Annotated in this window: 60 protein-coding genes, 1 tRNA gene and 1 riboswitch (1 of these 62 running past the window's edge); of the genes, 16 read left to right on the forward strand and 45 right to left on the reverse strand. The window is 53.8% G+C overall.

What is annotated here, in order from left to right:
* The first annotated feature begins 268 nt into the window (after positions 1-268).
* Positions 269-766 (forward strand): RNA-binding protein, encoded by a 498-nt coding sequence (locus WKJ03_RS11435; protein ID WP_337842338.1) that lies wholly within the window; start codon positions 269-271, stop codon positions 764-766.
* Here the strand turns inward: WKJ03_RS11435 and murI are convergent.
* The gene (murI, locus tag WKJ03_RS11440; protein ID WP_337842339.1) at positions 739-1,566 is read right to left on the reverse strand and encodes a glutamate racemase; all 828 of its coding nucleotides are present in this window, start codon (positions 1,564-1,566) and stop codon (positions 739-741) included. The two genes, WKJ03_RS11435 and murI, sit on opposite strands and share 28 nt — an antisense overlap.
* 148 nt (positions 1,567-1,714) lie before the next feature.
* Here murI and trmA point away from each other — a divergent pair, with 148 nt between their 5' ends.
* Positions 1,715-2,809 (forward strand): tRNA (uridine(54)-C5)-methyltransferase TrmA, encoded by a 1,095-nt coding sequence (gene trmA, locus WKJ03_RS11445; protein WP_337842340.1) that lies wholly within the window; start codon positions 1,715-1,717, stop codon positions 2,807-2,809.
* Here the strand turns inward: trmA and fabR are convergent.
* The gene (gene fabR, locus WKJ03_RS11450; protein WP_337842341.1) at positions 2,799-3,407 is read right to left on the reverse strand and encodes an HTH-type transcriptional repressor FabR; all 609 of its coding nucleotides are present in this window, start codon (positions 3,405-3,407) and stop codon (positions 2,799-2,801) included. The two genes, trmA and fabR, sit on opposite strands and share 11 nt — an antisense overlap.
* A 95-nt stretch (positions 3,408-3,502) precedes the next feature.
* Here fabR and WKJ03_RS11455 point away from each other — a divergent pair, with 95 nt between their 5' ends.
* Together WKJ03_RS11455 and sthA are read left to right on the forward strand one after the other, a co-directional pair.
* A complete protein-coding gene (locus tag WKJ03_RS11455; RefSeq protein ID WP_337842342.1) occupies positions 3,503-4,621 on the forward strand; it encodes a fatty acid desaturase in 1,119 nt (372 codons plus the stop codon).
* Positions 4,622-4,712: 91 nt separating this feature from the next.
* Entirely contained in the window at positions 4,713-6,128 is a 1,416-nt protein-coding gene (gene sthA, locus WKJ03_RS11460) for a Si-specific NAD(P)(+) transhydrogenase (protein ID WP_337842343.1), read from the forward strand.
* 40 nt (positions 6,129-6,168) lie between these two features.
* On the opposite strand, the gene hemE is transcribed toward sthA, so the two are convergent.
* Together hemE and nudC are read right to left on the reverse strand one after the other, a co-directional pair.
* The gene (gene hemE, locus WKJ03_RS11465) at positions 6,169-7,251 is read right to left on the reverse strand and encodes a uroporphyrinogen decarboxylase (protein WP_337842344.1); all 1,083 of its coding nucleotides are present in this window, start codon (positions 7,249-7,251) and stop codon (positions 6,169-6,171) included.
* A 228-nt stretch (positions 7,252-7,479) separates the two neighbouring features.
* The gene (nudC, locus tag WKJ03_RS11470; RefSeq protein ID WP_337842345.1) at positions 7,480-8,304 is read right to left on the reverse strand and encodes an NAD(+) diphosphatase; all 825 of its coding nucleotides are present in this window, start codon (positions 8,302-8,304) and stop codon (positions 7,480-7,482) included.
* Positions 8,305-8,429: 125 nt separating this feature from the next.
* Between nudC and rsd the strand changes: the two genes are divergently transcribed.
* The 4 genes from rsd to WKJ03_RS11490 all read left to right on the forward strand — a co-directional run bounded on the left by rsd (position 8,430) and on the right by WKJ03_RS11490 (position 11,067).
* Positions 8,430-8,915 (forward strand): sigma D regulator, encoded by a 486-nt coding sequence (rsd, locus tag WKJ03_RS11475; RefSeq protein WP_337842346.1) that lies wholly within the window; start codon positions 8,430-8,432, stop codon positions 8,913-8,915.
* 427 nt (positions 8,916-9,342) lie between these two features.
* Complete coding sequence (locus WKJ03_RS11480) at positions 9,343-9,987, forward strand: class I SAM-dependent methyltransferase (protein ID WP_337842347.1); 645 nt, start codon at positions 9,343-9,345, stop codon at positions 9,985-9,987.
* Positions 9,988-10,054: 67 nt separating this feature from the next.
* Positions 10,055-10,603 (forward strand): Der GTPase-activating protein YihI, encoded by a 549-nt coding sequence (gene yihI / locus WKJ03_RS11485; RefSeq protein WP_337842348.1) that lies wholly within the window; start codon positions 10,055-10,057, stop codon positions 10,601-10,603.
* 5 nt (positions 10,604-10,608) lie between these two features.
* Positions 10,609-11,067: a DUF2489 domain-containing protein gene (locus WKJ03_RS11490; protein WP_337842349.1), complete on the forward strand. Its 459-nt coding sequence runs from the start codon at positions 10,609-10,611 to the stop codon at positions 11,065-11,067.
* Between the two features lie 22 nt (positions 11,068-11,089).
* Here the strand turns inward: WKJ03_RS11490 and WKJ03_RS11495 are convergent, their stop codons facing one another.
* From WKJ03_RS11495 to WKJ03_RS11505, 3 genes are all read right to left on the reverse strand, one after another.
* Positions 11,090-12,370, reverse strand: coding sequence for an amidohydrolase family protein (locus WKJ03_RS11495; protein WP_337842350.1), 1,281 nt, complete (start codon positions 12,368-12,370; stop codon positions 11,090-11,092).
* 77 nt (positions 12,371-12,447) lie between these two features.
* A complete protein-coding gene (locus WKJ03_RS11500) occupies positions 12,448-12,984 on the reverse strand; it encodes a DUF1285 domain-containing protein (RefSeq protein WP_337842351.1) in 537 nt (178 codons plus the stop codon).
* A 61-nt stretch (positions 12,985-13,045) separates the two neighbouring features.
* A tRNA-His gene (locus WKJ03_RS11505) sits at positions 13,046-13,121 on the reverse strand.
* Positions 13,122-13,289: 168 nt separating this feature from the next.
* On the opposite strand from WKJ03_RS11505, the gene WKJ03_RS11510 reads away from it, so the two are divergent.
* The gene (locus WKJ03_RS11510; protein WP_337842352.1) at positions 13,290-14,114 is read left to right on the forward strand and encodes a mechanosensitive ion channel domain-containing protein; all 825 of its coding nucleotides are present in this window, start codon (positions 13,290-13,292) and stop codon (positions 14,112-14,114) included.
* Complete coding sequence (locus WKJ03_RS11515; RefSeq protein ID WP_337842353.1) at positions 14,111-14,869, forward strand: DUF481 domain-containing protein; 759 nt, start codon at positions 14,111-14,113, stop codon at positions 14,867-14,869. The genes WKJ03_RS11510 and WKJ03_RS11515 overlap by 4 nt, the downstream gene beginning before the upstream one ends.
* A gap of 31 nt (positions 14,870-14,900) precedes the next feature.
* Here the strand turns inward: WKJ03_RS11515 and WKJ03_RS11520 are convergent, their stop codons facing one another.
* The 6 genes from WKJ03_RS11520 to WKJ03_RS11545 form a co-directional block, all read right to left on the reverse strand.
* Positions 14,901-15,500: a response regulator transcription factor gene (locus tag WKJ03_RS11520; protein ID WP_337842354.1), complete on the reverse strand. Its 600-nt coding sequence runs from the start codon at positions 15,498-15,500 to the stop codon at positions 14,901-14,903.
* Positions 15,500-16,555 (reverse strand): histidine kinase, encoded by a 1,056-nt coding sequence (locus WKJ03_RS11525; protein ID WP_337842355.1) that lies wholly within the window; start codon positions 16,553-16,555, stop codon positions 15,500-15,502. The genes WKJ03_RS11520 and WKJ03_RS11525 overlap by 1 nt, the downstream gene beginning before the upstream one ends.
* A gap of 57 nt (positions 16,556-16,612) precedes the next feature.
* Entirely contained in the window at positions 16,613-17,302 is a 690-nt protein-coding gene (locus WKJ03_RS11530) for a tetratricopeptide repeat protein (protein WP_337842356.1), read from the reverse strand.
* Positions 17,303-17,427: 125 nt separating this feature from the next.
* Positions 17,428-20,304 (reverse strand): AAA family ATPase, encoded by a 2,877-nt coding sequence (locus WKJ03_RS11535; protein ID WP_337842357.1) that lies wholly within the window; start codon positions 20,302-20,304, stop codon positions 17,428-17,430.
* A complete protein-coding gene (gene sbcD / locus WKJ03_RS11540; protein WP_337842358.1) occupies positions 20,301-21,521 on the reverse strand; it encodes an exonuclease subunit SbcD in 1,221 nt (406 codons plus the stop codon). Before sbcD ends, WKJ03_RS11535 begins: the two co-directional genes overlap by 4 nt.
* A gap of 89 nt (positions 21,522-21,610) precedes the next feature.
* The gene (locus WKJ03_RS11545) at positions 21,611-22,606 is read right to left on the reverse strand and encodes a M20/M25/M40 family metallo-hydrolase (RefSeq protein ID WP_337842359.1); all 996 of its coding nucleotides are present in this window, start codon (positions 22,604-22,606) and stop codon (positions 21,611-21,613) included.
* 163 nt (positions 22,607-22,769) lie between these two features.
* Between WKJ03_RS11545 and WKJ03_RS11550 the strand changes: the two genes are divergently transcribed.
* Positions 22,770-23,630, forward strand: a complete 861-nt coding sequence (locus WKJ03_RS11550; RefSeq protein WP_337842360.1) for an EamA family transporter — start codon at positions 22,770-22,772, stop codon at positions 23,628-23,630.
* Here WKJ03_RS11550 and bla read toward each other — a convergent pair.
* Complete coding sequence (bla, locus tag WKJ03_RS11555; protein WP_337842361.1) at positions 23,627-24,373, reverse strand: subclass B1 metallo-beta-lactamase; 747 nt, start codon at positions 24,371-24,373, stop codon at positions 23,627-23,629. The genes WKJ03_RS11550 and bla overlap by 4 nt on opposite strands.
* A gap of 114 nt (positions 24,374-24,487) precedes the next feature.
* Between bla and WKJ03_RS11560 the strand changes: the two genes are divergently transcribed.
* From WKJ03_RS11560 to WKJ03_RS11570, 3 genes are read left to right on the forward strand one after another with little or no spacing between them, the layout of a single operon-like run.
* The gene (locus WKJ03_RS11560) at positions 24,488-25,306 is read left to right on the forward strand and encodes a hypothetical protein (protein ID WP_337842362.1); all 819 of its coding nucleotides are present in this window, start codon (positions 24,488-24,490) and stop codon (positions 25,304-25,306) included.
* 20 nt (positions 25,307-25,326) lie between these two features.
* Complete coding sequence (locus WKJ03_RS11565; protein ID WP_337842363.1) at positions 25,327-26,955, forward strand: S41 family peptidase; 1,629 nt, start codon at positions 25,327-25,329, stop codon at positions 26,953-26,955.
* Positions 26,952-27,344 (forward strand): hypothetical protein, encoded by a 393-nt coding sequence (locus WKJ03_RS11570; protein ID WP_337842364.1) that lies wholly within the window; start codon positions 26,952-26,954, stop codon positions 27,342-27,344. The genes WKJ03_RS11565 and WKJ03_RS11570 overlap by 4 nt, the downstream gene beginning before the upstream one ends.
* 71 nt (positions 27,345-27,415) lie before the next feature.
* Here the strand turns inward: WKJ03_RS11570 and WKJ03_RS11575 are convergent, their stop codons facing one another.
* The 3 genes from WKJ03_RS11575 to WKJ03_RS11585 all read right to left on the reverse strand — a co-directional run bounded on the left by WKJ03_RS11575 (position 27,416) and on the right by WKJ03_RS11585 (position 29,250).
* On the reverse strand, positions 27,416-27,922 hold the full coding sequence (locus tag WKJ03_RS11575; RefSeq protein WP_337842365.1) for a hypothetical protein: 507 nt from the start codon (positions 27,920-27,922) through the stop codon (positions 27,416-27,418).
* 33 nt (positions 27,923-27,955) lie between these two features.
* Positions 27,956-28,465, reverse strand: coding sequence for a hypothetical protein (locus WKJ03_RS11580; protein WP_337842366.1), 510 nt, complete (start codon positions 28,463-28,465; stop codon positions 27,956-27,958).
* A 332-nt stretch (positions 28,466-28,797) separates the two neighbouring features.
* The gene (locus tag WKJ03_RS11585; RefSeq protein ID WP_337842367.1) at positions 28,798-29,250 is read right to left on the reverse strand and encodes a DUF2147 domain-containing protein; all 453 of its coding nucleotides are present in this window, start codon (positions 29,248-29,250) and stop codon (positions 28,798-28,800) included.
* 291 nt (positions 29,251-29,541) lie between these two features.
* Between WKJ03_RS11585 and WKJ03_RS11590 the strand changes: the two genes are divergently transcribed.
* Positions 29,542-29,733 (forward strand): acetyltransferase, encoded by a 192-nt coding sequence (locus WKJ03_RS11590; protein ID WP_337842368.1) that lies wholly within the window; start codon positions 29,542-29,544, stop codon positions 29,731-29,733.
* Positions 29,733-30,122 (forward strand): type II toxin-antitoxin system death-on-curing family toxin, encoded by a 390-nt coding sequence (locus WKJ03_RS11595; protein WP_337842369.1) that lies wholly within the window; start codon positions 29,733-29,735, stop codon positions 30,120-30,122. Before WKJ03_RS11590 ends, WKJ03_RS11595 begins: the two co-directional genes overlap by 1 nt.
* Before the next feature lie 103 nt (positions 30,123-30,225).
* Here WKJ03_RS11595 and WKJ03_RS11600 read toward each other — a convergent pair whose 3' ends face one another.
* The 28 genes from WKJ03_RS11600 to flgK all read right to left on the reverse strand — a co-directional run.
* Positions 30,226-30,645 carry a hypothetical protein gene (locus tag WKJ03_RS11600; RefSeq protein WP_337842370.1) on the reverse strand — a complete coding sequence of 140 codons (420 nt, stop codon included), beginning with the start codon at positions 30,643-30,645 and terminating at the stop codon, positions 30,226-30,228.
* A 5-nt stretch (positions 30,646-30,650) separates the two neighbouring features.
* Positions 30,651-31,976: a FliI/YscN family ATPase gene (locus WKJ03_RS11605; RefSeq protein WP_337842371.1), complete on the reverse strand. Its 1,326-nt coding sequence runs from the start codon at positions 31,974-31,976 to the stop codon at positions 30,651-30,653.
* Entirely contained in the window at positions 31,969-32,601 is a 633-nt protein-coding gene (locus WKJ03_RS11610) for a FliH/SctL family protein (protein WP_337842372.1), read from the reverse strand. The genes WKJ03_RS11605 and WKJ03_RS11610 overlap by 8 nt, the downstream gene beginning before the upstream one ends.
* Positions 32,602-33,621: a FliG C-terminal domain-containing protein gene (locus WKJ03_RS11615; RefSeq protein WP_337842373.1), complete on the reverse strand. Its 1,020-nt coding sequence runs from the start codon at positions 33,619-33,621 to the stop codon at positions 32,602-32,604.
* The gene (gene fliF, locus WKJ03_RS11620) at positions 33,602-35,347 is read right to left on the reverse strand and encodes a flagellar basal-body MS-ring/collar protein FliF (protein ID WP_337842374.1); all 1,746 of its coding nucleotides are present in this window, start codon (positions 35,345-35,347) and stop codon (positions 33,602-33,604) included. Before fliF ends, WKJ03_RS11615 begins: the two co-directional genes overlap by 20 nt.
* A gap of 9 nt (positions 35,348-35,356) precedes the next feature.
* Positions 35,357-35,674, reverse strand: a complete 318-nt coding sequence (locus tag WKJ03_RS11625; RefSeq protein ID WP_337842375.1) for a flagellar hook-basal body complex protein FliE — start codon at positions 35,672-35,674, stop codon at positions 35,357-35,359.
* Between the two features lie 17 nt (positions 35,675-35,691).
* Positions 35,692-37,002 (reverse strand): sigma-54 dependent transcriptional regulator, encoded by a 1,311-nt coding sequence (locus WKJ03_RS11630; protein WP_337842376.1) that lies wholly within the window; start codon positions 37,000-37,002, stop codon positions 35,692-35,694.
* 13 nt (positions 37,003-37,015) lie between these two features.
* Positions 37,016-37,846 carry an OmpA family protein gene (locus WKJ03_RS11635; RefSeq protein ID WP_337842377.1) on the reverse strand — a complete coding sequence of 277 codons (831 nt, stop codon included), beginning with the start codon at positions 37,844-37,846 and terminating at the stop codon, positions 37,016-37,018.
* A gap of 181 nt (positions 37,847-38,027) precedes the next feature.
* A riboswitch (cyclic di-GMP riboswitch) is annotated at positions 38,028-38,112 on the reverse strand.
* 321 nt (positions 38,113-38,433) lie between these two features.
* Entirely contained in the window at positions 38,434-40,515 is a 2,082-nt protein-coding gene (locus WKJ03_RS11640; RefSeq protein ID WP_337842378.1) for a flagellar biosynthesis protein FlhA, read from the reverse strand.
* 2 nt (positions 40,516-40,517) lie between these two features.
* Positions 40,518-41,654, reverse strand: a complete 1,137-nt coding sequence (gene flhB / locus WKJ03_RS11645; protein ID WP_337842379.1) for a flagellar biosynthesis protein FlhB — start codon at positions 41,652-41,654, stop codon at positions 40,518-40,520.
* Positions 41,655-41,657: 3 nt separating this feature from the next.
* Positions 41,658-42,434 (reverse strand): flagellar biosynthetic protein FliR, encoded by a 777-nt coding sequence (gene fliR / locus WKJ03_RS11650; protein ID WP_337842380.1) that lies wholly within the window; start codon positions 42,432-42,434, stop codon positions 41,658-41,660.
* Complete coding sequence (locus tag WKJ03_RS11655; protein ID WP_337842381.1) at positions 42,431-42,700, reverse strand: flagellar biosynthetic protein FliQ; 270 nt, start codon at positions 42,698-42,700, stop codon at positions 42,431-42,433. Before WKJ03_RS11655 ends, fliR begins: the two co-directional genes overlap by 4 nt.
* The gene (fliP, locus tag WKJ03_RS11660; protein ID WP_337842382.1) at positions 42,697-43,434 is read right to left on the reverse strand and encodes a flagellar type III secretion system pore protein FliP; all 738 of its coding nucleotides are present in this window, start codon (positions 43,432-43,434) and stop codon (positions 42,697-42,699) included. Before fliP ends, WKJ03_RS11655 begins: the two co-directional genes overlap by 4 nt.
* Entirely contained in the window at positions 43,427-43,783 is a 357-nt protein-coding gene (locus WKJ03_RS11665; protein ID WP_337842383.1) for a FliM/FliN family flagellar motor switch protein, read from the reverse strand. Before WKJ03_RS11665 ends, fliP begins: the two co-directional genes overlap by 8 nt.
* Positions 43,780-44,658, reverse strand: a complete 879-nt coding sequence (locus WKJ03_RS11670) for a hypothetical protein (RefSeq protein WP_337842384.1) — start codon at positions 44,656-44,658, stop codon at positions 43,780-43,782. The genes WKJ03_RS11665 and WKJ03_RS11670 overlap by 4 nt, the downstream gene beginning before the upstream one ends.
* A gap of 8 nt (positions 44,659-44,666) precedes the next feature.
* A complete protein-coding gene (locus tag WKJ03_RS11675) occupies positions 44,667-45,083 on the reverse strand; it encodes a hypothetical protein (RefSeq protein ID WP_337842385.1) in 417 nt (138 codons plus the stop codon).
* 1 nt (position 45,084) lies between these two features.
* Complete coding sequence (locus tag WKJ03_RS11680) at positions 45,085-46,074, reverse strand: flagellar motor protein MotB (RefSeq protein ID WP_337842386.1); 990 nt, start codon at positions 46,072-46,074, stop codon at positions 45,085-45,087.
* Positions 46,074-46,931 (reverse strand): flagellar motor stator protein MotA, encoded by an 858-nt coding sequence (gene motA / locus WKJ03_RS11685; RefSeq protein ID WP_337842387.1) that lies wholly within the window; start codon positions 46,929-46,931, stop codon positions 46,074-46,076. Before motA ends, WKJ03_RS11680 begins: the two co-directional genes overlap by 1 nt.
* A 15-nt stretch (positions 46,932-46,946) precedes the next feature.
* Positions 46,947-47,669, reverse strand: a complete 723-nt coding sequence (locus tag WKJ03_RS11690; RefSeq protein WP_337842388.1) for a FliA/WhiG family RNA polymerase sigma factor — start codon at positions 47,667-47,669, stop codon at positions 46,947-46,949.
* A gap of 9 nt (positions 47,670-47,678) precedes the next feature.
* Positions 47,679-48,110 carry a flagellar basal body-associated FliL family protein gene (locus WKJ03_RS11695; RefSeq protein WP_337842389.1) on the reverse strand — a complete coding sequence of 144 codons (432 nt, stop codon included), beginning with the start codon at positions 48,108-48,110 and terminating at the stop codon, positions 47,679-47,681.
* A 14-nt stretch (positions 48,111-48,124) separates the two neighbouring features.
* Complete coding sequence (locus WKJ03_RS11700; protein ID WP_337842390.1) at positions 48,125-49,504, reverse strand: flagellar hook-length control protein FliK; 1,380 nt, start codon at positions 49,502-49,504, stop codon at positions 48,125-48,127.
* Positions 49,501-49,827, reverse strand: coding sequence for a hypothetical protein (locus tag WKJ03_RS11705; RefSeq protein ID WP_337842391.1), 327 nt, complete (start codon positions 49,825-49,827; stop codon positions 49,501-49,503). Before WKJ03_RS11705 ends, WKJ03_RS11700 begins: the two co-directional genes overlap by 4 nt.
* A 174-nt stretch (positions 49,828-50,001) precedes the next feature.
* Positions 50,002-50,394, reverse strand: a complete 393-nt coding sequence (gene fliS, locus WKJ03_RS11710) for a flagellar export chaperone FliS (RefSeq protein ID WP_337842392.1) — start codon at positions 50,392-50,394, stop codon at positions 50,002-50,004.
* Positions 50,395-50,404: 10 nt separating this feature from the next.
* Positions 50,405-51,694: a flagellar filament capping protein FliD gene (gene fliD / locus WKJ03_RS11715; protein WP_337842393.1), complete on the reverse strand. Its 1,290-nt coding sequence runs from the start codon at positions 51,692-51,694 to the stop codon at positions 50,405-50,407.
* A 90-nt stretch (positions 51,695-51,784) separates the two neighbouring features.
* Positions 51,785-52,624, reverse strand: coding sequence for a flagellin (locus WKJ03_RS11720; protein WP_337842394.1), 840 nt, complete (start codon positions 52,622-52,624; stop codon positions 51,785-51,787).
* Between the two features lie 220 nt (positions 52,625-52,844).
* Positions 52,845-53,843, reverse strand: coding sequence for a hypothetical protein (locus WKJ03_RS11725; RefSeq protein ID WP_337842395.1), 999 nt, complete (start codon positions 53,841-53,843; stop codon positions 52,845-52,847).
* A gap of 9 nt (positions 53,844-53,852) precedes the next feature.
* Positions 53,853-54,749: a flagellar hook-associated protein FlgL gene (gene flgL / locus WKJ03_RS11730; RefSeq protein ID WP_337842396.1), complete on the reverse strand. Its 897-nt coding sequence runs from the start codon at positions 54,747-54,749 to the stop codon at positions 53,853-53,855.
* A gap of 10 nt (positions 54,750-54,759) precedes the next feature.
* A protein-coding gene (flgK, locus tag WKJ03_RS11735) for a flagellar hook-associated protein FlgK (protein ID WP_337842397.1) crosses the window boundary here: on the reverse strand, positions 54,760-55,685 show its 3' portion. It continues 409 nt past the right edge of the window; only the last 926 of its 1,335 coding nucleotides appear in the window; its start codon lies beyond the right edge, outside the window; its stop codon occupies positions 54,760-54,762.

Below are 55,685 nucleotides of genomic sequence, written 5' to 3' on the forward strand. Positions count from 1 at the left end.
CACCACCAGAGTCGCTTTCGCTTCACCCCGTCGGCATGGCGCGCATTATAGGGAGTTTTTGAACTCGCGCAACAGGGAAATATAACTTTTTGACGATTTCAGGATCGTTTGGCGGTTAAACCAACGATATGTACAGAATTGATACGGAAACCCCCTTAATTCACAGCGATTTAGCAGTTGGCTGCTTAAGATCTAATCGCTAATATAAGAAAGCTATTTAATGCGTCTTTCTGATCTGACTGTTTTTATAATGACTTAGGGAATTGTTATGTGGACTAACTTACAACGCTCATTACCTTTTACACTGGCCTTAGCCATTCTGACTTATCTGATATTTTCTTTTCTGCCTGACCTGGGGTTAAACGCCGCCACCCTGGTTTCACTCGGTGTTGTGCTGGCCGGTGTGCTAATCCCTATTCTGGTGCAGACCAAAGGGGCTGAACTGGAAACAAGCCCAAGCCGGCCGGCGGCTAAAATAAACTACCAAGGGGAAACTTCTACCTTATATGTAGGTAACCTGCCTTACCGTGCTAATGAAGATGCTGTGCGAGAGTTGTTTCAGAAATTTGGTGTAGTCGTGAATGTACGCCTGATGAAAGATCGTCAAACAGGCCGCCGCCGTGGTTTCGGCTTTGTTGAAGTAGCAGCAAAAGACGCTGCGAAGATGATCCAGAAACTGAATGATTTTGAGTTTCAGGAACGCACATTAAAAGTACGTGAAGCGAAAGAGCGTCAGGATCAGGACAACGACGAGACCGAAGAATAAACTTGTTCTGCTCCCGCCGGGTTTGGCCAGCATTGGTGTTGGCCAAACCCTAACTCTGCCAAACGCCCCTGCTGGATCAAATCCAATGCTGCAGTACTGACAAAGACATCTGCAACGCCATCTTCTTGCTGACTGAGACCAAACTGCAACTGAAGTTGCTTCACCCGCCGCGCAATAGCCTCGGCAGTATCAAATAAGCGGACACTCTGTCCCAGACAAGCGCGGATTTCGTCTGCCAAAAAAGGGAAATGTGTACAACCCAGCACTAATGCGGCTGCCTTGCTTTGAACCAACGGAGTATCCAACAAAACCCGACGCACCTCGGTCGTCACATCACAGCGATACCAAACCTTTTGCTCAGCTAACAGCACCAACTCACTTGAAGCAATCAGTTGAACATCATTTTTTGGCGCAAACTCTGCGACCAGCTGTTCAATATAAGGGCCATTTACTGTGGCCTGTGTTGCCAACACCGCAAAGGGTTGAATGCCACAGTAGTGAGCTGCTGGTTTAATAGCTGGTACCACCCCAACAAAAGGCAGCTCAAACTGCTGACGCAGATAATCCACCGCCTGAGTGGTTGCGGTATTGCAGGCAATCAACACCAAATCCACCTTGTATTGCTCAAGCAGGTGGCGGGTGAGTTGTAACAGGCGCTGCCGGATAAAGAGTTCGCTTTTGGTACCATACGGCAGGTATTGGTTGTCCATGCAATAGATATACTGTGCAGGCACACTTTCCCGCACTGCATTCAGAATGGACAAACCACCGACCCCACTGTCAATTACACCAATTCGCATCTGATACTACCTTTAGTAAGCAAGTGCCTATTCTGCCAGAGCAGTTGTCGCCGAAACAATCGAGTGATGCGGCCTATCTGTCGGGCCAGATGGACATTCGCGGAAAAGCCCTTAGAATAAGCCGCTTTTTTGGCCAGGAGAACAACAGATGGCATTGGGACAAGTGTACCCGGAACTTTATGAACAGCAGCTTGCAGAAAAAGCTGCCCAGACAACGGCATTGCTGTCTGGCTATGCCTTGCCAGCCATAGAGTTGTTTCGGTCAGAACCCAGCCATTACCGGCAACGGGCTGAATTCCGGATTTGGCACGAAGGCGACGACCTGTTCCACATTATGTTTGACCCAGAAACCAAACAAAAGCAGCGTATCGACTACTTCCCTGTCGCCAGTAAACGCATCGCCGACTTCATGCCTGTGTTGCTTGAGAAGCTCAAGCAAAAACCAGAACTGCGTCACAAGCTGTATCAGGTGGATTATCTGAGCACCTTCAGTGGTGAGTTACTGGTCTCATTAATCTACAAAAAGCCGTTAGCGGACAATTGGGCTGAACAGGCTGCAGCCTTGAAGCAGGAGCTGGCTGACTTTGCGCCACTGGATTTTATTGGCCGCGCCCGCAAACAAAAGGTGCTGGTTGATCGTGATTATGTGATGGAACAGTTAACAGTACAAGGCCGCAAGCTGAGCTATCAGCAGGTAGAAAACAGTTTCACCCAACCGAATGCTGGCGTAAACCAGCAGATGTTGGGTTGGGCTTGCGATATCGCCAAACAACTGGATGGTGATTTGCTGGAATTGTATTGCGGCAACGGCAACTTTTCGTTGGCGCTGGCTCCTTACTTTCGTCAGGTGGTCGCCACAGAAATTTCCCGCAGTTCAATTAAATCGGCCCAACTGAATATTGAGCTGAATAAGGTAGCCAACCTGCAAGTGTTACAGATGTCTGCTGAGGACGTGAGTACTGCAATGACACAAGGGAAAGCGCTAAAACAGCTGGATTTATCGCATCTGCAGTTGGATACCATTCTGGTGGACCCGCCACGGGCTGGTCTGGACGCAGCCACTGAGCAGTTTGTTTCCCAGTTTCAAGACATTCTTTACATTTCCTGCAACCCGGAGACACTGGCACACAACCTGAAAACCCTGAGCCAGACTCACCATATTCAGGCCTTTGCCTTATTTGATCAGTTTCCTTACAGCCACCACATTGAATCCGGTGTCTGGCTGCGGAAAATCAATCCTTAGCTTTGCGGCCATAGCTGGCTGCGCCATGAGCCAGCCAGCGCAGTTGCATAATAGTACGTTGGGTAATGTGGCGACGCTGTTCCGGGGTGGCGTCCAGCGCATCAGCGCCGGCATGAAACACTATAATAACCATTGCGTCGGCCTGCACCTGCGCCATTTCCCCAGGGATCTCGGTTTCCTTGCGTAAATAATCCGCCAGTTCGGCCGAAAAATGATGGATCTCGCGAGCCACCGCGCTACGAAAGGCGGCAGAGGTGCCTGAACGTTCCCGCAGTAACAGACGGAAGCCATTGCTGTGACTCACCACAAACTCCATAAAGGTTTCAATGGAGGTGCGGATCACACTGCCGTTGTTTTCTATTTTATTGCGGGCCTGGCGCAGTAACTGACGTAGCATCAAGCCGGCTTCGTCCACCAGGGTTAACCCTAACTCATCCATATCCGCAAAATGACGATAGAATGAGGTTGGCGCAATCCCAGCCTCTCTGGCCACTTCACGCAGGCTCAGGCTGGAATAGGCTTTCTCTGGGCTAAGTTGCTGAAAAGCTGCATCTATAATTGCACGTCTGGTTTTTTCTTTTTGTTGTGCTCTGCTCACTGCCCGCTCCTTTTGCTGCGCTCACCATTTTAGCCCTTGACCCGCTTGCATTGCACGGCTAAATTGGCGAACAGTTGTAAGCTGAGTCAATCTGAATGAATAAACCACCTCTGATCTGGACCAACATTATTCTGTTTGCGTCTACCTTTTTAGTTTCCCTGATCCTGGTGCCCTGGTATGCCATTGCCGTTGGGTTCACCTGGACAGAAATTATTGCCACAGTGCTGTGCCTCGGTTATTGCGGTATATCTATTACCGCAGGTTATCACCGGCTCTGGGCGCATAAAACTTACGATGCTCACCCTGTGTTGCAATGGATTTTCGCCATTGGTGGTGCTTTTGCACTGCAAAACAGCGCGCTGCACTGGTCTTCTGATCACAGGGTGCACCATAAGTTTGTCGATCAAAACGACAAAGACCCTTATTCGGCACAACGCGGTTTCTGGTTCAGCCATATTGGCTGGATGCTGCGCGAATACCAAAGCCAAACCTATTCGGATTACAGCAACGCACGCGACCTGCAGAATAATAAGATTGTGATGTGGCAACACCGCAATTACCTGTGGCTCACCATACTGACCAATTTTGGTATTCCTCTGCTGTTGGGCGTGCTGACCGACAGTATCCTTGGCATGTTACTGAGTGTGGGTGTATTACGCCTGACATTGAGCCACCATTTCACGTTCTTTATTAACTCATTGGCTCATATTTGGGGTCGTCAGCCTTATACCGATCAAAACAGTGCCCGCGACAATGGTGTGCTGGCCTTTCTGACCTATGGCGAGGGTTACCATAACTTCCACCATATTTTTGAATACGATTACCGCAACGGCATCAAATGGTGGCAGTTTGACCCGACCAAGTGGCTGATTAAAAGCTGTTCCTATCTTGGCTTAACCCGCAACCTGAAAGTCTGCCCGCAAGAGCGCATTGAAAAAGCCAAAGCGCAAATGCAGTTAAAGCGCGCCCAATCCCAGGTACTGCACCTACCGGATGCCGAGCTAACGTTACAGAAGCTGCAGCAGGAGTACGATGTGTTGGTAGAAAAACTGCAGCTGTACTACGAAGCGAAAAAAACGCTGTTGCAACAAAAGAAACAGCAATTGACTGAGCACTACGCTGGCTTTGATCTGCAACACCGGGTTGCCGAGCTGAAAGCCAACTGGCGCGCCCAACAGAAAAGGTGGCGACTGCTGACCACCCAACTTGTTTAACCTAAAAAAGGTGGCTCCAGCCGCCTTTTTTATCGCCGTTTTTCCGGAATTCTGCGTACACTAAGGCCATAGAAATCAACGGGGTAACACAGTGGCTAAAACAACTAAACCAGTTCAGTACGATTTTGACGCCATTATTATCGGCACAGGCCCGGGTGGTGAAGGGGCTGCGATGAATCTGGCGAAAAGTGGTAAACGCGTCGCCGTGATTGAGCGTTATGAAAAAGTCGGGGGCGGCTGCACCCATTGGGGGACCATTCCATCCAAAGCCTTGCGTCACTCGGTCAGCCGTTTTATTGAATACAAAGAAAACCCCTTGTTTCAGATGGACGACCAGTCGTCCAACCTGACATTCCCGCAAATTCTGAAGCACGCCGCCGGGGTGATCCGCAAGCAGGTGCAACTACGCAGCAGTTTTTATGAGCGGAACCGGGTCAAAGTCATTGCCGGTATTGCGTCTTTTGTTGATGCCAATCACTTACGCATTCAAACACCGGATGCTCCGGATCAGGTGATCTCCGCTGAACATATAGTACTGGCCACCGGCTCTCGGCCTTACCGCCCGAACCATGTGGATTTTAGTCACCCCCGCATTTTCGACAGCGACACTATTTTGTCGCTGCAGGACGACCCGCGCCATATCATTATTTTTGGCGCTGGCGTGATAGGGTGTGAGTACGCCTCGATTTTCCGCGGTTTAGGTGTGCGGGTTGATTTGGTCAACACCCGAGACCGCCTGCTGGCCTTTATGGACACTGAGATTTCTGATGCGCTGAGTTACCACTTCTGGAACTCCGGTGTCACCATCCGCCACGGCGAAGAGTTCGACCATATTGAAGGCTGTGACGATGGTGTGATCCTGCACCTGCAATCTGGCAAAAAAATGAAAGCCGACTGCATTTTGTTTGCCAATGGCCGGACCGGCAACACAGACCTACTGAACCTGTCCGCCGTTGGCCTGGTGGCTGACCGCCGCGGCCAGTTAAAAGTAAACGAAAACTATCAGACCGAAGTACCGAACATCTACGCCGTTGGCGATGTCATTGGGTACCCCAGCCTGGCCAGTGCGGCTTATGATCAGGGCCGGATTGCCGGCAACTCCATTATTCATGGCCATTGCGACACCCGGTTGATTGAAGACATTCCGGTGGGCATTTACACCATTCCGGAAATGAGTTCAGTCGGCAAGAATGAGCAGGAGCTGACTGCAGCCCGTATTCCTTACGAAGTGGGTCGGGCCCAGTTTAAACACCTAGCCAGGGCGCAAATTGCCAATACCAGTGTCGGCAGCCTGAAAATTTTGTTTCACCGTGATACCAAAGAAATCCTGGGTATCCATTGTTTCGGCGAGCGGGCAGCGGAAATAGTACACATAGGTCAGGCCATTATGATGCAAAAGAACGGTGGCAATACCATCGAGTACTTTGTGCACACCACCTTTAACTACCCAACCATGGCCGAAGCGTATCGGGTCGCCGCAATGAACGGCTTAAACCGGCTGTTTTAACTCTAAGATCAACAAGGGGCCTTCCGGCCCCTTGATCTTTTTATTCTTCCAAAAGTGTGGCTTGCATATGATAGGCCGGGCTGAAGGTCTGCACTGCATCAATAAAGATACCCGCTTTTTCCGGGTCCACATCTGGCGTAATACCATGGCCCAGGTTAAACACATGACCAGTCCCCATACCGTAACCATCCAGAATGCCTTGAACTTCCTGGCGAATACGTTCAGGTGTACCAAGCAAAATGGCAGGGTCCATATTGCCCTGCAAGGCCACTTTATCCCCCACTCGGGCACGCGCATGGCGAATGTCCATGGTCCAGTCCAAACCGACACCATCACAACCGGTCGCCGCAATGTCTTCCAGCCACAAACCACCATTTTTGGTAAATAAGGTAACCGGGACCTGGCGGCCATCCGCATGGCGGGTTAAACCGGCCACAATTTGCTGCATATAACTTAACGAATACTCTCGGTAATCATGGGGTGTTAACACGCCACCCCAAGTGTCAAAGATCATCACGGACTGAGCACCGGCAGCAATTTGAGCATTCAGGTACAGGATCACACTCTGCGTCAGCTTATCCAGCAGAATATGTACAGCCTCCGGTTCGGTATACATCAACTTCTTTATTTTTGAGAAGGTTTTGCTGCTACCGCCTTCAAACATGTAAGTAGCGAGAGTCCAGGGGCTGCCGGAAAAGCCGATCAGAGGCACAGAACCATTGAGTTCGCGACGGATGGTGCGCACGGCGTCCATCACATATTTGAGTTCAACTTCCGGATCCGGTACAGGTAACTGCACCACATCCATAAAGTCAGTCAATTGTTTGGTAAAACGTGGACCTTCACCTTCACCAAAATACAGGCCCATGCCCATCGCATCAGGAATAGTCAGAATGTCGCTAAATAAAATGGCTGCATCCAAGGGATAACGACGCAGCGGCTGCATCGTCACTTCACAAGCCAGTTCTGGATTTTTACACAAGGACATAAAATCGCCCGCCTGAGCACGGGTCGCACGATACTCTGGCAGATAACGCCCAGCCTGGCGCATCATCCAAATAGGAGTCCGATCCACAGGTTGTTTCAGTAAAGCCCTTAAATACCGATCATTTTTTAATTGCATCTGTTATCTGCCATCTTCTGAATTTTTGTTAGTTTATCACTGAAGTTTTTCTGATGACTATGTTTTCCCACAGCGTATTCAGTTTCGGTTAAAAAAAGCTGTTGCCTGCCCAAAATACATCTGTTATAAACTACTTGCGCTAGTAAAGAACAAGAAGAAAGAAACCTGTTTAAACAGGTCCGGGTAACGTAAGTTACACTCCACTTAAGCCACGATTTAGTGGCTTTTTTATTTTCTGCTGTTGGCTTTGACCAGCTGTTGGATCACCCGCCCTGACAGGGTCGCTTCGCCTGGAACTTCCGGCAGCTTATCTAAATCAAACCAGTGCGCTTCTTCAATTTCATCCGGCTGACAACACAATTCGCCCCCCTGATAATCGGCAATAAAAGCCGTCATCAGTGAATGTGGGAAAGGCCAGGGTTGGCTGCCCACATACTGCAGATTCCCAATACGAACTCCGACTTCTTCTGCCACTTCACGCACAGCCGCTTGTTCCAGTGTCTCAGCCGATTCGACAAAGCCTGCCAAAATCGAAAAAAAGCCGCTTTTGTGCCGTGCCGAGCGCGCCAGTAACAATTGATTTTTCGAATTCACGACAGCAATCAGTACACAAGGGTTGATCCGAGGATAACAACGATGGCCACACTTATGGCAGAGTGCTGCCAGCTCCCAGTTCACCAAGTGCATGCTGCTGCCACATTGGCCGCAAAATTTATGGGTTTGCAAAAACAGCGCCACCTGACAGGCTCTGGCCGCATGTTCAAAATGCGGCTCACCAAAGACCAGAAACTGTCTGGCACTGTGCCAATGGTGTTCAGGTTCAGGCCTGTCTTGATACTGCAACAGGTAACATGGGGTCTGGTCAATTTCACCAATCTGACACAGCATCTCGGAGCCATCCAGTTCAAGCCCCAACTGCTGCAGGCTCTGGGGTTGGGGCGGCTGTTCAGCATCCGGCAAATACAATTTGCCCTGAGAAACTACATACCAATATCCTGTTCTAGCTTTTGCATGAGGCAGGCTGTGGCGGATCATAGACACCTCGTTCACCATCCGTTTCGCTGCGTCATCATAGAACCAAACACTGGGCTGACCAATAAAAAAGTAGTTGATCTTTATTGCAGAATTCTTTTAATTAGAGGTTAACAGCAGTAAATTTTTGATCTGAGGGCTCAGATATGTTCACCCGCCTGGAAACAGCTCAACAAAAATGGGGTGGTCGTTTAACCGCTATCGACACCTGGCTTGACGACAGACAGCGCCTTATTGTCAGCTATTGCAAACTGGCCGCATTGCCTCCATTCGACAAAAAAAGCCAGCAGTCTTTGCCCGCCAACTCTGAAGTTCAGGCATTTTGCCAGCAACTGATGGATTACCTGTCTGCCGGGCATTTTGAAATGTATGAACGCATCGTGTCTGAATGTGCAGAAAACGGCCATGACAGCCGCAGGCTGGCTGATGCCCTGACCCCAAAAATTTCCGCGTCCACTGATGTAGCCCTGGAATTCAATGACAAGTACGCTGAAGTGACTGACGATCAATGGACTGTAGCCTTTGATCAGGACTTGTCTGAATTGGGCCAGGTGCTGGTGGAACGTTTCGATTATGAGGATCAGCTGATCCAGACTTTGCATAACAAACACAGCGACGTGGTTTCTGCCTGATAATTCCCCTTCGTTTTGGCAGACCAGCGTCCGCTGGTCTGCTGATTAAAAAAGTTCCACCTTTCGTCGTTTTTTTCTGCAAAACATCTTGTCATTCAGTGAAATTGGAGTATGGTTAGTCACGTTGCCTCCGGTAACAAGCTAAAAACAAGGACCAGCAGCAAGGACAGCAGCAGTGCGGTAGTACGCTTTAATGCAACATCAAAAATGATGCTCTTGTGTTTCTTAACACAGCACGGATGAACCAGAAAGTATCAGGATGATCGCGAATAACAACCTCTATAGGGAAATTGCGCAACAATAACTGGATGCTTGCAAGACAGGGGGTCGGTCCCCGTCAGGATGACTTAAGCAGAATTCGTGTCTGACTAGACACTCTTCCTCAGAGGGCGGTACCATCAGGTATCGCCCTTTTTGTTTTCAGCTTATGTCAGTGCATTGCCCACTCTGTTTTCACCCCGACAGCTCTCTGTTTCATCAGGATAAAAAACGGCCGTATTGGCGTTGTCCGCAGTGCGCCCTGGTTTTTGTTGCTGCCACAGATCATGTATCCGCTGCAGCGGAAAAAGCACAGTACGACCTGCATCAGAATCATTGCGATGACCCTGGGTATCGTCAGTTTCTGAATCGTCTTGCTATGCCTTTGCAACAGAAGTTGGGCCGCTCCGGCCTGTCTGGTCTGGATTTTGGCTGCGGACCCGGTCCTTTACTGGCACAAATGCTGACCGAGCAGGGTCACAGGATGGCCATTTGGGATCCCTACTTCGCACCGGACCCGGCGCCCCTGAACCAAAGCTACGATTTTATCAGTTGCTCTGAAGCCATTGAGCATTTTGCTACACCAGCAAAGGAATGGCACTTATGGCAAAGGTTACTAAAACCAGCTGCGGTACTCGCCATTATGACCAAGCGCTATAGCGATCTGAAAGGTTTCGCGAACTGGCATTATAAAAACGACCCGACCCATATCAGCTTTTTCCACGAAAACACCTTCGAGTTTTTAGCCCAACGTGATGGTTTTACTGTGGAATTTCCGGCGCCGGATGTCGTTCTTTTACAAAAACAGAATTAACGGCCAGGGACTGGGCTTTTCGCAGTAAACTGGTTAAAATACGCGCCCTTTTTCAGAGGCAGACTTTATGACCCGGATTAAAAAAACCCGCACCTCAGGCCAGATTGGTGTCAGACACAAACCTGCGGCAGAAGCCCGACAGGATCGCACCCGTACGCCTGAAACCAAAAAGAAAGGTTCGGGATTAAAATCCGGCAGCCGGCATTCACCACCCGCAGAGCAGAAAAGCAGTGGGAGTTCAGGTAAAAGAGACCCACGCCACGGCAGCAAGACCCCTATCCCACTGGTATTGACGCAGGCGGAACAAAAGCTGATGGACAGCAAGAACCTGCAGCCCGTGGCACAGCTGAGCAAAGCCAAAGCCCCCGTCTTAAGCCCGGAGCAGGAGCTGGCTCAGATCGAAAACGATGCAACCTTGGCTGCACTGTTAGACCGCGTAGATCAGGGCGAAATTCTCAAAGGCAAAGAAGCCAAGTACTTTAACGCCAAAACGGCGCGCCACGCCGAACTCGTTGAGTTATTGGGGCTGGACGACGAGGACGAGGAAGAAGAGCTCGACCCACTGGCCAAACTGGAACAAACCGATTGGCGCAAAGAAATTCTGGGTGAGGATTAACAGTTTTGACAACCGGATGGATCATTGCCTTTGGCCTGGCGACCTTACTGGTGGCGGGCTTAGGTTTGTACCTGGGTCGCTTATTGCGCTTGTTGCAGCAACAAAAGCAACAACAGCAAGCCGACGTACAGAAGAAAAATGCCTACCTGTTTGAAAGCATCGACCTGATCGGCCGGGCCATGCAAGAAGGTCAATGTGAATTGTCAGAAGGGGCTTTAAGGATCTGGGTTCTGCTGGATCATCTGCAGTTGGGGCAAAAACCCGAAGCCAAAACTCAGTATCCGGCTCTGTTTCAGATGTATGAAGTGGTCAAAGACATGCCAACCCATCAGGCACGTAAAGAGCGGGATAAAAAAGAAATCCGGCATCTGGACCATATCCGGCAACAGGCTGAAATTAATTTAAAAGATGCCATTCTGGCCGATGTCGGCACTCTGCTCGACTGGCTGAAAAAAGCCGCTTAAGCAAGCGGCTTGTTCAATCCGGCTACAGCTGTTTATACACCTGACCCGCTTTCATCACAAAACTGACCTGGCCCATCAGGGCAGGTTCCTGCAAGGGGTCGCCCGGCACAGCAACCAAATCCGCCAGTTTGCCGGCTGAGACTGTGCCCAGTTCAGCATCCGCTTTCAGCAGTTTTGCACTTTCAATGGTCGCAGCCCGAATGGCTTCGATCATCGGCATCCCCGCTTCGGTCATATAAACAAACTCTTTCCAGTTTTCTCCGTGCGCTCCCACGCCAGAGTCGGTGCCAAAAGCAATTTTAACGCCGGCTTTGTAGGCCTCCGCGAAGGTCTGCTGAATTTTCGGGCCAATGGCCAGCGCTTTAGGCCGCACCAGTTCAGGGAAAAAACCCGGGGTGGCGGCCTTGTCAGCCGCCCATTTACCGGCACTGATGGTCGGCACGTAATAAGTGCCATGTTTTTTCATCAGCGCCATGGTGCTTTTGTCCATCAGAGTGCCATGTTCGATCGAGTCGACTCCTGCCTTTATGGCACGCTCCATGCCCTCTTTACCATGCGCATGCACAGCCACTGTCATGCCATAGTCTTTGGCCGTGATGACCACTGCCTCTAACTCTGCCTGGGTAAACTGAGGGTTGGAGCCACTTTTAGCCACGCTCAGTACGCCGCCAGTTGCGGTCAGTTTAATCAGATCCGCCCCCTCTTTGTAGCGCTGCCGCACTGCTTTACGGGCTTCATCCGGCCCATTGATCACCCCTTCTTTGGCCCCTGGGTCCCCCATTAAAAAATAGGCGACGCCATTGCTTGGGTCTGCATGCCCGCCAGTCGTGGCCAGGGATTTCCCGGCGGTAAAAATACGCGGCCCCTTGACCAACCCCTGATTAATCGCTTTGCGCAGTGCGGTGCTGATACGGTGGGTATCGCCCAGTTCCCGCACTGTGGTAAAACCGGCCATCAGGGTTTTTTCGGCAAAGGTGGCGCCACGCAGCGCAAAGTCGGCTTCATTCATCGTGAAGTCTTCGCTGTAACTGCCAGGCCCCATTTGGGTCGAGAAGTGGGTATGCATATCCATCAGCCCAGGCATCAGGGTATGGTTTTTCAGATCGATCAGTGTATCGGCTGCTCCTGCGGCCTGATAACCCTGTTTGACGGCACTGATTCTATCGCCCTCCACCAGCACCGTGACCTGTTGCCTGACCTGATTGTCTTCGGCACTAATCAGCCGTCCTGCATGGATCACCGTGGCGGCCTGGACTGGCCCGGCCAACACCACCAGTGCCAGCACTGTCATTTGCGTCTTCATTGCTGTTCCTTGTTCTTGTTTTATTGGGTTCAGTTGACTATGAAGCAGGCCGTTTTTTTCCGCAACCTGTCCTTGCGTCAACCGGAAGCTGAAGTCCCCAACAGGAACTTTTGCCCGCCAGAATAAACAAAGAGCTGCCCTGCCTGCTCCTGTGCCAGTTCAGCCAGCTGGTAATAGCAGTTGCGACTGAATTTGGCCGTCAAGCCCCGCCATAACTGCAGATAAGGTAAGAGCTGACCATTGGCCTGAGGTAAAAGCTGCAGGGGGTATTCAGCGCTGATTAACATCTGATGCTGCAAATTGGTTGTCACCTGCAGCACGGGCCCCTGGTCGGTCTCCAGTGAAGCCAGCTCTGTGATAACAAAAGCCGCATCATCCACCTGGATCCGCACTTTTTCGACTGGCGTCAGCAGAAAATACTGTTGGTCGCGGCACAGCAGCACCGAAGCAAAGAGCCGGACCAGGGCCTCGCGTTCAATCACCGACCCCTGATACCACCAGCGGCCATCGGCAGCGATCCGCAGGGGTAAATCACCACAAAAAGGTGGGTCCCACAGCTCCAGCGGAGCCAGATTGGGTTGTTGCAGTTGTTGCTGCAGCAGGTTGAGGTTCATAGAAAAAATACAGGCGAAAAGGACCAGAGATGAAAAAAGAGTAACACAGCTAAAGGGGAAGTGGGGTGACTGATGGGGCTCGAACCCACGACAACCGGAATCACAATCCGGGACTCTACCAACTGAGCTACAGTCACCGCAGAGCCGCGCATTCTAGCGGATCACTCTGTTTATGCAACTGTTTTTTATCATGTGGAGCGGGCCGTTAAGCCTGTTCAGGCTTGGGTCAGCCGGACCGCTGTGTTAGGGTTAGGCCAGAAACGCAGAGACTACTTCTCTGCGTTGTCTGGTTTGAAGGAGTCACAATGCAACAATTTATTGATTTTATCAGCGACAACCAACAGCTGATCCTGTCCTACAGCGTGAAGATCCTGGTGGCGCTGATTATTCTCTATGTCGGCCGCTGGTTGTCAAAAAACCTGACCCGTATGCTGGAAAAAGCCTTACTGAGCCGTAAGGTCGACAAAGCCGTGGTGTCTTTTTTAGGCGGTATTATTCAGACTGCCATTATGCTGCTGTTTATCCTGATTGCGTTGTCACAGGTCGGTATCCAGACGGCATCTTTTATTGCCATGTTGGGTGCAGCAGGACTGGCTGTAGCACTGGCGCTGCAAGGCTCTTTATCCAATTTTGCCTCCGGTGTGCTGATTATTCTGTTCCGTCCTTTTAAGGCTGGTGATTACGTTGATACAGCCGGTGTTTCAGGCACAGTAGAGAAAATAGAAATCTTCCAGACCATTCTGCGCAGTGTCGACAACAAACGCATTATTGTGCCCAACTCGCAAATTACCGGTAGTGCCATAGTGAACTATTCCGCCGAAGCCACCCGCCGTGTCGATTTAGTGATTGGCATCAGCTACGGCTCAGATTTACGCAAAGCCAAACTGATTCTGGAACAACTGGTCAAGGCCGATGGTCGTATTCTGGCAGAACCAGACCCGCTGATCGCAGTGGGCGCTTTGGCCGACAGCAGCGTGAACCTGATTGTGCGCAGCTGGGTCAATGCAGCCGATTACTGGCCTGTTTACTGGAGCCTGCTGGAAAACATCAAGCTCAGTTTTGACGAACAAGGCATCGAAATTCCATTTCCGCAAATGGATGTCCATCTGAAAAAGGAAACGAACCCATGAAATATCTGGTCCTCTCCCTGCTTGCATGCAGCTGTATCGCGGCACAGGCCGAAGACACTTCAGCCACAGCCTCTGACGAACCCAAATTAGGCTGGAGCACCACCGCCGAGCTGGGAGCCATCACCACTTCAGGTAACACCAAAGGTACCTCAGTCACAGGAAAAATAGATTCCAGCCATGAGATGGAGCACTGGTCGAACGAATACAGCCTGAGTGCTTTTTATAAACGCGATGAAACCACCACAGATGATGGCAATACCCTGATACAGACCTCAGCCGAACGTTATGCGGCCTCCGCCAAAGGCGGTTACCGGCTGGATTCAGATTCGGCCCGGCTGTTTATTTATGGCTCCCATATAGATGACCGTTTTGGCGCTTACACCGAATACAGCACAGTCGCCATTGGGTATGGCGATCAGATCTTTAAGACAAAGGACATGTCGCTGGACGGCGAAATTGGTCCTGGTTATGCCCGCGGTAAAACCGATGCCGGCGAACAGGAAAACGGCCTGTTGGTCCGCAGCGCCGCAACCTTTCGCTGGCAGTTGAGCGACAATGCCCGTTTTAAACAAACAGTGGCGCTGGAATATGGTGAAGACAACAAAAGGACAGTGGCTGAAAGTTCGCTGACCAGCAAGCTCAATGGCCGCCTGCAGATGAAAGCGGCCTTTTCAGTGCAAAACGACAGTAAGGTGCCTGTTGGCAAACAGAAAACCGATACCCAGACCTCGTTAACCCTGGTGTATTCGTTTTAAACGGATGGATGCCAGCTCTGGCAGGCTGGCATCAAAGCCAGCCTTTTTGCCGGGCAATCCGGGCTGCGTCAACCCTATTGCCCGCCTGCAGTTTGCTGATGGCTTCAGACAAATAATTGCGCGCCGTGCCTTCGGCAATATACAAAGCCGCGGCAATCTCCGCGGTGGTTTTACCTTCGCCGGCCAGACGCAGTGCCTGCCGTTCCTTTTCGGTCAGCGGGTCTTTTTCGCCCAAGGCGTTCAGCAATAACTCGGGGTCTATCACTTTTTTACCCTGCAACACCTGGCTGATGGCCTGAGTCAACTGCTCTATAGGGGCGTCCTTCAGCAAAAAAGCCCTGACACCAGATTCCAGCGCCCGCTGCACATAACCTGCGCGGCCAAAAGTGGTCAGAATCATGACCTGAACCGGCAACTGCTGTTGCTGCACATAAAGCGCCAGATCCAGACCGCTGCAAAGCGGCATTTCAATATCGCTGAGCAATAAATCAAACTGCTGTTGTTGCAGCAAAGTCCGGGCGGCGAGACCATGTTCAGCTTCGGTCACCTCAAACTGACCGCTGAGGCGCAGCAAGGCAGCCAAAGCGCCCCGCACCATGGCCTGATCTTCGGCCAGCAAAATACGTGTCATCAGGCAGTCCTTGGGATCTGAAGGTGAAAACGGGTGGGGTCAGTCTGCCAGCTCAGCTGCCCGCCCAGCAAGCTCAGGCGTTCAGCAATACCTTTCAGCCCCTGACCCGGCTCTATAGTGCTGCAGGCACCATCGTCTGTGATCACTAAGGAACGTTGCTGTCCGGTCTGCTGCAGCGTCAGCCAGACCTGCCGGCCCTGACAGTGGCGGATAATATTGGTGATCAGCTCGGTCAGCACGGGCACCAGGCATTGCTCCTCCTGCTCCGTCAGGTCTTGCCATTGCCCGTTCAGCTCTACCGCAAAACCAGCCTGACGTAATAATTCCAGCAAGGGCTGCACTGTGCTGTCCCAGCCCTTATGGCGGTATCCAGCCACTGTGTGCCGCACCGCTGATAAGCTTTCGCGGGCAATCACACCCAGTTGTTGAACTTCCTGCAAAGCATCGGCCTGCTGGCCACGCTGCAGAAACTGTGCGGCTAAATCCGCCTTCAGAATCACACTGGACAGGCTGTGCCCCAGAATATCATGCAAATCTCTGGCAATCCGTTCCCGCTCCAGCTGCGCAGCCAGCTGACTGATTTCCGCTTTGCTTTGTTGCTGCTGGCGTTGCACCTTTTGCCGCCATTGCTCTACCTGGCCCATAGTGCCAATACCCAGCACCAGCAGGTTGCCATAGAGACTGAACTCCCAGACCCCATCGAAGAGCCACCAGCCGAGCAGCGTGATCCAGCAGCCCAGGCCGAGGATCAGCAGCGCGAAATAGCGCAGAGGTAACGCAAAACCAAAGAAAAAGGCGGCAAAAGCAAACAGGCTGATGGAACCAAAAGTGACTGGGGTGATCAGGCTCGCCACCAGCACTATACCAAGCGCCCCCAGCAAGGTCCGGCGTTTCTGCGTGGAATAGGCATAAAAATAACAGACCAGAAACCCAGCCAGAGCCAGCAGCTGCCAGCCAATCTCCATCAAGCTGTAGGGCCGGAACCACACAGGCACCAGGTAAAACACCAGATTCACCAGGTACACCCATTTCAGCCGCGATTCTTTCTGATCCATACCTGTCCTTAGGGCTGGCCGGACTCCGGCCAGCCTGTTGTTTAGCTGCAACACTGCTTAGTTTTGACGGTAACGCTGCTGTTGTTCTAACAGAAAACGGGCCCAGCCATAATCCGGGTTCAGTTGCAGCGCCTGTTGCCAGTCGGCCACAGCCGCTTCTTTATTGCCGGCATCCATGCTGGCCAGTCCGCGCCAGGTATACGCTTCCTCCTGGCCCCAGCAGATTTGTGTGCAGGGCTGACTGAACTGCGTTATGGCCTGACTGGCCAGTTCTGCTGCGGCCGTTTTACTGCCCCCAAAGACAGCTGGCGTGTTGAAGGCAGAAATAGCTTTGACCAGCAGTACCCTTGGATTGTCCGGTGCCAGCTGTTCCGCTTTCGCCAGGGCTTCTGCGGCTTTTTTGCCATATTTGGTGCCGTTTTTCAGTGGGCTTTCGCTGATCATCAGGCCATACACGGATGACAGCAACGCCAGATTTTCTGCATCTGGCTGTTGTGCCGTCAGCTGTTCCAGCGTCTGACGCGCCTGCTGCAAAGCCGCCGAAAACTGCTCAGCGTTGCCAGCGACCTGGCTGATCACCGCCAGCCGGTATTGGGCGTAGGCCTGCGGATAACTGACCTCAGTTCCTTTGGCGTAGTCCGTCAGCTGCGTCAGTTGCATGCGGTTGGCAGCCGCGTCAATCTGCTCAATGCTGGCCGCCTGCACTGCAGTAGTCAGCAGGGTCAGAGCAATCAATAATGGCTTCATTTTTACTTTCCTTTTTTATGACACCCCGTTGGTGTGGTGTCATTATCGGAAGTCAGCCAGCATTGCGGCAGGCACAAAAGTCATCAGTTGCACCTGACAAATGTCATCTATTTACGCCTGACCGGCTAATACACCTTTAGCGTGCTGTACCCCAAGCCCTGCTGCTTCTCCAACCGGATCTGCACAGCAATACGCTCTTTTAATGCCTCCACATGGCTGATGACACCAATTTGTTTGCCACTGGCGTTCAGCTGGTCCAGCGCCGCCAAAGCGCTGTCCAGGGTATCCGGGTCCAGGGTGCCAAAACCTTCATCCAGGAATAAGGAGTCAATGCGGGTTTTACTGGAGACTAAATCGGACAAGGCCAGTGCCAGTGCCAGACTGACCAGAAAACTTTCGCCGCCTGACAAGGTTTTGGTGTCGCGTTCCGCGTCGGCCTGCCAGCTGTCGACCACCACTAAATCCAGCTCGGCATCGGCTTTGCGTTTCAACTGATAGCGGCTGTGCAGCCGCTGCAGCTGGGCATTGGCCAGTTGCACCAGTTGTTGCAGCGTCAGGCCCTGGGCAAAGCGGCGGAAGCGCGCTCCGTCCGAGGAACCAATCAGGCTGTTCAACTGCTGCCAGCTTATCAGTTGCTGCTGTTGCTGCTCTATTGCCATCGCCAGTTGCTGCTGTTGTTGTTGCTGTTGCCGGTCGGCGTCCAGTTGCTGTTGCAGGCTGGCTAAAGTTGCCACCAGCTCCAGCATCTGTTGCTGTAGCTGCTGCTGTTGCGCTGTCAGTTGCGGCAAATCCAGCCCGGTCAGTTGCTGTGCCTGTAACTGCTGCAGTTGCTGCCGGGCATGTAGGCATTCTGCCTCTGCCGCTATCGCCTGTTGTTGCAGCTGCTGTTTCAGCTGGCTCAGCTCAGCCACCTGTTGTGGGCTCAGCAAAATCGCCAGAAAGGCGGCTTCGCTCTGAAAAGCTGCGCTGCTGAGCTGCTGCTGCCACAGCTGTTGTTGTTGTTCCAGTTGCTGTTGCCACTGCTGCAACTGCCGGGCACTTTGTTCCTGTTGGCCCAGTTGCTTCTGTAAGGCAGCGCTGTGTTGCTGCACCTGCTGTTGTAATCCGGCCAGATCCGCGCTTGGCTGGGTTGAGCCCACGTCAGCCTCTACCTGCCAGGTCCTGGCCTGTTGTTGCCAGAACTGCAGTTGGTGTTGCAGTTGCTGCAAGTCTTTCTGCTGCAGCGCCAGCTGATGTTGATTCTGTTGCCACTGCTGCAGCAGAGCACGCTGGGCCAGTGTGTGTTTCAGCTGTTGCTGCAGTTGCTGTTGTAGCGCGATCAGTCCCTGCGGCAGCTGCGACTGCCATTGGGCACTGAGCTGCAGGATCAGTTGCTGCCATTGCTGCTTTAGTTGAACCTGTTCCTGCTGCTGGTGCGCCAGTTGTTGGCGCAGCTGGTCAGTGCGGGCCTGCAGCGCCGCTTTTTGTTCGGCTGCCGCTTTGCCTTGTTCCAACACCAGTTGCTGTTCGTGCTGCAGTTGTTGCCACTGCTGTTCGGTCTGGCTTTGCTCCAGTTGCTGATAGTGTTCAATAGCCGGGTGCTGTTCGCTGCCACATAAAGGACAGGCGTCACCGGGCTGCAGCCGGGCTCTGTGGCCAGCCAATTGCAGGATCAGCCGCTCCTGTTGCAACAACTTCTGTTTGTCCTGACTTTGGCTGTCCAGCTCTCGGTACCGTTGCCGCAGCTGCTGTACCTGCAGCTCCTGTTGTTGCAACTCCGGGGTTAAGTCTTCCAGCTGCTGCTGCCAGCCCTGGTTTTGCTGTTCCAGCCGCTCTTGTTGTTGCTGCAGTTGGATCAGCTGTTGCAACAGCTCCAGATGTTGGCGCTGGTGTTCTTCCTGCTGCTGCAACTCTGGCAGATCGCTGTTGTCTCCCTGCAGTTGCTGTTGCAGCTGCTGCCCTTCTTCGAACAGCTGCTGCTGTTGTTGTCTGGCAACACGCTCCTGTTGCTGGCTGGCCGTCAGCCCTGCGGCAATCTGCCGTTGCAACTGTTGTTGCTGCTGAATCAGGTTCTGTTGCTGCTGCTGATAGCTCTGCTGTGCCGCCGAGGTCAGCTCCCTGTGCTGCTGCAATTGCTGGTACTGGTTTAATAAAGGGCTGTGCTGCTCAAAACGCTGCAGTTTATCCAAGGCACTGTGCTGGCGCTGCTGTTCAGCCTGCACCTGCTGCTGTTGGGCCATAGCCCGTTGCTGGCGGTTTTCAGCCTGCTGCAACTGCTCACGCCAGCGCACCAAAGGCAATAATGCCTGTTGTTGCTGCTGCAGTTGTTGTTGCTCTGTGCTCAGTTGTTCGGCTTTAGCCGTCAGCTCAGCGCGGCGCCCGGCATCCAGCAACTGCACCCCTGACAGTTTGGCCTGCAGCAGTTCCAGAGCGGCTTTTTCTTCTTTAGTGCGTTCATACACAGCCACCGACAACTGACCATAAATTTCAGTACCGGTCAGCTCTTCCAACAGCTCAGCCCGCTCATTGGCCGGCGCATTCAGAAAGGCAGCAAAACCACCCTGCGCCAGCAACATGGATTTAGTAAAACGGCCAAAATCCAGCCCGGTCAGTTGCTCGGTCAGCTTCAGTTTTTCGTTGCTTTTGTCGGTCAGGATCTGGCCGTCGGCGCGCGCCAGTTCCACTTTAGCGGCCTGCAGGTTGCCATCCACTGCGCCACGGGAACGGCGCTGGCTCCAGAATGCACGATACACCTCTCCCCGCACTTCAAACTCCACCTCAGCCAGGCATTCACTGGTATGGCGGCTCATCAGTTCGTTACTGCTTTGCGACAGTTGTTTCAGCCTGGGCGTCTGATGGTACAAGGCCAGGCAAATGGCATCCAGAATGGTACTTTTACCGGCGCCGGTAGGGCCCGTAATAGCAAATAAATTGGTGTCGGCCAAAGGCGGGGCTGTGAAATCAATATGCCACTCACCTTTTAATGAATTCAGGTTTTGCAGCCGGACAGTACGGATTTTCATGCTTCACCCTCCTGCAGTTGCACCAATAAGGCCGCCACCATCTGCTGAAACTGCTGTTGCTGCTCAGCACTGAGCTCTTCCTGCTCCAGCCGCTGCTGCAGCACCATGGCTGGCTCCAGTTCAGTCAGGCTCAGCACTTCGGCACTTTGTATGCCGGCTTGCGGAGCGGTGCGGGCCCGGCGCAATTTCAGCAGCTCCACCGGCAAATCGGCCAGTTGCTGTTGCACCAGCTGATGCAATTCGCTGAGCAATGCATCAGCGCCGGTCAGTTGCAATTCCAGCCAGAGTTTTTGCCCGGCTTTCAGTTGCTCCAGGGCTGGTGTGAGCAAAGCATCCAACTGCTTCAGTTCACATTTCAGGCTCAACATCGGCTGAAAACAAGGAACGGGCAGCAGTTCCAGTTTGGGTTCAGTGCCATTCAGCTCCAGCAGCACCACCGACTTTTGCTGGCGGCTTTCATCAAAACTCAGCGGCAGCGGCGAGCCGCTGTAGCGCCAGAACGGATTGCCAGCGATTTGCTGCGGCTGATGAATATGGCCCAGGGCCAGGTAATGGACCGGCGGAAAAGCGCTGGCTGGCAAGGCATCCAAAGTGCCGATATAAATATCCCGCACCGATTCAGTGCAGCTGGCGCCTACTGTGGTCAGGTGCCCTGTGGCCAGAACAGGCAGCTCCAAGCCCAGTTCCTGCCGCCGCTGCAGTGCCAGCTGGTACAACTCTTGGTAGCAACCGGCTATGGCCTGCTGCAGCTGTTGTTGTTTGGCCTGGGCGTTGTCGCCGCCCTGGCTTTGCACTAAATCGCGGCTGCGTAAAAAGGGCAACGCCAGCAGCAAAGCGGCAGGTTCGCCCTGTTGATTGCGCAATGTGAGCAGATGCTGTTCCGGCTGCCCCAGCCAGCCCGGGATCACCTGGGTATGCAGTTTGGCCAACAGGCTCTGGCTTTCCTGCAACACAGCCACAGAATCGTGGTTGCCGCCTAATAAGATCAACTGACAGCCGGTCGGCAGCAGATCGACGACCAGTTGGTGGTACAACTCGCGGGCATAACTGGGTGGGGTGCTGGTATCAAAAATATCACCGGCGACAATCAGTGCATCGACCTGGTGGTGTTCAATCTGTTGCTTTAACCAGACAAAAAACGCCTGATGTTCAGCCGCGCGGCTTTTGCCGATAAAGTGTTGCCCCAGATGCCAGTCGGAGCTGTGTAGAATTCGCATAAGGCCGTTTTATTCCCGGCAGCAAGTGCCTTAAAAAAAGCGCTCTGGAAAAGAGAGCGCTTCTCAGAAAATCATGGCCTTAGCATAACCTACTCTGCATCAAACAATAACAGGCTGCTCAGCACAGTTTCGCTGACCTCGCGGTAAAACTGCGGATCGATACGGTCTGAAGTATCGGTGGGCTGGTGGTAATCCGGGTGGTCTGGCACACCAAAATAGACAAAGTCGATGCCGTGCTGATGGAAGATATGATGGTCAGAGCCCGTGGTCCAGTCTGGTGTATGGCCGGCCAGCCACTGAGGCCGGTCATGGCCCAATAACAACCGGACCGAGCTTTGCTGCTGCAGCTGCTGCAGAACAGGTTCCAGCCTGGGTTGATGATAAGCGCCCACCGCAAATAACTGCCGGGCCGTGTCACGGCTTAACATATCCAGATTGATAGTGAGTTTGACCTGTTCCGGCTGCAGCAACTGCTGTTCAAACAACATTTTGCTGCCCCACATGCCTTTTTCTTCATGATCCACAGCCGCAAACCATAAGGTATGGCGGGGCGGGTGCTGTTTAAAATAACGGGCCAGCGCCAGCAGAGCCGCCACCCCAGAGGCATTGTCATCCGCGCCATGATAAATCTGTCCCTCCTGCACACCTAAATGGTCGTAATGAGCAGTGATCACCAGCAGCGGCAGTGCAGGGTCTGTGCCGGCAATTTTACCCAGTACATTGGCCGCCCCCTGATGGTCAGCAGCTTTACCTGACCTGGCCTGATAAGGCTGGCGATACCCTTCAGTGCCCGCTGGTATCAGGCCAATTTTTTCAAACTGCTGCACCAGCCAGTGTTGTGCGGCCAGGCCACCGGGTTGCCCTGTGCCACGACCCGCCATAGCCTCAGAAGCCAGTTGCTGTAAATCCGCCAGCTGTTGCGGCCAGTCCAGCCGCTCCGGCATCTGCGGCACCACGGGCGCAGGTTGCGCCGCCAGCCGCTGCTGCTCCAGTTGAGTCATCCGCTGCAGGTACTGCGGCCAGCCAAACCAGCCCACTACCCCCAGCACCACAGTCGCCACACTCAGTTTCAGGAAAAAACGCATTTCGCTTGTCCGCTGCTCAAAACCTGACAGGCTACTGTGCCAGTTGTGTATTGCAAAGCCAGCCACCGACCAACAGCCAGCTTTTTGCGCTGGAAAGTAGCGGTGGCCTGCACTGAAACCAGCTACACTAGCGCCAGTTGAATCCGCCGCCATGAGATGTTCCGTGCCCGCTTTATCACGCCAGTTTTTGTTCGCTATTGTCAGTGTGCTGATTGCCATGATGGTGATCCAATCCGGCGCCTCCATTGCCAAAACCTTGTTTCCCCTGATAGGGCCAGAAGGCACCACAGCGCTGCGGGTTGGTTTCGCCGCCCTTTTGCTGTCGCTGGTGTTTCAGCCCTGGCGGCACTGGCCACAAGGCAAAAGCCGTCAGGCCATTGTGTTGTATGGGCTTTGTCTGGGTGGCATGAACCTGATGTTTTATCTGGCGATAGCCCGGATCCCATTGGGTATTGCGGTCGCACTGGAATTTACCGGCCCACTGGCGGTGGCCCTGCTGTCGTCCAAACGTAAACTGGATTTGCTTTGGGTAGCGCTGGCCATCCTTGGGATCACCTGCCTGCTGCCCTGGCAAGGCGAACAGGCCGCACTGGACTCGCTGGGGGTGGTACTGGCGTTGGGCGCCGGGGCCTGTTGGGCCGGATACATTATTTACGGCCAGCGCAGTGGCGGCGCTATCAGTGGTGGTGCCGCTGTGGCTATGGGCATGGGTGTGGCCGCCTGCTTTTTGGTGCCTATAGGAGTGGTCAGTGCCGGCACTGCCTTGTTGGATGGCTCAGTGCTGTGGTTTGGCCTGCTGGTCGCGCTGATGTCCAGCGCCATTCCGTACAGCCTGGAGATGGTGGCGTTAAAACGGCTGCCAGCCCAGAGTTTCAGTATTTTGATGAGCCTGGAACCGGCCATCGCAGCGCTGGCCGGTTTATTGATTTTGTCCGAGCAGCTCAGCCTGCTGCAATGGGGGGCCATAGTGGCGGTGATCACCGCCTCGCTGGGCAGCAGCCTGACGGCAAAAAAAGCGCCCTAGAACTTCACTTTAAACAGATTCAGGCTGTAGTCAATGAGCCGCATATCACCAATTTCGCCATGGCCGGGAACCACTGTACCGGCCTGGCCATAGTGTTGTTTCATCGCCCGCAGCGCCTGTGGCCAATGCGCCAGATCGGCCTCACCAATGTAACCCAAGCCAGGGAAACGTGGCGCTTTAATGGCGCAGCCACCCACCAACACTTGCGCTGCTGGTACATAAGCCACCAGATTATCTTTGGTATGGCCAGGGCCTGGGTAATACAGCTCAAAAGGCCCGTGTTGCAGTGTTTGCCCCACCTCAAAACGCCCCAGCGACTGCGGCAGCGGAATATTTTCTTTGATACTGAGCAAGCGGGTCTGGGCCGAGCTGAAAAACGGGATCTGCCGCTGGTACAACAGCGCTGAACCGCCGGTTTTATCGGCATGCGAATGGGTAGCTACCACACTGTGTACAGGTAACTTCAGTTCAGTCTGCACCCAGTCCAATAACTTTTCAGTGGACTCATTGCCCCAGGCGGTGTCGATGATCCAGATTTTGCCCTGATAACGCGCCAGCACACCATTGGAATAAAAACGCACGCCATTCGGAAAACTGTACCAGGAGCGGTGCACCCAGAGATCCGGGCTCAGCTGGATCACGTCGAGATCCGGGCTCAGCTGCAGTGCTTTTGGTTCGGCATGCACAGGCAGTACTGCCGACAACCACAGCAAAAAGGACAAGATAAAACTGAATAGCTTCAAATGGATACCCTCTTTGTACCTCAAGAGTACAAGGTCTAAAGTTTTTTATAGCAGCCACTGGGCAAGGCCAGTAACTTGCCTTACTCTGGCAGCACAAAATTCAGATGATCTGTTATGCAGCCCCATAACCTGTCAGCCAGCTGGCTTCACCAACCCGCCATGTTAAGTGCGGAGCAAAAACAGCAAAGCCGCCGCCATTGCGGCTTTGGCTGCATTTTTTGTGGCTGTCCAGTCTACCAGTATTTTCAGCTGGAGGGACAGACAGAGCTGCTGGCCATTTGCCCTTTGCATCAACGGCAGCTGCAAAAAAACCTGCTGAGCCCGTCTACACTGGAGCAAAGGGCACAACACCCGATCAACCTGGACAGGCAGCACCTGCCCGGCTTTAAATTCGACCCGGACCGGCGTATCCAGCTGTCGGTGGGCATGAATACCCTGTACGCCGATTTGCCGGATGCGGGTGGTGAACACCCGCTGATTTGGGTCAACGGCCAGGTATTTTTTTGTTTGCATGCTGACCGGCACTGGCTGAGTTTTTCCTTTGTGCTGTCGGACGCTCAGGGCCAGCCCTTAGTGCAGGTGGTACAGGGGGAACTGCAGCACTGCCCGGCCGGTTGGGAATTCAGTTACGAAGTGATGACCCTGAAAATCCGCGACAGCCAGAAACGCCTGGTATTGACTGCTCAGTTGTGCAATGACCGGGTGCTGGTGACCAAAGGCCTGTTTCTGGACCCCCATAAAGACGGCTTTGCGGTGGAGGGCAACAGAGTGATTGCCATGCTGGATGGCCAGAAAGGCGGTGAATATATGCAGCGGCTGGAACCGGGCCGCTATCAGGGCGGCTGGGCTTTATTTAATAAGGTACGGTATCCGGAATTAGTGATGCCAGGCAGTTTCGCCTTTATTTGTGCCACGAAACGCAAAAGCCTGTAGCAGCGAAAGGAGGAGTGCGGATGAAATATCAGTTATGGTTCAGCGTTTTAGTGGCTGTCACTCTCAGCTCATGCGGCGGCGGTGGCGGCTCCTCAGGCAGTACAGGCGGGACGGGCGGCGGCAGTACCACTGCACCGGTCTGGACAGCAGGTGTTTACAACAACGAAAGCCAGTACAAAGATTATTGCGCCGCACCGCGCAGCGGCACCGACCCCTATAACAGCAACCAACCTTACCCGGACAAAGCCGGTACCGCCATGCATGAAAAAATGTGGTTACGCTCCTGGAGTAACCGCACTTACCTATGGTACCGCGAATTGCCCGACCGCGACCCAGCAGGTTATTCGGTGGCGGCTTATTTTGACCAGTTAAAAACAGAGCAGAGCACCGCCTCTTCCGCAGCCAAAGACCAGTTTCATTTCACCCAAGATACCGCCAGCTATAACCAGCAAACCCAGTCTGGCGTCAGCTCCGGCTATGGCATTGAATGGTCGGTGCAGTCCACCACAGTGCCACGCTGGTTTCAGGTGGCCTATACAGAACCGAATTCACCGGCCAGTGCCGCCTCAGTCCGCCGGGGCGATATTATTCTGGAAATTGACGGAGTGGATTTTATTAACGACCCAACCCAGGCTGGGGTAAACACCCTGAATGCCGGTTTGTTTCCGGACAAATCCGGTGAGCCGCATCAGTTTAAATTCCGCCGCACTGATGGCACTGAATACAGCCTGACACTGACCTCCGCCAATGTGGCCAGCAGCCCGGTGCAAAACGTTAAAGTGCTGAACACCAGTGCAGGTAAACTGGGTTATATGCAGTTTAATTCCTTTATCGCACCAGCCCAGCCGCAACTGATTAGCGCGGTGAAACAATTCCGTGACCAGGCGGTCAGCAACCTGGTGATCGATTTACGCTACAACGGCGGAGGTTTGCTGGCCTTGTCCAGCCAGCTGGGGTATATGATGACGGGGCCGGACATTATTCAGAACAGGTTCTTTGAACGCATGCAGTTTAATGACAAATACCCGACCACCAACCCCATTACCGGCGCCACACTGCAGCCAACGCCCTTTTACAGCAAAGAAATTAATTACGAACAAAACACCCTGACCAGCACCAGCTTACCCAACCTGAACTTAAGCCGGATTTTTGTGCTGGCTACCGGCAACACCTGCTCCGCCAGTGAGGCTTTTATCAATGGTCTGCGAGGCGTGGATGCAGAAGTGATACTGATAGGCGACCGCACCTGTGGCAAACCCTATGGCTTTTATCCGGAGGATAACTGCGGCACCACCTATTTCACCATTCAGTTCAGTGGCATTAATGCCAAAGGCTTTGGCGACTATGCCGACGGCTTTGTGCCCACCCCAGCGCCACAATTTGACGACCAGGTGAAAGGCTGCGCCGTGGCTGACGACTTTAACCATCAGCTGGGCGATCCGGCCGAAGCCCTGCTCGCCACCGCTGTGCAGTATGCCCAAAGCGGCAGCTGCCCAATCAGCGCCACCGCCAATAACACCAGCAGGTTCAGCAACAGCTTCAGTAACAATGCCCCCTCCTTGCTGGCAACACCTGCGGTGCGTCACCCGAACGACAGGGTGCTGAACCAAAGCATTCGCCGCCCTATTCACGAACAGGAACAACCATGAGACTAAGCCTATCTGTCGTCGCACTGTTACTGAGCGCCTGCCAGCACCAGCTGCAGGCCGAACAACAAGCCGCTGTGCTGATGGAAACCTCAGCCCAGGTGCGGCTGGAAATTCAGCAGGCGATACAAGAAGCCATTGGCGGTAATCCAGTGAAGCTGGCCGACAATGTATTTTTATTTGAATCAGAAATCTGGATTGAAAACGCCGTATTGCGGGACGACAAAGGCCGGCCTTTGGACGGCCGCATCCAAAACGCAGCCAACCTGTTTCAACTGAAACTGGACAATGGCCGCTGTGTGCTGCGCCACAATAAATCCAACCAGAACTTTGAGCTGCAAAGCGCCCACTGCGTCGCTGAAAAACAGCGTTACCCTGAGACCACGCAGTAACAGCCCTCGAAGATCACGATAAGGTCAGCTCTATGCTGGCCTTTTTTACAGATGGCGGCACCGGCGCAGCCTCAGGGAATATTGACATACTCCAGCACCCAGCCGTCGCCTAAGGTTTTGGTATAAAACAATGGCTGGGTCAGGTCCTGCTCTATAACGTCGTGCAGCTCAGGCTTGTATTCAGTGTGTTGTGCAGGCTGGTAACTAAAGCCCAGGTGGCTGCCACCCGCCCCACGCCATTCGGACCACTGCAATAAAAATAAAGAACAGCCTCCCTGCGGAGCCATAGGCAACGCCAGTTCTGTTTTGCCCAGTTTACGTAATACGCTTTTTAGGGTATCTACCGCAGGCTGAATTTCAGCCGGGTAAGACGCGGGGAAATCCACCTCAAAAGTGAGGTAGGAGCCAGGGTTTCTGGCACGGTAAGCACAAGCCGCTTGCGCCAATTGGCGGAATTCAGCCTGATGCTGCTGATAATAATGGCTCAGTTCAGTCAGGTCTTTTCGGGAGTCGTATTTATCTGTATTCCAGTAAGCAACGGCAAAAACCGCGACCATTGCAGCAATCAGCCAATTCATCAGGCATCCTTGAATAAAAACACAGTTTCGCAGCTAAGGGCTGTAGTCATATTGCACATACCAGCCATCAGCCAACGGCTTAGTGAAATACACAGGTTGTTGTTTGTTGTGTTTATCCAAATCGTGCAGCTCTGGAATATAGTCAGCCAAGCGGGACGGGTTGTAGCTGTAACTCATTTCAACACTGTCGCCGGCAAACACAAAACCCCATTGCAGCAACAGCAGCGAGCAGCCGCCGTCAGCACCCTGTAGCAATATCAGGCTCTCGCCGCCTATCTGATCTATCAAACGGTCAATTTTGGCGAAGTCTGCGGCCAGTGGCATCGGGTATTCCGGCGCTGTACCTGGCTTATAAACTTCATGGCGGGTATTCATTTGTTTTTGCACAGCACAAGCCTGAATAACCAGTTGCTGAAACTCAGCCTGATGCTGAAAAAAATGTGGAGTCAGCTCAGCTGCGCCCGGGTTTTTAGCTGCAGCTTGACTGCATTGGTAAAGCAGAAAGAGCCAACAGAAAATTAAAAAAGCGAAGAGTCGTTTCATCCTGATTTTTCGTCCTGAATCCTTGTTCCTTGCCTTCAACCAGTTGCCCCACTACGCCCGTGGCTTATTACAGGAAAACTTGAAAAACAATTGGTTAGCTATCCGTGTGTGGGCCAGAATTGCGCCAATTCCCGTTTTTGTCAACAAAACAGCAAGGCTATTTTTCCGGTTGTCACTGCCCGCGGCTTGTGTGATGGTAAGGACTGAACAGATAGGACGAACAAGGCAAACCATGCAAAGCCAGCTTTCTTTGGCAGACTATGTGAAAAGGCGCAACAGCGTGCCTTTGCCAGCACCAGCTGGCTGATGGCGCACTAAGCCCGGAGTCAGGCTTATCGGTTTACACGTTGCCAGGTCTGGCTGCGGCCTAACAGCGAAAAGCCCAGGTAGCCCCGCACATTTAGCTGGTCGGCGTTCGCCAGGCTTAAAGTGCAGCTGTATAACTTGCCATTTTTTGGGTCCAGAATATCGCCATCGCTGTAGTCATCGCCGTCTTTGCTCAGGCCTTTAATAATCACCAGTCCGAGCACCGGCTGGTCTTTATCCGCACCTTTACATTCAGTGCAGAGCGCAGCTTTTTTGGCCGGGTCGAAAATCTCCACCACCTTGCCGTACAGCTTGCCGTTTTCTTGATAAATTTCGACCACCGACTTCGGCTGACCGGTTTCATCATCCATGGTTGTCCATTGACCTGTGACTGTGGCCGTAGCCTCAGGCTGATTGGCCTGTACAGAACCCATGGCCGCCAAGGCCAGCGCAAACAAAGAAACACGGATATTTTTCATAAAAGGCCACTTCAAATCAAAAGACAGACAGACCAGCGATGCGGGCCAGATTCGGCGCGAATCATCCCTTAGGACAAAAGGCAGAGTCAAGCGGCAATGAGGTTAACTAAAGCTCCAGATTGAGAGCGAGGGAAAACCTAGCTATTGATTCCCTGCCGCTTGCAAGCAATGCCCTCTAATTTAATCTGCCGAACTCAAAGACACTCAGGAAACTAGTGGTGACTCAAACCCTTGCTGGGTTTTCCATCTTTGATGGTTTACACTTCCATCGTTTAACAACCGCAAGACTCGATGGAAGGAACTGAAATTGCTATGAACCCTAAAATTCAGCAACTGGGTTTTCAATTAATACAACGCCCAAAAGTTAAGCCTAAAAAACAACTAGATTTATCTGGTGCTGAAGGACAGCAAATTGTTTTGTCAGAAACAAAACTGGTCTTACGCACTCATGCCAAAACCTTTAAGAAACTGGCTGATATGTAATGGACCTTATTTTGTTCCCCTTTGAGCGAGTGGTGGAAATTAACGCTCATATCTTAAGCCGGGAACCTGGTATGAAAGGGAGCATTGATTTAAACAAACTTCGCGGAGCGCTGGGAAGGATAGACAACGCAATCCTTTACGATGCGTTGGATGATGTATTTGAAATTTCAGCAAAATACGCAAAATCCATTGCTGTCGCCCATGCAATGCCTGACGCAAATAAGAGAACAGCTTTGGCCGTCGCTTTAGAGTATTTGTCGCTCAATGACTATGAAATTCAAACTGATAACGACATTTTGGCAGATGTAATGGTTGCCGTCGTGTTAGATGAAATTAGTGAAAAAGAACTCGCAGATATTTTGTATACCCTCTACCGCAACAACCCTTGAGCAACTCTGCCCCCGCTCAATAACCATATCCATTCTAATCACGTCCTGTAAGACCACCTATTAGACGAAACATAACATGCCAACACAATTCGGCAAGCTCCCCTTACGCCAGCTGCCTTCCACGTTGATGCAGCTGCATGGCCAGTTCGTCGGCTTGCAGTTGTTCCTGGCGTTGTTGTTTTTCCTGTTGCGCCAGTTCACGCCGTTCGACCAGGCATTCAATGCCTTTGCTGAAGGCGGCCTGCTTGCGGCAAACCTGCTGCTGTTGCTGCAGTTCCTGCTGGCTCTGTTGCACTTTGTCCTGCTGCTGTTGCTGCATGTCCCACAGCACATTTTGCATCGATGCCAGGTTTTGCAGGCCCAGCGCCGATTTCATCTGATAACTGCGTTCCAGTTGCTGAATATGGCCGGTCAGCAGCTGCAAGCGCCGTTCTTCCTGCTGGCTATGCTGCGCCAGCTGGTTTTGCCGTTCGGCCATCTGCAGCAGGTTCTGCTGCTGTAACTCCAGATACTGCTTTAACATGTGGTTCAGCTCCCGAGTAATTGCTGCAGTTGTTGCTGGGCTTCAGTAAAACTGCAGGCCTGGTTTAAGCCCTGGGTCAGAAAAAGTTCTAACGCCGGATAGAGTTGCACCGCCTGGTCAAGCTCCTGGTCTTTGCCTTGTTGGTAAGCACCGAGTGGGATCAGCTCCTGCACCTGCAGGTAGCGGCTGTACAGCTTTTTCAGTTTGTAAGCCTGTTTCAGCTGGGCTTCCGGCACTATGTGCGGCATCACCCGGCTGATGGACGCGCCAATATCAATGGCCGGGTAATGACCCCGCTCCGCCAGGTTGCGGCTCAGCACTATATGACCGTCCAGAATAGCGCGGGCGGCATCGGCTATTGGGTCCTGCTGATCATCCCCTTCCGCCAATACGGTATAAATGGCGGTCATACTGCCTTGGCTATCGGCACTGTTGCCTGCTTTTTCAACCAGTTGCGTCAGTTTGCTAAATACAGAAGGCGGATAACCTTTGGTGGCAGGCGGCTCGCCCACCGACAAAGAAATTTCGCGTTGCGCCTGGGCATAACGGGTTAACGAATCGACCAGCAATAACACGTTCAGGCCCTGGTCGCGGTAATAGGCGGCCAGCCGGTGCGCCAGTTCGGCGGCGCGCAGCCGCAGCAAGGGCGACTGATCGGCCGGAGACGCCACCACTACTGCCTTTTTCAGGCCATCCGGCCCCAGGCACTGCTCGATAAAATCTTTTACTTCCCAGCCGCGCTCACCAATCAGGCCAACCACCACCACGTCGGCCTGGGTAAAGCGGGTCATCATGCCCAGCAGCTTACTTTTGCCAACGCCCGAACCGGCGAACAGGCCGAGGCGCTGACCCTGGCCAACGCTAAACAGGCCATTAATAGCGCGGATGCCAACATCCAGCGGGGTGCTAACGCCTTTTTTCTGGAGTGGGTTCACCGCCGCCAGGCTGGCAGAAATGCGTTCGCCTTCCGTCAGACGGCCTTTGCCGTCGAGCGGCTGCATTAAGCCGTCGACCACCCGGCCAAGCAAGGCCTGCGACACCCAAAAACTGGAGGCGTCCGGCACCGAACGCACCCGGGCGCCAGCCCGCACGCCGGATACAGGTTCCAGCGGCATCAAAAAGGCCTGGTCAGGTTCAAAACCCACCACTTCGGCTTCGCACCAATCGCCTTGTTCGGTTTCCACCTGGTAACGCTGGCCCAATACAAAATGACCGCCAGCGGCCGATAAAATCAGCCCATTGACCCGCACCAGCCGACCAAAACTCAGCACAGGCGACGGGCGGATCAGCTGGGCTCTGGCACTGGCCAGTTCGGCGCTCAGGTTACGCATGGTCGCCCAACAATTGCTGACGCAGTGGTAACAGTGCTTCGTCTAAGCGCTGCTGGAAATCCAGCTGATGCAGCTGTTGTTTGCCATTAAACAGCACCTGCCCTGCCGACAACTGGTTGTCGAGTTGCAAGGGCACCTGCTGAATTTGTGAAATGCCGGTAAATAAGGCGGCGTCCTGTGCCGACACCGCAATGGACTGCAGCGGATCAGTCGCGCCCAATAAAGGCACCAGCTGCTCAATCGACAACTGCAATAACGCCGGTTGGGTCACCAGTTCGGCCTGCAGTACCAGGCTGCACAGCTGCTGCACTGTCAGCAGCAATTCGGCAGCCAGTTGCTGATCCCGTTGTTGCAGTTGCTGCTCGAACTGCTGCGCCAGCAAATCCAGCGCCTGCTGCTCACGCACCAAGGCGTCAGTTTGTTGCTGTTGCAGCTGGTGTTGCCAGAAGGCCTCGGCCTGTTGTTCACCGGCAGTCCGGCCACGGCTGAATGCATCCTGCTCTGTGGCCTCGACCCCAGCCTGATAACCTTGCTGATAGCCTTGTTCGTACTGCTGCTGCGGATGTACAGAGCCATCACGCCGCTGCAGTGCCGGAAAGCGCAAAGGTTGCGCGGCGCCGCTCATTTAGCCCACCGTCTCTTCCGGATACAACCGGTAATCCAGCTCGCCTGCCAGCATACGCTGCTTCACTATGGCCATAATCTCGGCACGGGCCGCTTCTACTTTGCGCACCGGCTGCGGTTTCATGGTATCGATTTGCTGACGGTACACTTGCGCCAGACGCTTAGGTAACACGGCCAGAATGGCTTCGGTCAGCGCCACATCGGCGCCCTTTAAGGCCGTGACCCACAACTCGTCAGGCAGGTCGGTCAGCAGCTGGTTCAGCACCTCTTCGCTCTGACGGCTTAAGCTGAAGAAGTCATACATCTTGTCTTCAATGGCTTCCGCTGTGGCAGAGTTGTGCTGTTTTAGCAGCTCCATAATTTCGGCTTTATTGCCGCTGTAGCGGTTCATAATGTCGGCCACCTGCTGCACCCCGTTGACTCGGGCACCCACCTGTTCACCGACATAATCAATGCAGCGCTCCAGGGTGTAACGCAGATCTTCAATCACGTGTTCGCTGACTTCGCGCATATTGGCAATACGGAACAGAATGTCGTCGTGTTTTTGCTGTGGAAATAAGCCCAGAATGGCACTGGCCTGTTCGGCTGGTAAAAAGGCCAGGATCAGCGCCTGCATCTGGATATGCTCCTGCTCCATAAAACGCACCAGCAATTCAGCCGGCACCCATTCCAACCGGCGGATATCGTCCGCCAAAGCGCCGCCATAAATATCGTCCAGCATGCCACGCGCCAGTTTACGGCCCACCGCTTTGTCGAGCGCCCGCTCCAGATACAATCTGGACGCGCCACTGACCCCGCTTTCGGTGCGGTACTGGTCAAAGAAGTCGGTCAGAATAGAGGCCACGTCGTCCTGCGTCACATTGGCAATTTTGGCCATACGCTCCGACAAAGCACGCACTTCGTTGCGACCCAGTTTTTTGATAATACAGGCGGCATTTTCTTCGCCCATACTCAGCAGCAGTATTGCGGCTTTATCCAAATCACCAATGGTTTTGGTTTGCTCAGCTCTTAACGGATTCAACGCTGACTCCTCGTTCTATCCAGAATTTGATCACTGCAGTCACCCGGTCAGATTCCCGGTTCGCCAGCAGTTGCAAATGGTTGATTTGGTCTGCGAATTCAGAACCTACCGCAGGTAAGTTCATGTTATGGGCGGCGGCGGCGCCGACGGCTGCATCCGCCGCAGGGGTTGCCACTCCATCCAGAGTCGCCGGGCCTTTGGTCACATCTGCCTGAGCGTCAGCCGCCTGCGCTGCCGCGCTTAATGGGTTGAGCCCTGTCACTGCGCCAGCCGCTGCGCCTGGTGCTTTTTGTTTACGGGTCAGGTGGCTCACCAAAGGCCGCACACCAAAAATCACCAGCGCCAGACCAATCAAAGCCCCGACACCGTAACGGATGTATTCTTTCATCTCCGGCAATTGCCACCAGGCCATACCTTCCAGCTCAGCCGCAGCGCCAGCCGGCACAAACTCAAAGGCACTGATATGAAACTGGTCGCCACGTTCGGCCTGGAACCCTGTGGCGGTTTTCACCATTTCGCCCAGTTGATCCAGCCGCGCCTGTGTCCAGCCAGCGTCACCTGCGGCCGCCTGATTGACCAGCACAGACACGCTCTGGCTTTTTACCCGGCCAATTTCATAGCGGGTATGGGTAATGGCTTTGCCGGTGTCGAACTCACGGCGGGTTTCATTGCGCTGCGAGGTGCGTTCGTTGTTGTCCGGCGCCGCCTGCTGGCCGGGTTGCACCGGTACCGGCGGCTGATTGGCCAAAGAGCCCGGAATGCCCATCGCCAGCTGATCCTGCATCGAGTCAGTTTTCATGTTTTCGCTGCGCAGCACCGCCTCTTTGTCCAGGGCTTCGCGGGTTTCTTCCACTACGTTAAAGTCGACATCGGCCGACACCTGAATGCGGTAATTGCCATCCCCCAGCACAGGCAGCAGCATGATGGAGGCGCGCTGTTCAATCGAACGTTCCACTTTGTCGATAAAAGCGAGTTTTTTGTCAGTTTCTTTGCCAATAGGGGTTTCGTCGTACAAAGAGCCCGATACCAGTTTGCCGCGCTGATCCACCACAGAGACCTGACGCGGGTCCAGCCCCGGAATACTGCCGGACACCAGGCTGACAATGGCTTCTACCTGCTCAGGTTTTAAGTTGTAGCCAGGTGCTAAATCCACCATCACTGACGCTGCCGATTTTTCTTCTTCACGGCCCACGAACAGGTTGCGTTTCGGAATGGCCAGATGCACCCTGGCGTTGCGCACCCCATCCATGGTAATAATGGTACGGGCCAGTTCACCTTCCAGCGCATGCTGGTACTGCATCGACTCCATAAACTGGCTGGTGCCCATGGCCATTTTGTCCTGCATGGCCGACAGACCTTCCGGCATCGCGGCCTTAATGCCACGAGCTGCCAAGGTGATACGGGCATCGGCCAGGCGGTCCTGCGGCACCATAATATTGCCGCTGTCGGTGTCGATGCGGAACGGAAACTGCTCTTTATCCAGAATTTCAACAATACCGGCTTTGTCGTAATGCTCCTGGCTGCCATACAGAGGCACGTAGTTTTTTGCCGAAGTCCAGAGGATCACCACAATAGTGGCGGCGACCAGGGTGGCCAGCAGCGCAATGGACGCCAGGCTGCGTTCGCCCTGCGGCAAAAATTGCATTTTGCCGGACAGGTTAATCACTTTCTCCCGGAAGCTGCCGTCAATAGTGGCGGGCATGGCTTTCGCTAATTCAGTTTTCATCATTCAGCCTTACAGCGACATGCGCATAATGTCATCCACACCGTTCATCACTTTGTTACGGATCTGCAGCAACATAGAGAAACTTAAATCCGCCTTCTGGCTGGCGACCATAGCCCCCACCACATCGTCCGAACGGCCGGCATCCACGGCCGCCATCATCTCCGACGACAAATTCTGCTGGGCATTAATGGAACGCATCACAGCGCTGAAATCGCTGCTGATGCCACTGTCGGCCTGAGCCGGCTGAATACGGTCATTGCGGGCGATTTGCTCCAGCTGACCAAACTGACTGAGTAATTCCTGTTGCGACTGAATTGGACTGACCATCTGTCTGCTCCTCTGACTTAAGCTATTGCGTCTGTGTCTACACCATGCTCACGCATAGCCGCCAATTTGTAGCGCAGTGCTCTGGTGCTGACGCCCAAAGCCGCTGCAGCCCGGGTACGGTGACCGTTAAACTGGTTCAGTACCCCTAATACGTAATCGAATTCTGCGTTGCGTTTGCTCTGCTTCAGTTGCTCGGCGGATACCGGCAATTCAGCGGCAGGCACCACCTGCTCCGGCAAACTTAAGTCCACCGGCTGCAGTTCAATACCACGCGCCATCACCAGTGCCCGCTGCATCACGTTTTCCAGCTCACGCACATTGCCCGGCCAGGAATACGCCAGCAGTTGTTGCCGCGCCGCCGGGCTTAACAGGTACTTGCCGTCGCCGTATTTCTGCATAAAAAACTCGGCCATCGGCAGAATGTCGTCGCGGCGTTCCCGCAAGGCGGGCCAGCGCAGTGGCAATACATCGAGCCGATAAAACAAGTCCTGACGGAACAGACCTTGTTCAGCCAAAACGCGCAAGTCTTTGTTGCTGGCAGCAATGACCCGCACATTGAGTTTAATTTTCTGGTTGCTGCCCAGACGTTCCAGTTCACGTTCCTGCAGCACCCGCAACAGCTTGGCCTGTAAAGGCAGTGGCAGTTCAGAGATTTCATCCAACAGCAGGGTGCCGCCATTGGCGGCTTCAAACTTACCTATCTGGTTCTGCGTTGCCCCAGTAAAGGCGCCTTTGTTGTAACCAAACAACATGGCTTCGAGCATATTTTCCGGAATAGCCGCACAGTTCACTGCGATATAAGGCTGGTCACGGCGGGCGGACACCTGATGAATGTACTGAGCCAGCCGCTCTTTGCCTGTGCCTGACTCGCCATTTAACAGCACAGTGGCATCGGTCTGCGCCGCCCTGTTAGCCAGTTGCAGCACCTGACGGCTGCCCACAGACACAGCCACCATATCCTTTAAACCGCGACCCACCGAGGCGGCGTGACGGATGGTATTTTGCAGTTGCACTGCACTGAAAGGTTTGAGCAGATAGTCGATCGCCCCCTGGGTCAGGCACTCAGCGGCAAAGGCATGCTGGTCGCGTTCCACCAGCACAATGATCTGACAGCTGTCAAAATGCCGTTTCAGCAGGCGCATCAGCTCAACAGTACGCACATCCGGCAATTCCGACGCTAACACCACAATGTCCGGCCGCAACGTGCTGCAGGCATTCAGTACACAGGTTAAATCTCTGGCAGTCGTCACCTGCAGACCTTCGGCCCTGGCACAGTTCAGTTGCTCCTCTGCAGGGACAGAGGCATCGATCCACAATAAATTTTTCATACCACCTCTTCTCTCAACCTGCACTGCGGATCAGCCGCAGCACCACTCTGTTATTGGATTGGTTCCGTGCCAGCGGGTATCTGTTGCCATGGGCCCGGATCTCCAGCTGCTTTTTCGGCACCCCCCATTCAATAAAACGGGCCGCCACTTCGTCGGCACGTTCTTCCGACGCCAGACGGTTGGCCAAAGACGAACCGGCGTCATCGCTGTGACCATCGATCAGCACTTTGCGGACAGCTTTGTCTTCTTTGATATAACGGGCCAGTAATTGCAGATGGGCCAGGCCAGCCGCCGTTGGCTGGCGTTCACCGGCCAGATAATGCAGTTGATAATCGCGGGCTTGTTCCCAGCTCAGAGGTAATAACGATGTGGTGCAGCGCTGAAACTCCGTCAGGGCTGCGGCGGATTTCAGGTTGGGCACCTTCAGACTGAGTTCCTGGCCGGGTAAGTCCAACCATAACTCCAGCCAATAGCCTTGCTGCAGTTGTTGCAGAACCACAGGCACCTGCTCCACAAAGCGGGCATGAGCCTGAGTGATCTCTGTGGCGGCCAGTTGCAACGCAGGCGCATACTGGCCAGGCTGCCAGTCCGCCGGAACCAGACGGCCCCGTACGTCCTGCAACTGCAGATGCGTGGAGTTCATATCCAGCCACAACTCCAGCGCTTTGGCTGGTTCCTGACGAAAACTTAAAGTCGCCATAGAGCCCAGTTGCTGCTGCATGCGGCATTGAAACTGATTGCCTGAAACCCGCCATTCAGACTGATCCATAGCAGGCACCACCACAGTCGCGGCTGTGCTGCCCATGATCGCACTGAATGCCAGACTAACTAAAGTGCTGTTCACCCGAATCATCCTTTTAACCAACCCGTTTGGGCCAAAGCCCGGTACCCGATTAAAAGGCAAACAGCAAATAGGCAGGCGGAGCACTTCTGTCAGACAGATCGACCCCAACCCTTTGATTCAGACGAGCACCACCCTTGCCATACGACAACTGTAGTGGCTCACCTGAAGGGTGACCGCTTGCTAATGCAACCCCGCTATCTTAGGCTATCGCCCTTAGACCGGAGGCTTTGCGTCCTGACCTTTCGACCAGTTTGCCTTTTAATTTCTAAGCTTTTTACGCTTTAGGCTCAGATTTACACTGAACCCTTGCTTAACATAAATAAATTCCGCAAAAAAAAACAGGATGAAAGTTTTATTTTTGTAAATTCAACGAGTTGAATGCACAAAATTTACCCAAACCACCTGCTTTCCATTCATAAATGACACTAAAAAAACACGTAATTTCAATGTCATAAACACTAAATACCATACTAACATGACGTTTAGTTGAAACAGATTCGACCAAGGCCCAAACTGGTTAAATTTGCGACAGAAACATTGATCGGCTCGACGAACGCAGATCCTGCTATTGCAAAGTCATTTATCCGTTACCCCAGGGTTCCAATCACATTGACCCGCACCTGATCCGGCACTTCGTTGTAAGAGAGCACCACCAGATTACCCTGAGTAAAACTCAGCGCATAACGGGCCAGCAGCGGCCTTAACTGAGGCAACACCACCAATACAGGGTGATAACCCAGGCGCTGCATTTGCTCACGGATTTGTGGCATCAGGCGCTGGAACTGACTGAGCAGATTCGGTGCCACCGGGAACGAATCCAGGCTGACTTTGCCGGCCTGCATCGCCTGATTCAGCGCGCTTTGTAAGGTCTGCTCCAGCTTGTCATCCAGGCTGTAGACTGCCAGTTCGTCCCGCTCACCCAGGACCTGCTGCACCAGCATGGCCTTGAGCGCACACCGCACATCCGACACCAACAAAATCGGGTCTTTCGTCACCTCAGCACTGTCAACCAGCGCCGTAGCAATAGTCACCACATCGGCCAGACTGACCTGCTCTTTGAGCAACAGGCGCAGCACTTTTAACTGCAGGTTGGGCAACAAGGCTTTTTCCAGCGCTTCGGCCAAAGTGGGTGCCACCTGCGCCAGCCTTTTATGAAACTGCTTCACGTCTTCAAAAATAAACAGCTCAGCCAGTTGCTCCTTCACCACTTTGCCCACATGGGTTGCCACTACTGTGGCCGCATCCACCACCGAATAGCCCAGGTTCAATGCTTTGGATTTCTGCTCAGCGTCAATCCAGACCGCTTCCAGACCATAAGCAGGATCTGTGGTCACCTCGCCATCCATCTGGCCGTAGATATCCCCCGTATTCAGAGCCAGCAGTTTATTGGCCTGCAAGCGGCCAGAACCAACCATCACCCCACCGAGCCTAATGCGGTACTCCTGCGGATTCAGTTTCAGACTGTCGCGCACCCGCACTTCCGGTAATAAAAATCCAGACAGTTCCGACAGGGTTTTGCGCACCCCACGTAAACTTTGCAATAAGGGTTCGCCCTGGGTTTTGTCAGCCAGATAAACCAACCGGAAACCCAGTTCCACCGACAAACGGTCTGTATGCGGAATATCGTCCCAGCTCAGGCTGACCGCTTCCTGACTGATCTTTTCGGTCAGCGCTTCGACTTCGGTGTAACTGCGGCCCTGCTGCTGTTGTTGCAAGCGCCAGGCGGCGAAAAACAAAGGCGCGGCAAAGGTCAGGAAAGCTGCGGTTGGCATACCGGGCACTATGCCCAGCACCGTCATAATAAAACCGGCGGTCAGCAACACCCGGGGCGAGGCCAGCAACTGCCGGCCCACTTCGTCCGACATTTCGCCTTCGTCATTCATCCGGGTCACAATAATGGCAGCAGCCACCGACATCAGCAGTGACGGAATTTGCGCCACCAGACCGTCACCTATGGTCAACAGCGCAAACCGCTGGAAAGATTCACCCAGCCCCAGGCCGTGCATAAAGACACCAATGGCCACCCCGCCCAACAGGTTGATCACCAGAATAATCAGACCGGCAATAGCATCCCCACGGACAAACTTGGCCGCACCGTCCATCGAACCGTAAAAGTCGGCTTCGCTGGCAATCTGGGCCCGCCTCTCTTTGGCCTGCTCCGGGCCTATCAGACCTGCGTTCAGGTCGGCATCAATGGCCATTTGTTTACCCGGCATGGCGTCCAGTGTAAAACGGGCCGACACTTCGGAGATCCGCTCGCCACCTTTGGTAATGACCACAAAGTTAATGATCATCAGAATAACGAACACCACCATACCGACCACATAATTGCCGCCAATCACCACTTCGCCAAAGGCCTGCACCACCCGGCCGGCCACGTCAGTGCCTTCATGACCGTGTAATAACACCACCCGGGTGGAGGCCACGTTCAATGTCAGCCGCATCAGGGTCGCCACCAGCAGCACAGTGGGGAATACCGAAAAATCCAATGGCTTTTTGGTCGAGACCGCCACCAGCAACACAATAATGGCCAGTACGATGTTGAAGGTAAACAGCACATCGAGCAGCCAGGCGGGCAGCGGCAGCACCACCATGGCCAGTATGGCCAGCAGCAGCACCGGAATTGCAGTATAGGGTTGAGTTAACATTCGCCAGTTCACAATGGACATCCTCACTCATTGGCCTTTTGCAGGCTGGACGGAATAAATAAATCGGGCAATGGGGCCGGCGCCTGGCCGCGGCCTTGTTTATAGGCTTTCAGTTGCATCACGTAATGCAGTACATAAGCCACTGCGGTATAGAGCGCTTTGGGCACTTCCTGGTCGACCCGGGTGGAAAAATAAATGGCCCGTGCCAGCGGCGGCAGCTCCAGCACTTCCAACTGATGTTGTTTCGCCAGCTCCCGGATACGCAGCGCCATTTCATCCACCCCTTTGGCCACCACATAAGGGGCTTTGGCTTTGCTTTCTGAGTACTTCAGCGCCACGGCAAAATGCGTTGGGTTGGTAATAATCACATCGGCCGTCGGCACCCGTTCACCCAAACGCCGGTTGGCCTGCTGGTACTGAATTTGCCGGATCCGGCCCTTGATTTCCGGGTTACCGTCGGTGGACTTGCGCTCTTCCTTCAGTTCCTGCTTGGTCATTTTCAGCTCTTTGCTGACTTTAAACTGCTGGTAAGGCACATCGATGACCGCCACCAGGCAAAGCACCAGCGCCAGCACCATCAGGCTGAAGGACAACACCTCCAGCCCGTCTTTGCTGGCCAGCACTAAATCCATCCGTTGCAATTGCAGCAGTCTATCCACCAGATGATTCAGCAAACCCCATAAACAGCCGCCCAATAAGCTGACCTTCAGAATGGATTTCACCAGTTCAATCCAGCTGTCCATCCCGAACATCCGGCCCAAACCTTTGATTGGATTCAGTTTGTTAAATTTCGGCCCCAACAGCTCAGCCGAATAAATAAAACCACCGGGCAACACACCCGCTATCCAGCTGGCACAAAACAGCGTCAGCAAAAATGGCAGACTGGTGCCCAGCATGGCCAACAGGGCACTGCCGATACTGCTGGTCATCAGATCCGGCTGTTTCAGGCTGTTTTTATCCAGCCGCCAGCTCTGCTCCATCAACTGGGTAAACAACTCCATAAAACTGCCGGCAAACCACAATAAAGCAGCAGCGCCAATCAGCAGCGACATGGCGGTATTCAGCTCTTTGGAACGTGCCACCTGGCCCTGACGGCGGCCTTTTTTCAGCCGTTGCTCTGTGGGTTGTTCGGTTTTTTGCTGACTGCTTTGTTCGGCCATGTTTTACCTCAGCGCCAGCAGCATGGTACTGAGCACATGCTCAGCCATCTGTGCAAAATACTGGCCCATCTGACTCAACGTCAGAAAAACACAGACAAAACCCAGCAACAGCGTCATCGGAAAGCCCAATACAAACAGATTCAGGCTGGGTGCCGAGCGGCTGGCGACACCAAAGGTCAGGTTCACCAGCAGCATGGCAATAATGGCGGGCAGCGCCACCAGCAGCGCCGAGGCAAACATCCAGCTGACCAAGCCCAGCAGTGACTGAATATTCACCTGATACAGGCTGTCACCGACAGGCCAGAGGCTGAAGCTGTCCACCAGCACCTGCAGCGCCACCAGATGGCCATTCAGAGCCAGAAACAACAAAGCGGTCATGATCCAGAACAGCTGGCTGAGCAGGGACACCTGGTCGCCACTGGCCGGGTCCATCATCACCGCCATCGACAAGCCCATCTGCATCGAGATCACCAGCCCCACCAGCGCCAGCACTTCAAATAACATCCGTACCGCAGCGGCCATCAACACCGCAAAAATTACCTGCTCCAGCGTGACCAGCATCCCATCGATGGAAAAAGGGTCTATCGCTTTCACCTCAATAGCCGGAGCCAGCAAAAAGGCCAGCGCCAGCGCCAGTAAGATCCGGCTGCGCGGTGTCACGGCCGGGTTATCAAACAGCGGCATGGCCCATAAAAAAGCAGCCAGGCGGACAAAGGGCCACCACAACGAACCAAACCAGACCATCAGCTGGTCGATGGTTAAGTTCAGCAGCGGGCTCATCCCAACATCCCCGGGATCAGCTGGCTCAGGTCGGCGAACCAGTCGATGAGTTTCTGAACCAGCCAGTGACCGGCAAACACCACCATCAGCAGGGTCAGCAACATACGCGGCAGAAAGGTCAGGGTTTGCTCCTGAATGGAGGTCGCCGCCTGGAAAATAGCCACCACAATGCCGAGTAACAGACCGGGCACGATCAACACCAGCAAAATTTCGATAATGCTGAAAATGGCTCTGCTGACCAGATCCGTTGCCATTTCCGGCGTCATGGTGCAGCTCCGAAACTGGCGGCCAGGGTGCCAGCAATCATGGACCAGCCGTCCGCCAGCACAAAAATCATCAGCTTAAATGGCAGGCTGATAATCAGCGGTGACAACATCATCATACCCATCGACATCAGCACACTGGCGACCACCAGGTCGATAATCAAAAAGGGGATAAACAGCATAAAACCTATCTGGAAGGCAGTGGTCAATTCGCTCAGCACAAAAGCAGGCAACAGCACATCAAAGCTCAGGTCCGCTGCGGCCATGGTGGTCGGCTCTTTGGCTATTTTCAGCACCTGCTGCAACTCGTTTTCACGAATTTGCGCCAGCATAAATTGCCGCACCGGCTGTTCAGCCCGGCCAATGGCCTGTTCCAGCGTCATTTGTTCCGCCTGATAGGGTTTAAAGGCATTCTGGTAAATATCCTGCCAGACTGGCTTCATAATCAGCAGGCTCAGCATCAGCGCTATGCCAATCAGAATACGGTTGGGCGGGCTTTGCGCCAGACCCAGCGCCTGACGCAGAATGGCCAGCACAATGATGATGCGGGTAAAAGACGTCATCATCATCACAATACCGGGGATCAGGCTCAGCATGGTCATCAGCAGTAAGATCTGCAGTTTGACGCTGTAATCCTGGCCTGAGTTGGTGTCGGTGACCGACAACAAAGTCAGCTCCTGAGCGTTCAGGCCAAAACTGCCGGCCAGCAACAGCAGGAGCAGAAAAAACTTAGGCATCGGTTTTCTGCTCGCGACGGGTCGACACAAATTTCAGGCCGTATTTGCCGTTGACCATCACCACTTCGGCTTTGGCAAACAGTACACCGTTGACTTTCACATCCAGCGGTTCACCGACGGCTTTGTCCAGCGGCAATACGTCCCCGGCTTCGGCGTCACTGAGTTCGCCTAAGGTCACTTCGGTGCTGGCCACTTCCAGAGTCACTGTCAGTGGTACGTCGCGGAACATGGCCATGCCAGGCCCGCTTTTAACCGGGGCCTGCGCCTGATCGTCACCAAACAGCTCGCCCATATCCAGCATATCCATATCGTTCATTCCGGTATCCATAGCGCTTTGTACGTTGCTCATGATCCACTCTCTGCGTAATCTGAAATTTGAAACATCAAGGCACCGGCTTCTTCCGCTACCTTGCCGTGAAACAGCACCTGCTGTTCCAGCTGAAACTGCATGGAACTGAACAGCTCCACACTCAGCAGTTCGCCCTGACACCAGGCCTGCAGCTGTTCAACCCGCACCTGACGCCTGGCCATTTCCACCCGTCCCCGCACCGGGAGACGCCGCCAGTCCAGCAGCGCCACCGGGCCTGATGTGCCCTTGTGCTCTTCAGGTTCGTTCGCCCACAGTGCAACCGGCAGCCAGAGCAGCCAGCTGACGGCTTCACCGGCCAGCACTAACCGTACTTTCAGCACCAGCCATTGAAAGGGTTCGGGCCGGAACTGCTGTTTAAACAAATGCGCCGACAGCGGCAAATGCTGGTTAAACAACAACTGCATCAGTGCCTGCGCCTGCTTTTGCAGCAAACGGCAACAAATGCGGGTTTCCGACGCGGAAAACTCCACTTTTTCTTCAATCTGGTGGCGGGCTGTCAGTTGGCCCCCCAGGCACAGATCAGCCATGTTGTGCACAGCCTGATGATCAATGGCCAGATAGCAGCTGCTTTCCTGCTCCAGCGGCAGTTGCAATTCAGCCAGCAGCACGGACTGTTCCGACAGCCAGTTGTCCAACCCTGTTGGGTTGCAGATATTCAGGTCCAGCTCAAAATCGACGTCTGTTAACATGCGGCCCAATTCGGCCTGCAGTGCTTTGCCGGTATCAGTCAGCCGGTTGCGGGCCAGCTGACTGGCCTGCTCATACTGCCGCTGCTGCCGGGTCAGCGCATACGAACTGCACTGTTGCGCTGTGCCCGCTTTTTGCAGTTTTGACATAATTTTTTGCTTCTTCATCTGCCCACTCATGCAGTTGTGTTCTGTACCAGACGAACCGGCTGTTGTTGGATCACAAAAGCCCGCCGTCTTAATTTGCGTAATAACTTCAGTACCAGTTGGGGATCCGCATTCACCCAGGCCAGACCGAGAAATTCCAGCTTGTCATCCACCTGCTGGCGGTACTTCACGACAGCTTTCACCCGGGTGTTACGGTCATAACAGACCCAGAACTTACCCGGCACTTTGTCTTTTCGCGGCACAAGCACACCGGCACCGCCGCCACTCATATCTTTCACCACAGCGGAACCGATCTCACCGCCAAACCAGCCAGTGCTTTTGAGCTTCACCGGCACCCCTTTGGTCTGAGTGACCAACGGCTGAGTCGGATCATAAAAGTACCAGCGGTAAAATTGCCGTCCCGGCTGTTGTCTGGGGTACGGCATCTCAGTTCTGATACCTTGTTCTTAAGACCGGCTGATTGGCTTCAGCGCCTGCAGCCGCCTGCTCAACCGCATTGCCCGGTTTTTCACTGCTGAATAAATCCAGCAACTGTTGTTCGGCTTTTTTGGTCAGGATCAAAATCTCTATGCGGCGGTTCTCACTGGCCCCTGGCTGCGCCGGGTTCAGTAACACGGTTTCGGCAAATGCAGACACCTGAGCCACCCGCTGCACCGGCATACCACCAGCCGCCAACACTTGCCGTGCCTGCAAAGCCCGGTCACCGGACAATTCCCAGTTGCTGTACTGGCTGCTGTTAAAGGCCGTACCATCGGTATGGCCGGATAACAACAATTTGTTCTGAATGCGGGAAAACACCGGTGCCAGCTTCAGCAGCAAATCTTCAAAATAAGGGTTCATCTGCACCTGACCGCGCTGGAACATCTGGCGGTTTTCGCTGTCGCGTAAAATCACCCGCAAACCAGCAGGAATTTGCTCAACGACCAGGTTCGCTTCGGCCTGATTCAGCTCGGCAAACTCTTTAAAGGCCATGGCCAGCAGGTTCAGATCCGGCGGCGATTCGTACTGGCCGCTGATCAGTGAATTCAGTTTTTCGCCCATACCGGCGGAAGGTTCACGTTTGCCTTCCGGGATCTGCAGATGAGCCGACATACCCGCCACATAACTTTGTTGTGGTTCATGGGTAGACACCGCCATTTCAACAGGTGACGGGTTACCGCCCAGGTCCACCGGATAAGGGCTGTTCATCGCATCAAAGGGATGGCTGTTACCGCCCAGAATAGACTGAGTACGCATATAGGACGCCACATCTGTACGTTCTTTGTAGGTGGAGACTTCCAGAATCCACAGCACCATAAAAAACGCCATCATCGCCAGGGTGAAATCGGCAAAAGCCACCTTCCAGGCACCGCTGCTTTTTTTCGCTGCAGCAGTGCGGGCCGCACGGCGCATTAAAACGGGAGTCTGTGCGTTCATCAGGCAGCCTTGTTGTTAATCCAGTCTTCCATCTCAGTGAAAGAAGGTTTGAGTTCAGCCGCAATCAGCTTACGGCCAGAATCGGTCGCCACCACCGCCACATGGCCTTTGGTATGAGATACCAGTACAGCCCGCACACACTCGAGCAGCGCGATTTGTTTGCGCACATAAGCTTCCATGGCTGAACTCATCGGCTCCAGCAGGCAATAACAGCCGAAAATACCGATAAAGGTCCCAACCAGGGCTGCCGCCACATGGTAACCAATGCTGGATAAGGGGCCATCCAGGTGTTGCATGGTGATAATAATGCCGCCCACTGCGGCCAGAATGCCAAAGCCAGGCATGGCTTCCGCAATGGAATGGGTGGCCGAAGCCGGCTTCAACTGCTGCTGTTCCAGCGTCTGGATTTCCTGCTCCAGCAGCATATCCAGGTCATAGGCGTTAATTTTGCCCAACCCCATCAGCCGCACATTGTCACAGACAAACTGCAGCAGCTGCGGGTTGTCCAGCACCGCCGGGTACGAGATAAAAATTGAGCTGGTCTGCGGGTTTTCCACATGGTCTTCCAGTTCACGAAAGCCTTTACTGCGGATGGTTTCCAGCAGCTGATACAGCAGCACCAACAACTCTTTATACAGCTGCGCCTGATCCGGCTGGCGGACAAACTGGGCTTTCAGCTGGCGGCCTAACTCCTTCAGCACAGACCCACTGTTGCCCACAATCAAAGCGCCGAGGCCTGCGCCGAAAATAATCACGAACTCAGCCGGTTGCCATAACATGGCCACATTGCCGCCTGCCATCATAAAACCACCGACCACGGCCAGCAGCACCACACCTAAACCTATCAGTCGTTGCATCACATCAGTCCTGCGTTAATCCCACTGCGACAGTTTTTTTGTCAGTAAATCAATAGCCTGCTTATGCAACTGGCAAACCCGGCTTTCGGTCAGGTCCAGCACCAGCGCAATTTCTTTCATATTCAGCTCATGGCTGTAGTACAACTGCAGCAACAAGCGGCTGCGCTCCGGCATGGTCGCCATGGCCTGCTGCAGTGACAGCTTCAGTTCCAGTGCCGACAACGAGGTTTCCCCCAGTTCAGCGTGTTGTTGCTGCTCGAGCAGCAGATCCAGACTTTCCATCGATTCGGCCTGGTTCAGATACAGCAGCTCAGCAACTTCCTGCGGGCTGAGCTGCAGATGCAAGGCCAGTTCTTCCTGGTTGGGCAAACGGCCCAGTTTGCGGGTCAACTCACGGCTGGCATCGCGGAACTGATGGGCCTGCTGCCGCAACTGGCGTGGCCGCCAGTCAGCGCGGCGGAACTCATCCAGCATGGAGCCGCGCACCCGTTTAAAGGCATAAGATTCAAAAGCAGCATCCGGCGCCTTGCCATAACGGCGCAACGCCGACAGCAGCCCCATCAGGCCAATTTGCTGCAGGTCGTCGCTGTCTACCACAGCCCCTAACAAGGAGCGCAAATGGCCAGCGGCACGCTTTACCAGATAACTGTATTTCTGCAGCCACAACCCTTCATTGGCCACCGCCAGTTCAGGCCCGGCAGCCAGTTGTGGTTCAGTCCAGAAGTTTTCCGCCAGCATAATGCGGTCCTACTGAATAAAAATGTTAGTGATCAGCACCTTATCCAGCTGCTGTTCGTATTTGTTGTCCAGCAACGTCTGGTTAAAACGGGCCAGTAATTCAGACTGAACCTCCGCCACCTGCTGCATGGCCAGCTTCACTTCCAGGTGGCTTTGCCGGGCGAAATGTTCCACCAGCGCATTACGCAGCAGCGGTGTGGCTTCCTTCAGCGCAGCAATGGTGTCGGCTTTGTGGCTGACCAGCGTCAGTTCCAACACCAGGTATCTGGACGTCGGGTCCCCGCTGACACTCATTACAAATTTTTCCATCGGATGAAACAGCGGCTTGACGCTGATTTCTTCGGTTTGGGTACTGCTCTGGTTCAACTGCAACCAGAAGTAACCGGCGGCACCTGCTCCGGCTGCGACCAACGCCAGCAAAACGACGACTGCTTTATTCATGTCCTTGTTTTTCCTTACACCAGTTGATTCAGCCAGCCGGAAGGCTGCTGTTCTGAAGTTTGTGGTTCTGCATCCACCCAGTGCGGGTTCTGCGCTATCTCAGTTTCTGAGCCCCATTGCCGCTGACGCTGGCCTGACTGACCATCGCCTGTCTGTAACTGCAGCTGAATGTCCGCCCCTAACTTTTGCTGCAACTGCAACCGCAGCTGATCCAGGCCCTGAGCCATCAGCTCGCGGGTCTGACTGACGCTGCTGTTCAACTGCACCGAGACCTTGTCACCGTCCACGGCAATACTGAGCTCGACGGCTCCAAGGCTGGGCGGGTCAAGCCGGATCGTGGCTTTTTGCAGCCCCAGACCAAATTGCAGTTCGGTTTTATCAGCCAGCAGGTGCATCAGACGCTGACCCAGTTGAGAGGGGTGAGAGCCAAGCAAAGGCTCGCTGCGCCAGACCGCATCCGTCTGTACCGCAGTGAGCCTTGCCTGCACCAGCTGAGTTGTGCTGAATTCTGCAGGCTCAGTCGCCTCCGGGGTCAGCCCGGTGGAAACCAGCCCAGGTTGCGACATCCCCGCCGCTGTTTTGGCAGCAAAAGCCGGAGACTGGCTGAACAATACCCCTTCAGCTGCGGCCACCCACTGAGAGGCCCGGCCAACAGGGGGAAGGCTTTGGTTTGGACTGGCCGCACTGAGGTGTTCAGTCGCCGGGGCCATAAGCTGCACCGGCGCCATTCGTTGCATCAGCTCAGCAGGCGCAGCTGTTGTCACAACCTGCGCGGCTGCAGGCAATACAGAAACTGAGTCAAGACGCGGGACTACAGCCTGCAGCCCGGCCCCGGCAGCCGCTGTGACCATCGAAACGCTGTTGGTACTCACAGGAACAGGCCGCTGCACGTCAGGCCATGCGGAGGCTGCCACAGCAGCCGTTGGCAGGACGGCTGTCTCTGTCGGCATGGACCCGGCGACCTGGATTGTTGCCGTTCTGGCAGACAGAACATCAGTGACTGGGCCCGAGACGAACCCGCTTTTTTCAGACCAAGCTGCGCTGTCCCCAACAGGCAACGGCGACAGGCCGGCCGCTGAGACGGGGTGCTCAGCACCGGCGTCTATGGCCTGTAATGCAGGCTCTGTCAACAGAGTGGCCGGTTGACGGGTCGCAGCCAGCAGCAGTTCCAGCACGGGATTTAACACCGAAGGTAAAGCGGTTTCCTGCTCTGGCGCAGCCAGTGGCAGCTCCGGCAGGCTTGCGGGTGCCTGAGCATCTGGCTCCTGCTCTGTCCAGTCTGGCTCCCCCCCTTCAGGCCAGTGCTGTTCTGAGGGCACCTCGTTGGCAGGCTGCACCACAACAGGCTGGGCTGAAGATGCCGTTGATACCGGATTCGCGGCCAACAGATTCATGATTCTGTCCCGTCAGTGGTCTGACGATAGGCCAGCACACCGGCTTTGTTCTGCTGAAACTGCATCATCTTGAGCTCCAGCAGCTGCTGCTGCTTTTTCGCCAGTTGGATCAGCTGTTGGTAACGTTGGGTCAGCATTTGCAGCTCGACGCTCAGACTGGCCACATTGTGCTGCGATTTCAGTTGCTGCACCTGCTGCTGGATCTGCCGGTCAAGCGCCTGCACCTGCAGCCATTTGCCATGCACTACCGCCTGATGCAACTGCAACAACAGGTGCTGAGTCTGCACCAAAACAGGTTCTGATTTTGCGAGCTGTACCGGCATGTAAGGCGTTCCACTAAACTAAACTGTATTCAGCCAGAGTTCAGCAAAAAGCGAGCCAATAGTTAAGTTACTGATTTATATTGGATATAATAGTAATTAATGATGGGAGCGGAAGCATTACTTCCGCCAGGCGGAACCAGAGCCATTGCAGGGTTCCGTGCGCTGTGACAAGGGTCAGGTTCTGTGTTGCAACAGCGCCTGCCAGCCCTGCTGCAGGTCGGTCATCACGGTGCGGACATCGGCCAGTTCCGCCAGATTGTCACGCAGGCTGGCGCGCAGTAAAGCCTGACCGCAGAACTGATACAGGTTATGCATATTGACGGCCACGTCCCCACCTTTGTCCTGATCGAGGGATGCATCCAGCCCACCTAAAATCTTCAGCAGCTTTTCCACACTGGCCGCTTTTTTATCGTGGCGTTTGGCCTGGATATGGCCTTCGGTTCGGGCCAGCTCGTCCAGGAAACCGTCGAACAACATACCCACCAGGCTGTGAATATCAGCGCCTGAAGCTTTTACATTGACGCTGGTGTGTTGGTAGGCCTGATAACCTGCTGCAAAATCGATCATATAAACTCCGTTAGCCAAACTGCGACATCGAACTTTCCAGCTGAGCAATAGTCACCTGCATTTGGGTAAACTGTGCCACATAACGCTGGTACACCTGCTCCATCGAGTAGTCATGGCGCTTTTGCCGGGTGGCGACTAAGTCGATGCTACCCTGAATACTTTGTTGTTTGCTGGTGAGTAAACCTGCCCTTTTGGTGTAGGGCTCCAGCCGGGTTTGCATCTTAGCAAACAGGCCATCGTTACCAACCAGCATCTCTTCCAGTTGTTGCCCGTCCTGCTCCAGTGCTTCGTTGAACTTTTCACTGTCCAGTTTCAGTACACCATTGCGGTCAAACTCCAGTCCTATGCTGGTTAACGTCTTGCCCTGAAACATTTGCTGAAAGCTGCTGCGCATCTGATTGCTGATGCTGCGCGCCATACTGTCTGATTTCAATGCACTGTCTGAATTGATTTGTTTGATCAGGCTGTTGTAGCTGTCGACAAACTTCTGCAATTTTTCCTGCACCGCGGTGCTGTCCTGCGCGATGCTGATTTGCAGTGGGCTGTCACCGGGCTGTTGGGCTTTTTTCAGCTCAATGCTGACGCCGCTAATCACATTTTCCAGCGTATTGCTGGCGGAAGTCAGGCTGATGGCATTATCTGACCCAATACGGAATACAGCATCCTGCGCCGACTTTAAGGTGGTAGCCCCAGCCACGGCTCCAGCTATATCTGCACCCGAACTGTCGGCGCCCGGCACAAAATTCATACTGATGCTGTTTGCCGCGCCACTGTCTTCGCTGGTCAGCACCAGATAAGCCTGGCCATTGCTGCGCATCACTGTGGCCTGCACACCGCTGTTATCAGCCGCTTTATTAATGGCGGTGGCCAGGTCACTCAATTTGGCGCCTGCAGGTAAAGTGGATAAATCCACCGCAAAACTTTCCCCTGCCACTGTCAGTTCAAACTGACCGTCGGTGGGCAAGGTTTCGGTGCTGCCAAAGGACAAAGACAGCTGATGCTGCTGCGCCAGCTTTTCAACAAAAATTTCGTAACTACCCGCAGCGGCGTTGCCGTCTACGGTCATTTTAATTGCGGTTTCGTCACTGACAGTGCCGCTATTGCTCAGCAGCTCTTTGTCTTTAACAAAACTGGTGAATAAATCATTCAGACTGGTCAGGCTGGTTTGCAGCTTGGTGTATGAATTCAGCAAACCGGTAAAGCGGGTCTGTTGTGCTTTGAGCACTTCGTCTTTACTGGCCCGTTCAATCTGGGTGTATTGCGACGCCAGCGTGGCCGGGTCAATGCTGGAAAATGCCATAACTTAACTCCATGACCATCTCTGAATAAAATGCCCCCAGCGCGTCGGGCCACTGGGGGACGGGTTGGAGAGTCCTTTCTCCGGGCTCGGTTAACGTAACAGCTGGCTCACCATCTGAGTGGTGGTGTTGGCTGTGCTCAGTACAGAGATACCTGAGTTCAGCAACAGCTGTTGTTTGGTCATATTGGAAGTTTCTTTGGCAAAGTCCGCATCCATCAGCTGATCGCGCGCTGCACCAGTGTTTTCAGTCATGTTAGACAGGTTATTGATGGTGTGATCCAGACGGTTCATGGTAGCACCCAGAGAAGACCGTGCTGCGCCAATATCGTCCAATAAGGTGTCAAGCGTATCGATTGCAGTAGATGAGTTCGCCTGGCTGGTCAGGTCGCCGATAGTACCGATAGTGGTAGTGACGTTACCTAATTCAGTAGAGATGTCTACATCCAGAGTTTCAGCTGAGCTTGCACCGATTTGGAAAGTCACAGCGCCTGCACCAAAAGTGCCCGCTGCTGAAAGCAGATTAGTGCCAGCACCGAAAGAGGTGTTGTCCATGATGCTGGTCAATTCTTCAGCAAGAGCCTGATACTCAGAATCCAGAGCTGTGTATTCAGTCGCTGAGTTCGTACCGTTGGCACCCTGAGTCGCCAGCTCTTTCATACGATAAGCAATGTTGGTCATCTCTTCAAACGCGCCCTCAGCAGTCTGCATCATTGAGTTTGCATTGTTGGCGTTGCTGATGGCCGTTTCCTGCCCCACCAGCTGAGCGCTCAGACGGCTGGCAATTTGTAAGCCGGCAGCGTCATCTTTTGCTGAGTTGATACGGAAACCTGTGCCTAAACGCTCCAGGGCGACGCCCAGGCTGTCGTTAGTACGGTTTAACTGGTTACGGATAGTCGTAGCTGCTGCATTTGATTGAATTGATAAAGCCATGTTGGTTGCTCCTATGCACTATGGTCATAAGTAAAAAGCGGCGGGTACATCAGGGAACTGAAATTTTTTTTAAACTTTTTTATGCGGTTGTCCGGTGGCACAGGGCCGCGCACACCCAATACAGAACAGGCCCAAAAAAAGCTGCCTCCACAAAGGAGGCAGAAGCTACAACAGGATAGAACGACGTCTTCCAAGGAAGTGGAGAGCGGCCTGGCGCTGACTAATCGGCCAGCGCAAATTCGACTAAAGAACGGGTGATCTGGCCTTGCGATAAAATGGCCGGGACTGTGGCCGCGGCACCTGCCTGCATTTGCAGTTTCAGTTCAGTACTGACCTGAACTGCCTGTTCTGCCTGCATCGATTCACCAGCTTGCTGCAGTGCATTGAGCTTATTCAGCAATAACTGCCGCTCGGCTTGCACCTGCCGCATCAACGCCTGCAGTTTTTGCTGTACCTGCGCCAGTTCGGCCTGATAAGCCTGTTGATTGTCCAGTTGCCTGGCCTGGTCAGCCAATAAAGCCAAGGGGGTTTTCGCACTTTGCAGTTTCAGCTGAATAGGGTTTCCGGCGGCCAGCCGTATGCCTTCGCCCTGCACTTGCCAGGGTTGTTGCAATAAGGCCGGTTGTTTCTGGCTGCTGAAAATCAGCACCTGGCCCTGGGCTTTCACCTCAATGCCAGCCTCGGCAAACTGTTGTTGAATTTGCTGCAGACTGCTGTCGGCCGACTGACCGGCGGCAAAATTCAGCTGCAGCAACTGGCCATTGCTCAGCTGTACTTTGACGTTTTCCGCCACTGGCCTTGGGCTTAATAAATCTATTTTCGGGTGCAGCTGCCATTGTTTTTGCGCTTGAGGCGCCGAAGCCAGCTGCAGCTCTGGTTTCAGCGCTGAGTTTTTCTGTTTCAGCTGCTGCTCCAGTTGCAGCAGTTGTTGGCTTAACTGCTGCTTCTGTGCAGAGCTCTGCGGCTGGTTCAGCTGACGCCGCAACTGCTCCAGTTGCTGATACAGCTGCCGCAGCTGTTGTTCGGCCTGCTGGTTTTTGGCCAGTTGCTGCGCCACATCCGCCTTGACACTCCATTGGCTCAGTGTACCCAGCTGACGCTGCACCACTGAGCTCCCTTGTGCCTGACTGCCAGCCTGCGCTGAAACCACAGCTGCTGCTTTGCTTTCTGCGCGTTGAACCTGTTGGGTCTGGCCGGATTTCAGGCGTTCAATCAGCATGGGTCAGCCTCAGAGCAAACTGAACAGGCTCAGCTGTGACACCGAGCTGTACACTTTCAGTGTGGACTCATAGGAGGCCAGCGCATTGTTCATGTCGATATAAGCCGAGGGGTAATGCACCGCATTGATATCGTCACGCAGGGTTTCGGTGAACTGGGCAATATCCACATTGGTATTTTTCAGCTCGTCCAGCGAACTGACAGTACCACCAATCTGGGTCAGTGCGGCCGTAGTGCGGCCCAGCATAGCTTCCAGTTCATCCAGCATCTGGCGCGATTCAGCCCCGGCACCCGTGGCTGGCGGAGCCTGCAACAAGGTTACATAGTCCTGCAACTCATTGATAAATGCGGCACCAGGCGCCAGCTGTACACCTGTGATATTGGCGCTGACCAGGGTTTCGGCAGACACCGCCACTTTGCGTACCTGGCCATCACCCTGATATATGTATTGGCCTGAGGCATCTTTGACAAAAGGTTGCTGATCAATTTCGCTGCCGGCAAACAGGTACTTGCCCTCGCCATCGCGGGCATTCAGTAAATCCACGATGCCGGGCAATAACACATCCAGCTCGTTGGCCATAGCTTTGAGCTCGTCGGTGCCGTACGAGCCGTCTGCGGCAGCCGTCACCAGTGACTGCACCGACAACAGCAGGTTGTTGATACTGGACAGCTGGGTTTCTTGCTGGCTCAGGCTATAAGTGGCCTGCTGCATGTTTTTACCGTACTGCTCCAGCGTGGTCAGCTCGGAATTCAGCCGCAACGTCAGCACACTGCCCAGCGGATCATCAGAGGGTTTGGTAATACGTTCATTGGTTGCCATTTGCACCGACAGTTTGCTGTATCTGTCGCTGCTGATCTGAATATTGCGAATGGCGGTCTGGTAAAACTGATCGGAACTGACACGCATCTTAGTCTCCTCAGAACATGGCCATCAGGGTGTCAAACAGCTGCCCTGCCGTGCTGACCACTTTGGCGTTGGCCTGATACAGCTGCTGGTAATACATCAGGTTGGCCGCTTCTTCATCGCGGTTCACCCCACTGATACTGCTGCGGGCTGAAATGGCTTTATCATTCAGTACCCCAGCGGTACTGACGCTGGCCTGCACCTGTTTGCTCTGAATCGCCAGTTTGCCGATCAGGCTGTCATAGCCCGCACCCACCCCCTGAATGGATTTCACCAGATTGACCAGATTGCCGTTATCGCCTTTGCCGCCGGAAGGCAGCCAGCCGCCGCTGCCGTCATCGACCCTGCCCCGAAAGGCCAACCTATCAGTGCTCATCGCCGGGTTCAGCTTGATGGTGCCCAGCGGATCGGCGGCGTTATAGACAAACAACGGTTCACCTGGATTGCCGTTTAAATCAAAACCTTCCGCCAGCGCAGTATTCACCCTGTCAGCAATAGTGCTGACCAGAACCCCTAATTCAGTGCGGGCCGGGTCCAGCACTTCGGATTTAACCCGCAACAAGCCACCCAGACTGCCCCCGGCCAACCCTGAAAGCGGAAATTCCTGGTGATTAAATTTGACACTGACTGCACTGCCGGCCACCGTCAGCTGAGCCGCGGTGCCGGACATTACCAAAGGGGCACCATTTTGCGCAGACACAGTGACACTGCCGTCTTCAGCTCTTAATACATCCACCTGCAGGTAACCGGACAAGGTCTGCAATGTCTGTTCCTGCGTATCCAGCAGCACAGAAGTGTCGCGCCCCAAAGCTGCTTCTTTGCTGATTTTCTGGTTCAGCGCGGCGAGCTCCGCCAGGGTCGAATTGATGTTTTCACCGACGGCCTTTAACTCAAACTCCAGCTTACTGATCTGGCCTGTTAAAGCTCCGTCCAGCTGTT

Origin of the sequence: Rheinheimera sp., from assembly GCF_037442525.1 — a bacterium.
Classification (GTDB): domain Bacteria; phylum Pseudomonadota; class Gammaproteobacteria; order Enterobacterales; family Alteromonadaceae; genus Pararheinheimera.

Coding starts and splice junctions, on each gene's coding strand:
- WKJ03_RS11500 (WP_337842351.1), bottom strand. CDS start 12,984: ATGAACCTCAACCTGCTGCAGCAACAACTGCAACAACCCAATCTGGCT.
- WKJ03_RS11680 (WP_337842386.1), bottom strand. CDS start 46,074: ATGAACGCACAGACTCCCGTTTTAATGCGCCGTGCGGCCCGCACTGCT.
- WKJ03_RS11580 (WP_337842366.1), bottom strand. CDS start 28,465: ATGAAACGACTCTTCGCTTTTTTAATTTTCTGTTGGCTCTTTCTGCTT.
- WKJ03_RS11700 (WP_337842390.1), bottom strand. CDS start 49,504: ATGAATCTGTTGGCCGCGAATCCGGTATCAACGGCATCTTCAGCCCAG.
- WKJ03_RS11725 (WP_337842395.1), bottom strand. CDS start 53,843: ATGCTGATTGAACGCCTGAAATCCGGCCAGACCCAACAGGTTCAACGC.
- WKJ03_RS11690 (WP_337842388.1), bottom strand. CDS start 47,669: ATGCTGGCGGAAAACTTCTGGACTGAACCACAACTGGCTGCCGGGCCT.
- WKJ03_RS11720 (WP_337842394.1), bottom strand. CDS start 52,624: ATGGCTTTATCAATTCAATCAAATGCAGCAGCTACGACTATCCGTAAC.
- WKJ03_RS11575 (WP_337842365.1), bottom strand. CDS start 27,922: ATGAATTGGCTGATTGCTGCAATGGTCGCGGTTTTTGCCGTTGCTTAC.
- WKJ03_RS11565 (WP_337842363.1), top strand. CDS start 25,327: ATGAAATATCAGTTATGGTTCAGCGTTTTAGTGGCTGTCACTCTCAGC.
- WKJ03_RS11545 (WP_337842359.1), bottom strand. CDS start 22,606: ATGCGTTTTTTCCTGAAACTGAGTGTGGCGACTGTGGTGCTGGGGGTA.
- rsd (WP_337842346.1), top strand. CDS start 8,430: ATGTTCACCCGCCTGGAAACAGCTCAACAAAAATGGGGTGGTCGTTTA.
- WKJ03_RS11560 (WP_337842362.1), top strand. CDS start 24,488: ATGCAGCCCCATAACCTGTCAGCCAGCTGGCTTCACCAACCCGCCATG.
- WKJ03_RS11585 (WP_337842367.1), bottom strand. CDS start 29,250: ATGAAAAATATCCGTGTTTCTTTGTTTGCGCTGGCCTTGGCGGCCATG.
- WKJ03_RS11640 (WP_337842378.1), bottom strand. CDS start 40,515: ATGTCCATTGTGAACTGGCGAATGTTAACTCAACCCTATACTGCAATT.
- WKJ03_RS11590 (WP_337842368.1), top strand. CDS start 29,542: ATGGAAGGAACTGAAATTGCTATGAACCCTAAAATTCAGCAACTGGGT.
- fliS (WP_337842392.1), bottom strand. CDS start 50,394: ATGATCGATTTTGCAGCAGGTTATCAGGCCTACCAACACACCAGCGTC.
- WKJ03_RS11675 (WP_337842385.1), bottom strand. CDS start 45,083: ATGCCGTACCCCAGACAACAGCCGGGACGGCAATTTTACCGCTGGTAC.
- WKJ03_RS11670 (WP_337842384.1), bottom strand. CDS start 44,658: ATGAAGAAGCAAAAAATTATGTCAAAACTGCAAAAAGCGGGCACAGCG.
- fliR (WP_337842380.1), bottom strand. CDS start 42,434: ATGAGCCCGCTGCTGAACTTAACCATCGACCAGCTGATGGTCTGGTTT.
- trmA (WP_337842340.1), top strand. CDS start 1,715: ATGGCATTGGGACAAGTGTACCCGGAACTTTATGAACAGCAGCTTGCA.
- WKJ03_RS11595 (WP_337842369.1), top strand. CDS start 29,733: ATGGACCTTATTTTGTTCCCCTTTGAGCGAGTGGTGGAAATTAACGCT.
- WKJ03_RS11605 (WP_337842371.1), bottom strand. CDS start 31,976: ATGCGTAACCTGAGCGCCGAACTGGCCAGTGCCAGAGCCCAGCTGATC.
- WKJ03_RS11570 (WP_337842364.1), top strand. CDS start 26,952: ATGAGACTAAGCCTATCTGTCGTCGCACTGTTACTGAGCGCCTGCCAG.
- WKJ03_RS11530 (WP_337842356.1), bottom strand. CDS start 17,302: ATGAAGCCATTATTGATTGCTCTGACCCTGCTGACTACTGCAGTGCAG.
- WKJ03_RS11655 (WP_337842381.1), bottom strand. CDS start 42,700: ATGACGCCGGAAATGGCAACGGATCTGGTCAGCAGAGCCATTTTCAGC.
- WKJ03_RS11630 (WP_337842376.1), bottom strand. CDS start 37,002: ATGAAAAATTTATTGTGGATCGATGCCTCTGTCCCTGCAGAGGAGCAA.
- motA (WP_337842387.1), bottom strand. CDS start 46,931: ATGCAACGACTGATAGGTTTAGGTGTGGTGCTGCTGGCCGTGGTCGGT.
- WKJ03_RS11515 (WP_337842353.1), top strand. CDS start 14,111: ATGAAATATCTGGTCCTCTCCCTGCTTGCATGCAGCTGTATCGCGGCA.
- flhB (WP_337842379.1), bottom strand. CDS start 41,654: ATGGCCGAACAAAGCAGTCAGCAAAAAACCGAACAACCCACAGAGCAA.
- WKJ03_RS11610 (WP_337842372.1), bottom strand. CDS start 32,601: ATGAGCGGCGCCGCGCAACCTTTGCGCTTTCCGGCACTGCAGCGGCGT.
- sbcD (WP_337842358.1), bottom strand. CDS start 21,521: ATGCGAATTCTACACAGCTCCGACTGGCATCTGGGGCAACACTTTATC.
- WKJ03_RS11435 (WP_337842338.1), top strand. CDS start 269: ATGTGGACTAACTTACAACGCTCATTACCTTTTACACTGGCCTTAGCC.
- WKJ03_RS11510 (WP_337842352.1), top strand. CDS start 13,290: ATGCAACAATTTATTGATTTTATCAGCGACAACCAACAGCTGATCCTG.
- WKJ03_RS11525 (WP_337842355.1), bottom strand. CDS start 16,555: ATGGATCAGAAAGAATCGCGGCTGAAATGGGTGTACCTGGTGAATCTG.
- WKJ03_RS11455 (WP_337842342.1), top strand. CDS start 3,503: ATGAATAAACCACCTCTGATCTGGACCAACATTATTCTGTTTGCGTCT.
- WKJ03_RS11695 (WP_337842389.1), bottom strand. CDS start 48,110: ATGAATAAAGCAGTCGTCGTTTTGCTGGCGTTGGTCGCAGCCGGAGCA.
- nudC (WP_337842345.1), bottom strand. CDS start 8,304: ATGGTGAACGAGGTGTCTATGATCCGCCACAGCCTGCCTCATGCAAAA.
- fliP (WP_337842382.1), bottom strand. CDS start 43,434: ATGCCTAAGTTTTTTCTGCTCCTGCTGTTGCTGGCCGGCAGTTTTGGC.
- yihI (WP_337842348.1), top strand. CDS start 10,055: ATGACCCGGATTAAAAAAACCCGCACCTCAGGCCAGATTGGTGTCAGA.
- WKJ03_RS11535 (WP_337842357.1), bottom strand. CDS start 20,304: ATGAAAATCCGTACTGTCCGGCTGCAAAACCTGAATTCATTAAAAGGT.
- hemE (WP_337842344.1), bottom strand. CDS start 7,251: ATGCAATTAAAAAATGATCGGTATTTAAGGGCTTTACTGAAACAACCT.
- WKJ03_RS11705 (WP_337842391.1), bottom strand. CDS start 49,827: ATGCCGGTACAGCTCGCAAAATCAGAACCTGTTTTGGTGCAGACTCAG.
- WKJ03_RS11495 (WP_337842350.1), bottom strand. CDS start 12,370: ATGAAGACGCAAATGACAGTGCTGGCACTGGTGGTGTTGGCCGGGCCA.
- WKJ03_RS11520 (WP_337842354.1), bottom strand. CDS start 15,500: ATGACACGTATTTTGCTGGCCGAAGATCAGGCCATGGTGCGGGGCGCT.
- flgL (WP_337842396.1), bottom strand. CDS start 54,749: ATGCGTGTCAGTTCCGATCAGTTTTACCAGACCGCCATTCGCAATATT.
- fliF (WP_337842374.1), bottom strand. CDS start 35,347: ATGAAAACTGAATTAGCGAAAGCCATGCCCGCCACTATTGACGGCAGC.
- WKJ03_RS11665 (WP_337842383.1), bottom strand. CDS start 43,783: ATGAGCAACGTACAAAGCGCTATGGATACCGGAATGAACGATATGGAT.
- fliD (WP_337842393.1), bottom strand. CDS start 51,694: ATGGCATTTTCCAGCATTGACCCGGCCACGCTGGCGTCGCAATACACC.
- murI (WP_337842339.1), bottom strand. CDS start 1,566: ATGCGAATTGGTGTAATTGACAGTGGGGTCGGTGGTTTGTCCATTCTG.
- WKJ03_RS11600 (WP_337842370.1), bottom strand. CDS start 30,645: ATGTTAAAGCAGTATCTGGAGTTACAGCAGCAGAACCTGCTGCAGATG.
- WKJ03_RS11480 (WP_337842347.1), top strand. CDS start 9,343: ATGTCAGTGCATTGCCCACTCTGTTTTCACCCCGACAGCTCTCTGTTT.
- WKJ03_RS11625 (WP_337842375.1), bottom strand. CDS start 35,674: ATGGTCAGTCCAATTCAGTCGCAACAGGAATTACTCAGTCAGTTTGGT.